We start from the raw sequence: 52,231 nt of genomic DNA, 5'->3' as shown, positions 1-52,231 counted from the left end.
CGCGCTCGTGTGATCGATGAGATCCTGGGCAAGGTCTCCGCTCGGCACGGCACGGATGCCTGCCTTCTCGGCCGCGTAGACCTCCATCAGCAGATCGGCACGGTTCTTCCACCAGCGATAGATCGTCGGTTTGCCGGCGCCGGCGCGGCGAGAAACCGCGTCGATCGAGAAGCCGGCATAGCCTTCCTCCCCCAGCACGGCGCGGGCGGCGGCGAGGATCGCCGCCTGCGAGGCCGGGTTGCGCCGCGCGCCGATCGAGGCGCGGCGAACCGGAGTTGCGGCTTTTGCGGCCTTCATCGTCGCTCCTTTTCGCTTCGGTCCTGCAGCAGCGCTTTTCGCCCGCCCCGGCAAGCACTCCCCCTGCAAGCACGATCTTGCAGCAGACGGCTTGATATCGAAACGGTCCGTATCTATCAATAATAACGAAACGGAACGTTCCGTTATGGAGATGGACATGACCACCCTTACCCGCAACCCCATTCTCGCCCGCCTGCGCTTCCTGGGGACGCTGATGCTAGGCGCCTATCTGCTGATCAACGCGATCCTGGCCTTGCTGGCGCCGCTGACGTCAGGCTGGTCGACCTGGTCGGTGACAGCGCTCGCCGTGCCGCCGATGGTGCTCGGCATGGTCTATCTCGTCATCCCGATCGCCCGACGCTGAAACGCCGTCCGCGCCGACCCGAATCTGTCGCCGGAGCGACAGATTCGGCTGCAATACAGCACCGAGGCAACACGCCTCGGCTGTCTGCACGGCACTACCCTCGGGAAAATTGAGGGAGAACGCCATGAATGCAACCGTGCCCGAAGAGCGGGTCTGTGCGCCAAACGACGCGCTGGATCGGCGGCCGAAACGCCGCGACAACGGCTTCGCAGCAGGAGCCCGCTAACCCAAGCGACAAAATCCGTGTGCAGCCGCCTTGGCCGCAGCAGCGGTAATTCGTCGCCACCGCCTGTTTTCACCAACAAGAACAGCGCCTTGCCTTGCACCATCCTTGTGCGGGCGCGCTCGGAAAAGCTGCAAGAGCCTACTTGCGGCCCGCCCCGATGATCGCACAAGCTGTCGCGTACAAGCCGATACGGGAATTCGAAACGCCCGGTTGGCCGAACCCAAGGGGAGGTCCCATGAAAGGTTTCGCAAAATTCGTCGCAGCCGCGGCGCTCACGATCGCCGGCGCTACGGGCGCACTCGCCCAGGCGAAGGAATGGAAGGAAATCCGAATCGGCACAGAGGGCGCCTATCCGCCCTACAACAACCTCAACGCCAAGAAGGAGCTGGAAGGCTTCGAGATCGACTACGGCAACCTTCTCTGTGAGAAGATGAAGGTGAAGTGCAGCTGGGTGGTGCAGGATTGGGACGGCATCATCCCGGCACTGCAGGCGAACAAATACGACATCATCCTCGCCGGTATGAACGCCACCGAGGAGCGCAAGAAGCAGGTCGACTTCACCACGCCCTACAGCAAGACGCCGATCTGGATGATCGGGCCCAAGAGCACTGCCTCGGCCGACATCTCGCCGGCGACCCTGAAGGGCAAGTCGATCGGCGCGCAGGGCTCGACCATCCACGCCAACTATGTCGAGAAGTTCTACAAGGACTCGACCGCGCGCCTCTATCCGACCCAGGAGGAGGCCAATCTCGACCTGCTCAACGGCCGCCTCGACTATATCGTCGCCGATGCGCTCGCCCTCGCGGACTTCCTCAAGGGCCAGGGCAAGGACTGCTGCAAGAAGATCGCCGAAGTGACCCGCGACGACGCGATCCACGGCGCAGGTGTCGCCGGCGCCGTGCGCAAGGCCGACACCGCCCTGAAGGACCTCGTCAACAAGGCGATCGCCGAGACCGTCGCCGACGGCTCGCTGAAGAAGCTCGAGGACAAGTGGTTCAAATACGAGTGAGCCAGACCCGCTGACGCCTACCCGCCGGCCACATAAGGGCCGGCGGGATCTGGCGCAAATCCACCCTTCGTCGAAGCGCGGACTTGCTCCAGTTCTTTGCATTGTCGCGTTTCCGGACGGCGAACCGGTACCCACTTCGCCTGGAAACGCTCCAGTCCCTCGCGCGCCGGCCCTCCCATGTTCGACAAACTCGCACTGCTCGGCTTCGGTCCCGGCGGCTGGGGCTGGGCCCTGCTGCAAGGCGCGGCCAATACCATCTCGGTCGCGCTCGCGACCCTGCCCTTCGGCCTGGCGGTCGGCCTGATCATCGCGCTGTGGAAGCGTTCGGACAGCATGCTGCTGCGCTCGCTGGCGACGATCTACACCACCGTCTTCCGCGGCGTGCCCGAGCTGCTGACGCTCTACATCATCTATTTCGGCATCCAGGTGCTGGTGCAGAAGGTCTGGAGCGGCTTCTCGATCCCGCCCTTCGTCGCCGGCATGGTCGCGCTCGGCATGGTGCTCGCCGCCTTCTCCAGCGAGGTCTGGGTCGGCGCGCTGAACTCGATCCAGAAGGGCCAGCGCGAGGCCGCCTCGGCGCTCGGCCTGTCGAAGGCGCAGGCCTTCCGGCTCGTCGTCTTCCCGCAGCTGATCCGCGTCGCGCTGCCAGGCCTCGGCAACAATTGGATGGTGCTGCTCAAGGAAACCTCGCTGATCTCGGTGATCACGCTGCAGGACATCATGTTCATCGCGACGCGCGCCAATGTCGTGACCAAGGAGCCGTTCCTGTTCTTCGGCACGGCGATGATGCTCTATTTCTTCTTCTCGCTGGTCTCGGCCTGGGGCATCGGCAAGCTCGAACAGCGCACCAATCGCGGCTTCGCCGCCTTCGGCGGAGCGACGCGATGAACTGGTGCGAATATCCCGGCTACCTGATCGGCAGCGAGGTCCTGCAGAACTATGGCTGCCGCATGGCGAGCGGCCTGTGGATCACTTTCGAGCTGGTCGTGCTCTCGGTCGCGTTCGGCTTCGTGCTGGCACTCGGCCTCGCCATCGCCCGGCTTTACGGGCCGCGCTGGGCCAAGCTCGCGATCCAGGGCTACACCACCTTCTTCCGCGGCACGCCGCTGCTCTGCCAGCTCTTCCTGGTCTATTACGGTTTCGGCCAGTTCCGGTTGTTCTGGCAGGACATCGGCCTGTGGTGGTTCTTCCGCGAGCCATTCTACTGCGCGCTCTTCACCTTCACGATCAACACCGCCGCCTACCAGGCCGAGATCCTGCGCGGCGCCATCCAGTCGATCCCGCGCGGCCAGTTCGAGGGGGCGCTGGCGCTCGGGCTGCATCGCTGGGCGACGCTGCGCCGCGTGATCCTGCCGCAGGCGATGATCCTGGCGCTGCGTCCGCTCGGCAACGAGCTGATCGTGATGATCAAGGCGAGCGCCATCGCCTCGCTGGTGACGCTGTTCGACCTGATGGGCGCGACACGCCTCGCCTTCGCCCGCTCCTTCGACCTGTCGATCTATCTCTATGCGGCGCTGATCTATCTCGTGCTGACCGAGATCATCCGCCGGGTCTGGGACCGGATCGAGATCAGGCTGACGCGGCACATGGCGCTGCGCTGAGCGGCTGACCGCTCAGCCCGGCAAGGTCAAGACCAGCGGGCCATTGGCGGTCGCGACGACGGTATGCTCGTACTGGACCGTCGGCGCCCGCGGCTCGGAATAGAGGGTCCAGTTGTCGCCTTCGGCATGCTCTGCCCAGTCGGCGCCGAGCGACAGGAAGGGCTCGACGGTGAAGACCAGCCCCTTGTGCATGGTGCGCCGCTCGGAGCGCTCGGGCCAGGTCGCGATCTCCTTCGGCTCCTCGTGCAGCGAGCGCCCGATGCCGTGGCTAGCGAGGTTGCGCACCAGGGTGTAGCCGTTCTTCTGGGCGAAGCGGCCGACCGCCTCGCCGATCCCGGCGATCGGCTTGCCGGCGCCGACCTGGCCGAGCCCGGCCCAGAGCGCGCGCTTGCCGTCGCGGCAGAGCTTCTCGATGCGACGATCGACCGGCGGCACCGTGAAGGAGGCTCCGGTGTCGGAGAAATAGCCGGCCTTCTCGGCGGAAACGTCGATGTTGACGAGATCGCCCGCCATGATCCGGCGTTCGCCGGGAATGCCGTGCGCGACCTCCTCATTGATGCTGATGCAGGTGGCGCCGGGGAAGCCATAGACGGTCTCGGGGGCGGAACGCGCGCCGTGCTTTTCGAGCATCTCGCGGCCGATCGCGTCGAGTTCTGCCGTGGTGATGCCGGGTTCAAGCGCCTTGCCCATCGCGGCCAGCGTATCGGCGACGATACGCCCGATCTCGCGCAGGGCCTGGAGCTCTTCGTCATTGGTGATGGTCATGCGAGGTTCCTGACGGATTTCGGCGAGGGCGGCAAGGCAGGGCGCGGCAGACTGCCCATGCGCGATCCCTGCGGAATCGCGATCGCTGCTATCGCACCTGCATCGCTTCCCTCGCCTTCCTCGGCGCGCTAAAGCCGCAGTGACCTTTCAGACGATTGCAGCGGAGCACCTCATGGCCAAAGTCGCTTTCCTCGGTCTCGGCGTGATGGGCTATCCCATGGCCGGCCATCTCAAGGCCAAGGGCCACGAGGTCACCGTCTACAACCGCTCGCCGGAGAAGGCGCAGAAATGGGTGGCGCAGCATGGCGGCGTCTACGCGCCGACCCCGGCTCAGGCGGCCGAAGGCCAGGAGATCGTGTTCTGCTGCGTCGGCAATGACGACGACCTGCGTTCGGTCACGATCGGTGAAGGCGGCGCCTTCGCCGCAATGGGCAAGGGTACCGTCTTCGTCGACCACACCACCGCTTCCGCCAATGTCGCGCGCGAGCTCGACGCCGCGGCGACCGCAGCCGGCTTCGGCTTCGTCGACGCGCCGGTCTCCGGCGGTCAGGCCGGCGCCGAGAACGGCGTGCTGACCGTGATGTGCGGCGGCGAGCAGGCGACCTATGCCAAGGTCGAGCCGGTGATCGCGAGCTTCGCCCGGATGTGCCGGCTGATGGGTCCGGCCGGTTCCGGCCAGCTCACCAAGATGGTCAACCAGATCTGCATCGCCGGCCTGGTCCAGGGCCTGTCCGAGGGCGTCCACTTCGCCAAGCGCGCCGGCCTCGATGTCGAGGCGATGCTGGAGGTGATCTCGAAGGGCGCCGCCGGCTCCTGGCAGATGGAGAATCGCGGCAAGACGATGAATGCCGACAAGTTCGATTTCGGCTTCGCCGTCGACTGGATGCGCAAGGATCTCGGCATCGTGCTCGACGAAGCCCGCCGCAACAGCGCCCGCCTGCCCGTCACCGCGCTGGTCGATCAGTTCTACGCCGATGTGCAGAAGCTCGGCGGCGGTCGCTGGGACACGTCGAGCCTGCTGAAGCGGCTGGAGCCGTAAGGGCTCAGCCGACCAGCCGCGCCACCTCCGCTCGCAGCACCGGCAGCAGCTCGGCCTCGAACCAGGGGTTCTTCCTGAGCCAGCCATTGTTGCGCCAGGAGGGGTGCGGCAGCGGCAGGACGCGCGGCCGGTGCTCCCCGGCGAAGATATTGCGCCAGTCGGCGACGGTCGCCGTCAAGTCGGCGGCCGCCTTCGGCCCAAGATGCCAGGCTTGCGCATAGCGGCCGATCACCAGCACGAGCTCGATGTTCGGCAGGCCCGCGAGCACGCGGGTCCGCCAGGCAGGTGCGCATTCGCGGCGCGGTGGCAGATCGCCGCCCTTGCCGTCGAGCCCGGGGAAGCAATGGCCCATCGGCACGATCGCGACGCGCGACGCATCGTAGAAGCGGGCATGGTCGAGGCCGAGCCAATCGCGCAGGCGGTCGCCGGAGCGGTCGGTGAAGGGCCTGCCGCTGGCATGGACGCGCGTGCCCGGCGCCTGGCTCGCGATCAAGAGGCGAGCGCTCGCCTGCGCCTGGATCACAGGCCGTGGCTCATGCGGCAGGCGCGGCAGATGGATCGGCTCATCCCGGCAGATGCGGCAGGCGCGCAGTTCGGCGAGGACGTCGTCGAGCGTTTCGGGTGCATCTACCCCCTGCCCGCTCATCGTCCGGCCAGCCGCCCCCGGCCCTTTCCCTGCGAGATCAGCCCGTCGCAATACCAGGCAGGCACCCTGTCGGCATGCTTCTCGGGATCGCCCGGCTGGACAGTGAAGGCGCCGATGATGTTACCGCTGACGGCGCTGCGCGGCACGTATAGCGTGCCGCTGCGTTCGACAGTGAAGCAGTAGGTCTGCCGGGTCTCGATCGGGCCGTAATAGTAGCAGATCGCATCCTCAGTCGTGGTCCAGCAGGCATCGCGGTTCGGCGTCGCACGATCGCGATTGTAGCCACTCACGCGCCCGTCCGGGTGATGGTACTCGCTGAAGGTCTCGCCGCTGCTGTAGCGCCCGGTCGCGGTATTGCCCTCTACGAGCTGGCGCATCTGCTCGCCGGTCAGCCGCTCGACGGCGAATGCCTCGCCCAGCCACAACAGAGAGAGCCCAGCAAGCAACACCAGCGCCAGAAGCCTCATCGCGAAGCGAGCCGCGACGACACAGACGGCGGCAATCCCTGCGAGATCAAGCCGTCGCAATGCCAGGCAGGCGCCTTGTCGGCATGCTTTTCGGGATCGCCTGGCTGGATCGTGGCGATGGCATTGATGCGGCCGGTCCGATAGGTCTGCAGCACATAGAGCGAGCCGCTGCGCTCGACGGTGAAGCAATAGGTCCGGCGGGTCGCGAATGGGCCGTAATAGTAGCAGACGGCCTCATCGGTCGTGGTCCAGCAGGCATCGGTGTTCTGCACATGGCGGTTATGCCCGGTCGCGCGGCCGTCCTGGTGATGATACTCGCTGAACGGCAAGCCGTTATTGTAGCGGCCGGCAACCGTGTTGCCCTCGAAGAGCTTGCGGATCTCCTGGCCGGTCAAGCGCTCGACCGCGAAGGCGCTCGTCGCCGAAACGCACAGCGCCAGCAGCGCCACGATCCTGCCAGACCACCTCATCTGGCCGCCACGCGTCGCGACATCAGCGGACCCTGCGGGCCGCGCGAGATCAGCCCGTCGCAATACCAGGGCTTGCCGCCGTCGGTGTGGTTGCGCGGATTGGCGAGCTCGATGGTCGCCACCGCGTTGATCCGGCCATTGTCGATATTGCGCAGGATATAGAGCCGGTCGGTCAGCTCGACCGTGAAGCAATGCGTCGTCCGCTCCTCCGGCGGGCCGTAATAATAGCAGACGGCATCGCCCTTGGTGATCCAGCAGGCGTCGCGGTTCTCCTGCCAGCCATTGTTGCCGAGCGCCCGCCCGTCCGGGTCGTGGAACTCGGTGAAGAAGCCGCCACCAGTGTAGCGGCCGCTGACCGTGTTGCCGGTGAAGGCGCGGTTGATCTGCTCGCCGGTCAGCTTCTCCATCGCCGTCGCGGCGAACGGGAGCATCAGAGCAAGCAGGATCAGCGGCAGGCGCATGATCAGACCTTCCAGCTCGGCCTGGCCGAGAGCTCGCCATGCCAGCGCCGGATATTGGCGAAATCCTCCGGCAGCGGGATGCGCGAAGGCTTCATGAAGTCGATGGCGATGCCGGCGGTGATGTCGGCGACCGTCAGCTCGTCGCCGCAAAGGAAGCGATTGGCGCCGAGCTGCAGGTCGAGCAGCACGAGATGATCGTCGATCTGCTCGCGGCTGGCCTCGGCCCATTCCGGCACCTGGTCCTCGAGCTCGGCCATGGCGGGATGGCCGTGGCGGAACACCGCCGAGACCGCCGAGAACAGGCCGAGCTCGATGCGGCGATTCCACATCTCGATCAAGGCCGCTTCCTTGGGGGCGGCGCCGAACAGCGGCGGCGTCGGATGCAGGCTCTCGATATAGCGGCAGATCGCGATGGTCTCGGCCAGCGCCGTGCCGTCCTCCAGCAGCAGCACCGGCAAGCGCTGCGACGGGTTGATCCGGGTGAATTCCGGCGTCCGGTGCTCCTTCCTGGCGATGTCGACCGGAATGAGCTCGGGCAAGGGCACCCCCTTCTCGGCAAAGAAGATGCGGACCCGCCGCGGATTGGGCGCGCGCCCGCCATCATAGAGCTTCATGCCCTCTAGCCTTTCGCCGTCTCGGGACATGTCGGTTTCACGGTGCCGCCCCGGCCCTGTCAAGAGTTCAGCCCGCAAAGACGGCGGCAAGACGACGCGCCGATTACCGGAACAGGAACAATGCGTCTTCTGCCGCGATTGTTACCGACGAAGGGGCAACCGTCATGCCACAGGATTGGGGCTTCGTCGTCTGGATCGTCATCCTCGCCATCCCGGTCGGGCTGATGCTCGCGACCTTCTGGTCGCGGTCGCGCCGGCCCGGTACCGCCCGAATGGAAGGCGCGAGCGAGGATGATCCACGCGAGCCGCTCTGAGCACTCAACCCGGCGCCAGCAGGATCAAGGCGAGCGGCACCGCGACCGCCGCGACCACGGTCTGCAGCGCGCAGATGCCGGCCATCAGCGGCGCATCGCCGCCGAGCTGGCGCGCCATCACATAGGATGAGGAGGCGGTCGGCAGTGCCTGGAACAGGATGGCGAGCGTCGCTGCCTGGCCACCGAGGCCGAAGCCGTTCAACGCGACATAGGTCGCGAGCGGCATCAGCACGAACTTGACGAAGGAGGCGACCAGCGCCGGCTTCAGCCCGCGACCCAGCGCCCCCCAGTCGAGCGCTGCGCCGACACAGAGAAGGCCGATCGGCAGCGAGGCCTGGCCGAGCGCCTTCAGGCAGCCCTCGACACCCGGCGGCAGGCCGAGTCCGCTGAGCTGGATGGCGATCCCGATCACGCAGGACATCAGCAGCGGATTGAGGGCAAGCCCCCGGAGGATGCCGCGCAGAGTCGGTTGCGCCGAGCCCCAGCGGGCGAAGACCAGGACGCAGAGCACGTTGACTGTCGGCACGATCGCGGCGTTGGCGACGGCCGCGAGCGGCAGGGCGGACGGGCCTAGCATGCTGCCGGCGGCGCTGAGGCCGACATAGTTATTGAAGCGGATGCCCCCCTGGAAGACGGAGGTGAAGGCGGCGTCGCTGTAGCCGAGCCAACGCTTCGCCAGGACGAGCACCGCCGCCACGGTGACGATGGCTGCGATCAAGGTCAGGGCCAAGGCAGCGACGGGCAGGCCCTTGAGATCGGCCATCGCCAAAGCGTGCATGAAGAGGGCCGGCAGCAGCACGTAATAGCTCAGGCGCTCGGCTTGCGGCCAGAACGCGTCCGGCAGGAAGCGCAGGCGACGCATGGCATGGCCGAGCGCGATCAGGAGGGCGATCGGCGCCAAAGCGAGCAGAATCGCACCGATCATGCCGGGAACTCACAAGCGGGCGGCCGAGCGGGCAGCAATGTCATGCGGCGGCGAATCCAACCTCGAGGGAAGCGAAGGCGATCCTTCTTTAGGTCGCCGCTACCGGAGAGGAAAATACCTGAGCCGGCAGCGGGATTGAGAAATCCGCATGGCCGGCCCGCGCGCTCAACGCGGATGGCTCCTGCGCCACTCCTCCGGCCGCTCGAAGCTGAGCGCCCAGATGCCACGGCCGGCGGCCTTCGCTTCGGCCTCCTCAGTCTGGTAGGCGCCATAGGAGACAGCGTTGCCCTGGCGCACCAGAGCCGCGTTGATTTCGGCGTCGCCTTGCTTGCAGCGCGCCAGTCCTCGGCCATAGCGATCGACCCGCGACACCGAGCAACTGACGTTGCCGAGCGTCAGCATGGCGGCGAGCGCGCGCCGCGCCTGCCGGCCGCAGGCGACCTCGCCACCGGTGCGGTCGCGGCAATTCTGTCGGTATTCCGGCGCGTCGATGCCCTCCAGGCGCAGCTCCTCGCCGAGCAGCCGCAGCGAATCGCCGTCGATCGCCTCGGCCGCTCCGGCGAGGCTGCGGCCGGTGCCGAGCCGGTATTGCAGGACAGCACCGGCGATTGCCAAAAGCAGAATGAAACCAAGGGCTACGACGAAATCGACCGAGCGGCCGACACGCCGCCAGCCGAACGGTCCGTAGTTGCTTGTCCTGAATCCGAAGCGCGCCATCAGGATAAGCTTAACGATTTCCAACCCATGATGGCGAGCCGGGACGCGACGGTTGCGTCGCCGGGCAGGAGCCTTTGCCTTCGGATCATGGCGGAACTGACAGCCGAACAGGTGCAGCGCGGTCGCGGACCCGATCCGACCGTGCTGGCGCGCCGCAAGCTGATCAACCGCGAGGTTCGGTCGGCACGCGAGAAGCTGACCTCGTCGACCGGGCTGCAGCGCGCCTTCGACTATGAGCTGGTGCGCGTCTTCGCGCAGTATCGGCTGAACGGTTCGGCCGGCACCTTGCTGCTCGCCTTCCTGGTGGCGGCTGCGGCCTGCGTCTGGGTGCCGTTCTACACGGCCTCGATCTGGCTCGGCCTGGTCCTCCTGACCACGGCGTTCACCGCGGTGCTGTGCCGGCGTTTCCTGGCCGAACCCTCCGCGGCCGCGCGCGTTGCCTTCTGGCGCAAGCTCCTGCCTGCAGCCGAGCTGCTGCACGGGCTGTCCTGGGCCTTGCTGGCAGGCCTCTTCATCGGCGTCGAGGCGCCTGGCGCCCGCTTCTTCCTGATGACGGCGCTGCTGATCGTCAGCGCGCTCACCGTCACGCTCGCAGCGGCGATCCCGGTCGCGGTCTATTCGGGCCTCGTGCCGATCGTCGGCGCAATCGTCCTGTCCTTCAGTGGTCGCAGCGACATCGACAGCGTCACCATGCTGCTGATGGCGGCCTGCGCGCAGCTCTTCTTCATCTTCCTGACCAACCGGCTCTATTCCACCTCGGTGGAAACGATCGAGTTCCGGGCAGAGAAGGACGCGCTGATCACCGAGCTCGAGACTGCCAAGGCCAATTCGGACGAGGCCCGTCGCAAGGCGGAGGAAGCCAACCTCGCCAAGTCGCGGTTCCTGGCGACGATGAGCCATGAGTTGCGCACGCCGCTCAACGCCATCCTCGGCTTCTCCGAGGTGATGAAGAACGAGGTGTTCGGCGAGCACGCCAACGCCTCCTACAAGGAATATTCCGGCGACATCCATTCCTCGGGCCAGCATCTGCTGACGCTGATCAACGAGATCCTCGACCTGTCACGCATCGAGTCCGGCAAGTACGAGCTCAACGAAGAAGCGATCAGCCTCGCCGCGATCACCGACGACGCCGCACACATGCTCAACCTGCGCGCCAAGGCGAAGGGCCAGGCCATCAACCAGGCGACGGAGCCCGAGTTGCCGCGAATCTGGGCCGACGAGCGCGCCATCCGCCAGGCGGTACTCAACATCCTGGCCAATGCGATCAAGTTCACCCCGCAGGGCGGCGAGATCTCGATCAAGGTCGGCTGGACCGCGACCGGCGGACAATATGTCTCGATCACCGATACCGGCCCCGGCATCCCCGAGGACGAGATCCCGGTGGTGATGCAGACCTTCGGGCGCGGCTCGCTGGCGATCAAGACCGCCGAGCAGGGCTCGGGCCTGGGCCTGCCGATCGTCAAGGGCCTGATCGACCTGCATGGCGGCGGCTTCCGCATCAAGTCGAGCCCGCGCGCCGGCACCGAGGTGACGATCACGCTTCCCGCCGAGCGCGTGATGGACACGCTGCCGGCCCTGCCGCAGCCCGGCGAGCGCTCGGCGGCATAGGATCCGCTTCCGAAGCCCGTCAGGCCGATGGTCGAAGCGTGAGATCGAGCACGCAGAGCCGTTCGGCCTGCTCCTCATCGAGATGGAGCCCCAGCCCTGCGGCAGCCGGCAGATCCGAAGCTCCGCCGGCGAAGCCTGGCACGGCCGGCCGCCCGAGGTCGAAGAAGAGCGGCGTCTCGTCGAACTGGACTTCGAGCATACTGAAACCCGGAAGAGCGGCGCTGAGATGCAAGCTCGCGGCATGGCAGACCGGCCCGGTCGGATTATGCGGCGACACCGCGATGCCCCGCTCGGCGAGCATGCGGCCGGTGCGCAGCATTTCGTCGACGCCGCCGACATATTTCATGTCCGGCATCATCACATCGTAGGCATCTGCAAAGGCGAGGAAAGCCGGCGCGCCGCTGAACTCCTCGAGCCCGGCCAGCAACGTGCCGGACGCATTGAGCTTGCGCCGCAGTTGCGCCAGCAGAGGCAGGTTGGCCTGCGTCTCCGCCACGGGGCATTCCAGCCAATAGAGAGCATGCTCGCGGACCGCATCGACAAGGCGCCAGGCCAGATCGGGCGCGAAACGCCAATGGCAATCGACCATCAGGCGGCGCTCGCCGCCCAGCACCTCGCGGGTGGCAGCGATCCGATCGAGCCCCCTCGCCAGCGCGGCCCGTCCTTCGGCATCGTCGGAGAGAGCGGGCGTGACCTCGTCGAACGGGGCGATCTTGACCGCTTCGAAGCCGGTGGCGAGCGCATCGGCCGCGCTTGCAGCATGGCCGGCGGGCGTGCGGTCACGGGTGCGCCGGTTGATGTTGGCATAGAGCGGAATCCGGACATCGGCCCGCGCCCCCAGCATGGCGGCCAGCGGCTTGCCCTCGCACCGGGCGGCTGCATCGCAGCGGGCGACATCGAACGCGGTTGCGATCGTGGCGAGCGGCAGCGGCACCGGGCGCTCGAAATCCGGCATTGGCGCACCGGTGAGCCAGGCGGGCAGATGCGCCAGCGCCACATCGACGAGCAACCGCTCCTGACCGTTCAGACTGGCCTCGCCAAGACCCCTCGGACCCGAGGCAAAGGCCAGCTCGAGAAAGACCCAGCGCGTCTTGTCGGTGATGCGCAGCACGCGCAGCCGCGCGCACTCGATGCGATCGGCCGCGGTCACCGCGCCCTCCCCTCGTGATCTGCAAGCTGCGCCAGCATGTCCTGGCGCGTCTTGGTGACATGGGCCGCGGTCAGCACACTGCAGGCGTCGGCATCGCGCTCGGACAACGCCCGCAAGATGTGATCATGGTCGCTCGCCACGCCGCCGAGCCGCTCGGGCCGATAGCCATAGCGCGACCAGATCGCCGCCAGCAGCAGCCAGTGCCGGTCGAGCAGGAGAAGCCCCTCGGCATTGCCAGCCGCCTCGTAGATGCGGCGATGGAAGCGTTGGTTGATGGCGACGCCGCCGGCGAAATCACCACGGGCGACGGCGGCCAGCCGCTCCTGCTCCAACGCCGCGACCTCGGTCAGCCCGGCGTCATCGATCGCGAGCGCCGCCTGCCGCGCCAGCGCGACCTCCACGGCGATGCGGATGGTGAAGAGATGGCGGATGTACTCGGCGTCGACCGTGACGACGCGCGCGCCCTTGTTGGCGACGGCTGCGACAAGCCCCTCCCCGACCAGGCTGCGCAGCGCCTCGCGTACGGGCATCGGGCTTGCGCCGTAGCGCGTCGCCAACTCACGGATCCGCAAGCGCGCGCCAAAATCGAGCCCGCCATCGAGGATGTCGGCGCGGATCATGTCCTTGACGGAGTCGGCGAGTGATAGCGGCTTATCCATTGATTTGATCACAAATGCCGTATATCTCTGCCTGTCAAGGCGTTCAAATGATAATTGTGATCACATCGAACGGGAGGCAGGCATGAGGAAGTTCGTCGCGTCATGTATGGGCGCCTTGCTCGGCTTTGGCCTGTTGGCGGCGCAGGCCGCCCCCTGGCCGGAGCGGCAGGTGACGCTGATCGTGCCGAGCGCGCCCGGCGACGGGTCGGACATCGCGGCACGATTGATCGGCGAAAAGCTGCAAGCCGCGCTCGGGCAGCCCTTCATCGTCGAGAACCGGATGGGCGCCGGCGGCGTCGTCGGCTCGGCGGCAGCGGCCAAGGCGGCTCCGGACGGCTACACCCTGATCATGGCCAATGCCGGCTCGCATGGCATCATCCCGGCGACCTACAAGGACGTGCCCTATGACGCGATGCGCGATTTCGCGCCGGTCTCGCTAGTCTATCGCGCGCCGAACATTTTCCTCGCCAGCAAGAAGCTGCCGGTGAAGTCGCTCGCCGAACTCGTCGCCTATGCCAAGGCCAATCCCGGCAAGCTCAGCTTCGCCTCGGGCGGCAACGGCTCCTCGGCTCATATGAACTCGGAATATCTCAAGGTGCTGACCGGCATCGAGGCGACGCATGTGCCCTATCGCGGCTCGGCCCCGGCCCTGAACGACATCGTCTCCGGCCAGATCGAGTTCATGGCAGTGAACCTGCCGCCGGCGATCGGGCTGGTTCAGTCCGGGCAAGTGACGCCGCTCGCCGTCACCACCCGCAAGCGCGCCGCGGCGCTTCCAAACGTGCCAACGGTGGAGGAAAGCGGCTTCGCCGGCTACGAGACGGTAGCCTGGTTCGGCCTGCTCGCACCGGCCGGCGTGCCCGCCGAGATCATCGCCAGGCTGCATACGGAAGTGGTCAAGGCCTGCGCCGACCAGCAGGTCCAGCAAAAGCTCTCAGTGCTCGGCGGCGAGACGGTCTGCAGCACGCCGGCCGAGTTCCGCAGCTTCCTCGGCGCCGATATCGCGCGCTGGAAGGAGGTCGCCACGGCGGCCAAGATTTCGCTCGATCCGAAGTGAGAACCGATCGTCGCAAGACTCCCAGGACGGAGTGCCATGGTCCCGCGCTTCATCAGCGCGGGATCAGAATGTCCTCTTGAAGACCGTATGTCCCGAGCGGCTGGCGACCTTGTCATAGAGCTCCGCCGCCGTCCGGTTCTCCACCTGCATGTGCCAGTAGACCCGCAGAGCGCCCTCGGCACGGGCAAGATCGTAAAGAGACTCGATCAAGCGTCGGCCAACCCCGCATCGGCGGGCCGCTTCGGCCACGAAGAGGTCATTGAGGAAACAGACCAGCTTGTCCGACGCGGTCACCGGGTGGAAAACCGCGTGGATGATCCCGACGAGAGCGCCTTGCTGAACGGCAACCAGAGCCGTCATGGGATCGTCCGAGAGAAATCGCGCGAAGGTCAGATCCGTGACGGCGGCCGGCGGCGGTGGACCACCGAACGGGCCATGTGCGTGGTAGCCGATCCAGAGCTTCTCCCAGCCGGAGCGATCGCCAGCTTCGAGGGGCCGGATCGCGATATCAGTCACGTCGCCTGTCATCCGATCGGCTCGCCTACTCGCAGGGCTTGTGAAAGCGGGTCCAGCGTGTTGCTCAGGCGACCTTTGGCAGGACCGCCGTCGCGCTGCGCTCGGATTCGACCTCTTCCCACCAGTCACCCAGCGCATCGATCAGCGGCACCAGGCGCAGGCCTGCGGCTGTGAGCTCGTAGTCGACGCGGCGCGGATAGCCGTCATGGTCCATGCGCCGGACGATGCCGGCGGCTTCCAGCTTACGCAGCTCCAGCGCCAGCATGCGGTGCGAGACGGTGGGGTTGTCGCGCCTGAGCTCGCTGAAGCGCTTGGTTCCGTCCTTCAGATAGTAGAGCAGCAGGGTCGGCCAGCGGCCGCTCAGCACCCGCATGACGCTTTCGATCGAGCAGTCGGACACGACGTCCTTCATGATCCGTTCCGCGCCTGGTTACAGAAAAGTGCGTAATTTACTTGGGGGCCCGGATGACTAGGTTCCAGCCCGCTGCGCAGCGTTTCCCAACCCACATGGAAAACGCAAGATGGAACCGATCCTCGTTTATGGCTACCCGTCCGGCACCTCGATGGGCCTCGTGGCGGCGCTGGAATGGCTTGGCCAGCCCTTCAGGCTGAGCCGCGTCGACATGCTCGGCGAAATGCGCGAGCCGCCCTACAAGCGGATCAACCAGCGCGTCGAAACCCCGGTGCTGATCACCGATCAGGGCCGCCCGCTGACCGAGACCATGGCGATCGCCGCCTATCTCGAAGCCCGCGACACGGAGCGGAAGATCAGTTTCGAGCCACTTTCGCCGGAAGCCGACCGGATGCATCAGCTCATGGGCTTCCTCAACACCGGCTTCACCGGCGCCTTCACGCCGCTCTGGGTCGCGCTTGAGCTGCCTGAGCCCGATCCCGATTTCGAAGCGGCGCTGCGCCGTTTCGGGCGCGAACGGGTGATCGAGCGCCATGACCGGCTGGAAGAGATGCTGGATGGCAGCCGCTGGCTGGCCGGCGACAAGCATACCCTCGCCGACGGGCTACTCGTCGGCGTGGCGCGCTGGCTCGAATACCATAAGGTCGCCGACATCTCGCGCTGGCCGAAGCTGCAGGCGCTGCGTAAGCGGGTCGAGAGCGATCCTGCTGTGGCCTTCGCAACCGCGCTGGAAAATGGCGAGACCCCGGCCGGCGAAGGCGCCTTCAAGGGCCATGTGCCGCTGGCCGACGTGATCGAGCGCTTCGGCGCCTGAAAGCCCCCACCTCTCTTGTTGTTGCGGGCGCGATGATCGCGAGCCAGCAGAACCCGATATGGCCACGCCGCCGACACAAGAGCGGCGGCGTGGCCATATCAGCGCGTGGGGGATAGCCCCAGGATCTTGTCGGAGCGGATCAGGCATCTGCGGAGAAGATCCGCCATTTTCTCCGGCGTCTCCGCGGAAACACCGCGCGGTCGTATCGCAGGACTCTGGTTCGGAACATCTACCGAAGCACAATTCAGGACGCTCCAGAGATAGGCGGTGTTGCACCCCTTCTCGGCGACCATGCCGCCATCGACCTCGCGCCGAATCTCGTCCACCGATGCGAAAGCGGAGTTCTGCCGGGGGCTGGGCTGATGATCGACCCGCCACCTCTTCACAGCTTCCGCGATGACTGCATTGCGGCAGACATCCAGCTCCGTCGTCGGATTCTGCTTCATCAGCGCACGGAAGGCCGGCTCGCTCTCGGCCGCCACGGGATCAACCCGGCCTCCGCATAGCGCAAGCATGCACAAGGCGCGAAGAGTCCTCATGAAACAGCTTCTGTCACCGCCCGCCCGCCGAAGCAACCGACCGCGTCAATCCTGCCGCTCCGACACGCCCGCCTGCGCGAAGGTCGCCATGCCGGAATGCACGCCGGCTGCCGCCTTGACGAGGCCGGCTGCGAGCGCTGCACCAGTCCCCTCGCCCAAGCGCATGTCGAGCGCCAGCAAGGGCTGCTTGCCGAGCTTGACCAGCGCCTGCGCATGCGCGCCTTCGGCCGAGAGATGGCCGGCGATGCAATGGTCGAGCGCCGAGGAATCGAGCGCGTGCAGGATCGCGGCGGCGGCGGTGACGACATAGCCGTCGAGGATCACCGGGATACGCTGCAGGCGGGCGGCGAGGATCGCGCCGCAGATCGCCGCCATTTCGCGGCCGCCGAAGCGCCGCAGCACTTCGAGCGGATCGCTCAGATGATTGGCGTGCAGCTTCAGCCCCGCCTCGACCGCGGCGATCTTCCGCTTCAGGCCGTCATCGTCGACGCCGGTGCCGCGGCCGCACCACTGAGCGGCCCCGCCGCCATAGAGCGCGGCGAAGATCGCCGCCGCCGAGGTGGTGTTGCCGATGCCCATCTCGCCAAGCGCGAGCAGATCTGCGCCACCGGCGAGCGCTTCCATGCCGAAGGCCATGGTGGCGACGCAGGCGCGCTCGTCGAGCGCATCTTCCCGCGTGAAATCGCCGGTCGGCAGGTCGAGGGCGAGGTCGAAGACCTTGAAGCCGAGATCATAGGCGGCGCAGATCTGGTTGATCGCGGCTCCGCCGGCGGCGAAATTCTCCAGCATCTGACGCGTCACGCTCTGCGGGAAGGCCGAGACGCCCTGGGCGACGACACCGTGATTGCCGGCGAAGACGCAGACCAGCGGCCGGTCGACCCGCGGCGGCGCCTTGCCCTGCCAGGCCGCGAGCCATTCGGCGATCTCCTCCAGCCGGCCGAGGCTGCCGGCCGGCTTGGTCAGTTCCTTGTCGCGGGCGCGCACGATGTTGGCGGCCGCCATGTCGGGCCCCGGCATATTGGCGATGAGGTTGCGGATATCATCGAAAGGCAGGCCGGAGGCGGGCATCGCAGACATCTGAGGAGCCGATCTTGAAAACCTGAGGAATCGGGCAGCGCGAGATCGCCGCCGCGCAGCCGCTGCTGCTATAGGCTGGAGCGGACGAAGACAATCCGAGGGCGGCGTGGCGCAAACCGACAGCGATGATGCGACGCAGGCGACGATACCGATCTGGCCGGGCTGGCTGATCGCGACCGCGACCTGCATCCGCTTCTATTCGCGCCTGCCGGTGCCGGCACTGCCGGGCGAGAACCCGCATTCCCTGCCGGATTTCCGGCTGGTGCCGCGTGCTTTGCCCTTCGCGGCGTTGGTCATCGCGGCGCCTGCGACGCTGATTGCGCTGCTGACCGGCCTTGCGGGCGTCAACGCCCTGCTGACCGGGGCACTCGCCGTCACCGCCCTCGTCGTGACGACCGGCGCCTTCCACGAGGATGGGCTCGCCGACAGTGCCGACGGGCTGTTCGGCGGGCATACGCCGGAGCGGCGCCTGGAAATCATGAAGGACAGCCGTGTCGGCACCTTCGGTGCGCTGGCGCTCGGCCTGTCGCTGCTGCTGCGGGTGAGCGCGCTCGCGGCGATCCTGCAAGCCGCCGGCGCATGGGCGGCCGCGGCGGCCGTGCTCGTCGCCGCGCCCTGGTCGCGCGTCGAGGGCATCCGTATCCTCGCCACGACCCCACCGACCCGGCGCGACGGTGCCTCCGCCTCGGTCGGACAGCCGGACGGATCGGTGCTGCCGGTCGCCTATGGTCTGTCGGGCGGGCTCGCTTTGGTCCTGGTCGCTGCCGGCACCCTCCCCTTGGCCGGCATCGTGCTCGGCCTAGCGTTGTCGGCGCTGACGACCCTTTGGCTGTCGCGCACGGCCATCCGCCTGATCGGCGGGCAGACCGGCGACATCCTCGGTGCGGCGCAGCAGCTCGGCGAGATCGCGATCTATCTCGGCCTCGCCATCGTCATCGGCTGGGCCGGACGATGAGCGCGATCTCCAGCCCTTGCATCAAAATCTGCGTGATCGATCCGGCGAGCAAGCTCTGCCAGGGCTGCGGCCGGACCCTGCAGGAGATCGCGCAGTGGTCACGGCTCTCCGAGGCCGAACGCCTCGCCATCATGGCAACGCTGGAGGAACGCCTCAGCCCTCCGCGAGACGGGCAAGCCCCTCGCCGGTCAGCCTGAAGAAGACCTTCTCCGGGTGCGGCCTCCCGCCGAGGCTCTCATAGAAGCGCAGCAGGCGCTCATCGTCGCGCGCCGCCGTCCAGTCGATCCGGCCGAAGCCGCGTGCCAGGGCGAGGCGCGCCAATTCCGCAAGCAGCGCCTTGCCGGCGCCGAGACCGCGGGCCGCTTCCGCGACGTAGATCTCCTTGAGGAAGCAGCCGGGCCGGAGGCCCGGCCCCGGATAGATCGCGGAGAAGGCGGCGAAGCCAACGATCGCGCCGTCATGCTCGGCGACGAGCAATTCGGCCCCGGCCGGTCGGTTCGCCAATCCGGCGCGAATCTCGGCATCGGGCGGACAGGGCACGCGGTAATGCGCCTGCATCTCAGCCATCACGCCGGCGAGCGCGGGATGATCGGCCTCCTCGCAAAGCCGGACGCGAAGCATGATACGCGCCTTCAGAAAATCAGCGACCAGAAGAAGCGGGCGCAGACCACCAGCAGGAAGATGCCGAAGGCGACTTCCAGCCGGCGCTTCGACAGGCGATGCGCCAGGCGCGCGCCGATCGGCGCCGTCCAGATCGAGGTCGGGATGAAGAGCAGGAAGCCGATGAAGGAGACGTAGCCGAGCGAGAGCGGCGGCAGGATGTCCATCTTCGGCCAGCCGGCATAGATGTAGCCGAGCGCGCCGGGGATCGAGATCAGCACGCCGAGGCCCGAGGAGGTCGCGACCGCCTGGTGGATCGGCCGGCCATAGAAGGTCATGAACAGGCTGGAGAGCTGGCCGCCGCCGATGCCCATCAGCGCCGAGAGCACGCCGATAATCAGGCCGTAGATCCGCATCAGGAAGGGGCCGGGCATGTCGTCGCCCAGCTTCCAGCGATCGGAGGCGAAGAGCAGGCGCATGGCGCTGGCGAAGGCGACCGCGACGAAGACCGCCTTGAACACGTCCGGCGGCGCATAGCGCGCGATGAAGCTGCCACCGAGTACGCCGAGCACGACCGGCACGGCCCAGATCTTGATGATCGAGGTGTCGACCAGGCCTTTGGCGAGATGCGCGCGATAGGAGCGGATCGAGGTCGGGATGATCACCGCCAGCGAAGTGCCGACGACGAGCGGCATCCGCACTTCCTCGGGCACGCCGATCACCCGGAAGACCTCGTAGAGCACCGGCACGATGACGGCGCCGCCGCCGACGCCGAACAGGCCGGCGAGCAGGCCGGTGACGGCGCCCGCCGCGATCAGCGACACCGCGAGGAAGATCAGGTCGTTCAGGGGAATTCCGGCGATCATCATGCACCCGAGCCAGGACAGGTCGGGCTGCTCTTAGGCTTTTGGCCGGAAAGGGCAAGGTTCAGGCGGCAAGGCAGGCATGCGCCGGGGCGACTGCACCATAGGATCGGTGGCGGCGGGCTGCGCGTCAGAACAATCCCGACGCGCCCTGAAACAGCGGCCGGTCACGGCCTGACATAGGTCCAGCCCTTCTCCTGCAGCTCCATCACACGGACGACACCCGACTTCACCACCGCCGCTTCGGGGATCAGGGCGATCTCCTTGTTCTCGGCCTTGCTCATATTGCCCTGGGTATTGCCGCAGGCCTTGAAGGAGATGGTCGGCGTGCTCAAGGCGATCGTCGCGATCCGCGCCTTCACCGGCGAGGTATCGTCGCGCAGCATGTGCAGGCCGGGACCGAAGGTGACGACCTCGATTTCCACCTTCTCGCCGAGATCCTGGTAGTACTGCGCCACGTTCGTCGCGTTGTTGAGCGCGAGGTTCATCATCGCAGGATCGTTCGTGTTCACCTGCAGGATGAGCCGGTGCGCCTTCCTGTCGGGCACGGGCGGCTTCGGTGCCTGTACTGCACTGTGCTTCGTGGCCTGCGCTATCGCGGGCGGCGCGGCGAAGGCGATCCCGGCCAGCAGGATCGCGCCAAGAGCATCTTTGAACCTGATCGTCATCGCATCCCACCCATGGTTCGAGGACTATTCGCTACGTGGCCTGGCAAGGGTGCGCGGCCATTTGCAGGCTGCGGCGACCCTGTCCCGCGCCGCCTTCAGGCCGACGAGGCTGAAATGCGCGTCATGGACGGCGCCGGCGCGCGTGCCGAGACGGATTGCGATGCCGCCCTCATTGGGAAACGACAACAGCAGGCCGACGACATCGCCGCGGAAGGCGACGCCCGTCCCGTAAGTCGGCCGTCCGGCCGCAACCTGCACAGGCTGGCTGTCATCGAGGCGATAGGACAGGCTGTAGTCAGCGCCGCTCTCCGTAGTAGCCTGCCCGCCAAGAACCAGCTCGGTCCGGCCGCCCCGGCAGTGAATGGAAAGCTGCCTCAGCGCGCCGTTGGCATCGCCTTGAGCGAAGGTGGTGGCGGTGACGATCGGCGTATAGTCCACCGGAGACGTGGTCTCGCTGACGATCCAGCCCTCGGCATCGCCGGGCGGGCGACGAGGTACTGTGACGGGCTGCGGCAGCTTGTTCAGGCAGGCAGGCCGCTCCGCCGGGTCGAGCAGCGAGCAGGCCCGAAGCTGCGCCATCGGATCGGGGGCGCCCTGCGCGAAGGCGATCCGGCTCGCAATCTCGAAGACAACCGAGAGCATGACCAGCTTCATTGGCTCGCACGTTGCGTCTGCGCCTTGCGATCGAGCCAGTCCTGGGCTGCCGGGAAGCGGTCGAGGCCGGGGACGGTCGCGGCGAGATTGATCGACTTCCATTTCGGGTCGAAGCCGGGCGCCTGCAGCTTCTCGACACGGCTGAACAGGAGGTCGACGAAGCGGGCGACGCGCTCGTAGCGGTTGCTCTGGGGAGCCCAGTTGAACGCGACCAAAGCGGTCGGCACCGCGATGGTCGAGACCCGCTCGCCTTGCTTGATCAGCCCGGGATATTCGCCGGCCTCGAGCACCGCCGGCAGATAATAGTCCTCGAACTTGCTGTCGTACTGGACCGGCAGGAACTTGAAGCCGGGCTCGAAGCGCCCGCGGACGAAAGCGTCGACCGGCTTCGAGGTGATGAAGACGACGGCGGCCATCTCGCCCTTGCGCATCTGCTCGAGCGCGAGCTGATGCGGGATGAAGGTGTTTTCGGCATTGATGCCGAGACGGCTGAAGATCAGCGGTCCCGAATAGGCGGCCGCAGTGCCGAGCGTGTTGAAATTCACCTTCTTGCCGGCGAGGTCCTGCAGGCTCTGGATCTCGGGCCGCACGAAGACATGCAGCTCCGAGGGGAAGAGATTGAGCACATAGGTGATCTTGCGCCGGATTTGCGGGAGCTGGGCCTTGTACTCCTCCAGCGCATCGGAGTTGATGATCGCCGTGTCGATGCCGCGCAGATAGAGCAGCGAGTTCAGATTCTCGGTGGCGCCACGGGTGACGATCGGCAGCACGTGCAGGTTATTCCCGTCGTCGACGACGCGGGCCATCTCGGCCCCCAGGCGAAGCGGCGCGCCTTCGAGCAGCCCTGCGGCAAGACCGACCGTCCAGGCATTGACCTTGTCCTGTTCCGTCGGGGCCGGCCGGACCATGCGTCGCGGCTGGCCGGAGCTTGCTTGCAGGGTCTGGGCCTCCAGGCCGGGTGACGCGAGCATAGGCACCAGCGCCGCCAACCCGGCCAGAAGGCGCAGGCATCGTCCTGAAGGCATTTTCATCCCGAACTCTCCCCTAGAGCGCGCGCCAGCGAGGCCGAGTTAGCGCGGCAACGCATCGACACGATCCTTCGCCTCCTGGATGCCCCCGACCTGCGCCCGCGCATAAAGCTCGCGCGCCCTGGCGATCTCGCCGCGCGTGCCATAGGTCCCCCAGGCCGACAGGATGCGGGGATCGTAGGTCTCCGCGAGCATGAAGCTCGCCCGGGCACTGCCCATTTCGGCGGCGCGCTCGAGCACGACCCGGGCGGAGCCGATGTCCCCCTGCCCGAGCAACGCGCTCGCCCGGGCAATCAGCCGCATCGCCTCGGGGCTGTTCCGAGCTTCTCCAGACGTCGGCGGCAGCGTCGCGCCGGCGACGATCGCTTGCGGAGGCTTGGGTGTCTCCCTGGATACGGCCGCAGGCTGCACCGGCGCGACACGTAGCGACGCCAGTTCCTCCGCCGCGGTGACGGCACGGTCGTGCTCCTGCTGGAGAGCCTGACGCAGGTCGGAGATCGTGCTCTCGCTCGCCTGCTTGAACTTCTCCGCTTCGCCGCGGGCCGTTTGCAGCTGTGCCAGCTGGGCCTCGGCTTCGCGCTGTGCAGCCGACAGCTCGCCCGCCAGGGCGGCCCGTTGCGCGCGTTCCTGCTCGATGGCCTGACGATACTGCACGGTGCCGGCAGCCTGTTCCTGTCGAAGCGCCGCGACCTGTGCGAGGGCTGCCGCCTTCTGCCGCTCGAGGTCGAGCCCTTGCGCGGTCCGCGCCGCCTCCGCCTGCCGGAGTTGGCCCGCCTCCTCGCTGGCCCTGCGCAATTGTGCCGCCTGCGCCTCGATCTCGCGTCGCGCGGTCGCCAGCTCGGTCACCAGAGCGGCGCGCTGGGCACGCTCCTCTTCGAGGGCTTGGCGATGTTGAGCCGCGGTCGTGGTCAGCGATTGTCGTGCCGCGGCGGCCTGAGCGAGGGCGGCCGTCTTCTGCCGCTCCTGTTCCAGCACCTGCCCGGCTTTCGCCGCCTCCGCCTGTCTGAGCTGACCCGCCTCCTCACCGGCCTTGCGCAACTGCGCCGCTTGCGCTGCGACTTCGCGCTGTGCAGCCGACAGCTCGGCCGCCTGCATGGTGCGCTGCGCGCGTTCCTGGTCGAGGACCTGGCGATACTGGGCGGTCGCCGAGCCGAGCTCCTGACGCGTCGCCGCCAGCTCCTGCGCGAGAGCGGCAGCCTTCTGCCGCTCCTGCTCCAGCGACTGGGAACCCGTTGCCGTCGCGAGTTGCTTGAGCTGCTCGATGTCGTCATTTGCACTCCGCAGCTGCGCCGCCTGCTGCTGCAGTTCGCGCTGCGAGGCCGCTAGCTGATCGGCCAGCGCGGCATGCTGCGCGCGCTCGTCATCGAGCGCATGACGATGCTGCGCTGCCGCTGCGATCAATTCCTGCCGCGCAGCTGCGGCCTCCTGCGCCTGAGCCGCCGCCTTGTCCTGCTCCTGCCGCAGTGACTGCTCGTTCCTGCCGGCATCGGCCTGCAATTGCGCTTTCAGCGCTGCAATAGCGCCACGAGCTTCGGCCAGCTCCCGCGCCATGACAGCGGTGTCCGAGGCCTCGCCCGCCGGCAAAGCGACAGGCGCGGGCTCCCGCAACCGGCCGGTTTCCGGTCGATTTGCATTCCGCGGGACGAGGAGAAGCAGGATGGCGGCCGCCACGCCGCACGCCAGGGGGATGAACCGGCGCCGCAGCGGCGCGTGGTCAGGCCTATCGGATTTTCCCGGCCTGTCCTGCCGGTTATCAGCGGCCTTGCTGCGCCCCGGCACGGCGGGCGACGTAGCTGCCAACGTCCAATGAGCAGTGTCGATGGTCAGGCCTGCGTCGTTCCTTGCGACGACGGCCTTTCCATCTCCCGATGCGCTTTCGATCGCGTCGCGCATGTGGCTGACGCCTCTTGGTCGGCGGCATGGCCCTGGCGAACCGGGCGCACGAGCGACTTCGTTCCGGCCGATGCGAGCCGCGGCGCCTGTGCGAGAACGCCTGCGAGAGCGTCGACCACCCCCTCGCAGCGATCGAGCTGACCTCAGATCGGACAGGTCCAGAAGACGGGCAAAGGGGCAGGAGATTGCCCGAACGGAGTACCCTGCCGAGAGCAGCCAGCTCGCTAGTCGCTGACGCCCTCGCGCGCCACGATCGCCATCAAGGTCGCCATCAGCATGGCGCAGAGCTTGGGCTTGCCGTCGGTCACCGCGAAGACTTCGGCCATGGCGAGCGTCAGGGTGCGGCCGGCCTTGACCACCCTGCCCTTGGCGATCAGCTCGTCGCCGGTCGCGGGCGCCAGCAGGTTGATCTTGAACTCGGCGGTGAGGATGCCGCTGCCGGCCGGCATGGTGGTGAGGCCGGCATAGCCGGCGGCGCTATCGGCGATGGTCGCGACCGCACCGGCATGAACGAAGCCATGCTGCTGGGAGAGATGCGGCGAAGCCGGCATGGCGATCTCGACCTCGCCGGGAGCGACACGCACAAGCCGGGCACCCAGCGTCGTCATCATCGCCTGTTTGGCGAAGCTCGCCTCGATACGGGCGATCAGAGTGGGATCGGTCGTGAGGTCAGCCATCGGCCTTCACTCCGCGGCGATCGCGGGCGGAGCTTCGCGCTCGACATGCGCGATCGCGGCGCGCAGCTCGGCGAGCCCGGCGCCTGCCGCGACGCAATGCTCGGCGAGATGGCGGCGGAACAGGCGCGAGCCGCGCCGGCCGGGGAAGAGGCCGACGAGATGGCGGGTGAAGGCGTGCAGCCGCCCGCCCCGTTCGAGGTGAGCGGCGATATAAGGTTCCAGCGCCTCCAGCATCTCGAACGCGTCCACGACCGGAGCGGCCTCGCCGAAGAGCAACGGATCGACTGCGAGCAGTACTTCGGGATTCTGATAGGCCTCGCGGCCGAGCATGACGCCATCGACATGCTCAAGATGCGGCAGCCATTCATCGGAGTGCTTGATGCCGCCATTGAGCGAGACGATCAGGTCGGGATTGGCCGCCTTGAGACGGTAGGCTCGCTCATAGTCGAGCGGCGGAATCTCGCGGTTCTCCTTGGGCGAGAGCCCCTGCAGCCAGGCCTTGCGGGCATGGACCACGAGGGCATCGACGCTGGCCGCACGCACGGACGCCGTCAGCGCATCGAGCGCCGCCTCCGGATCCTGATCGTCGACGCCGATGCGGCACTTCACCGTGACGGGGATCGAAACGGCCGCCTTCATCGCCGCGACGCAATCGCCGACCAGCGCCGGCTCGCGCATCAGGCAGGCGCCGAAGGCGCCGCCCTGGACACGGTCGGAGGGGCAGCCGCAGTTCAGGTTGATCTCGTCATAGCCGAAATCGGCGCCGATCTTCGCTGCTTCAGCCAGCAGCGCCGGATCGTTGCCGCCGAGTTGGAGCACAACCGGGCGCTCGACCTCGTCGAAGCCGATCAGCCGCTGCCGGTCGCCACGCACCACCGCCTGCGCCGTCACCATCTCGGTATAGAGCCGGGCGCGGCGCGACATCAGGCGATGGACGATCCGGCAATAGCGGTCAGTCCAATCCATCATCGGCGCGACAGAGAAGCGGTGGTCTGCTGCGATCATCTCTATGGTCTGGCGTTGCCGGAAACCCGCCGGCGAGCGCAGCGCCCTAGCAGATTTCCTGCCCACAATATAGGGCGCCGCCCCCCTACTGGAATGTGAGGTTCGCCTTCGCGACGATCTCGGCATAGATGGCGCGGTCGGCGGCGATGCGCGTCGCGAACTCGGCCGGGCTCGAGAAGCTCGGCAGGACGCCGAGCGCCTTGAGCTGGTCCTGCGCCTTGGGATCGGCCAGCGCCTTGCCCGCGGCAGCGTTGAGCTTCGCGACGATCTCCGGGCTCATGCCGGCGGGCCCGGCGAGCCCGATCCAGGAATGCGCCGTGAATTGCGGGAAGCCGCTTTCTTTCATCGTCGGGACGTCGGGCAGTTCGAACCAGCGTCGCTCATTGGTCGTCGCCAGGATGCGGACCTTGCCGGCCTTGGCGAGCTCGACCAGCTCGCCCGCCATCATCAGCGGGACATGGCCGGCGGCGATGTCGTTCAGCGCCGGGCCGCTGCCGCGATAGGGCACATGCATCAGATCGGCGCCGGAGGAGATCTTGAGCAGCTCGCCGGCGAAATGGCCATAGGTGCCGACGCCGGAGGTCGCAAAGCCGATCGTGCCGGGCTTGACCTTCGCCAGCGCGACGAGCTCGGCAACCGTCTTCGCCTCGACAGATGGGTGCGCGCCGAGGAAGGTGAAGCCTTCGACCAGATTGGCGATCGGGGTGAAATCCTTCACCGAGTCATAGGGCAGCTTCTTGTCGACATTCGGCAGGATGGCGTGGGTGCCGGCCGAGACGAGCAGCAGCGTGTAGCCGTCCGGCGCCGCCTTGGCGACGAAATCGGAGCCGATCGCACCGCCGGCGCCGGCGCGGCTCTCGACGACGAAGGGCTGGCCGAGATCGATGCTCATGCTGTTGGCGAGCAGGCGAGCGATGCCCTCGACCCGCCCGCCCGGCGCGAACGGCACGATGATCTTGACCGGCTTTGTCGGATAGGCCTGTGCCACGGCCTCGACGGCGCCTGCACCGAGCGTTCCCGCGGCGGCGAGCAGCAGCGCCATGCGGCGCGTCAGTTTTCCCTTGAGCATCGCTTCCCTCCCCTTTTCTCGCCGAGTGTTCCGGATCGTCCGCCCGGTTACTCCTCGAACTTCATGTTGGTCTGCCTGGCGACGTCGCCGAAGGCTTTCTGCTCGGCCTTGATCAGGCTGGCGAAGGCCTCGGCGCTCTCGGTGCGCACGATGCTCGCCGCCGCCTTGACGCGCTCGACTGTCTTCGGATCGCTCATCGCCTTGTTGGCGGCCTGGTTGAGCTTCTCGACCAGCTCGCGCGGCATGCCGCCCGGCCCGAGCAGGCCGAACCAGAGCGGCGGCGCCGAGAATTCGGCAAGGCCGGCCTCCTTCATGGTCGGGATGTCCGGCAGGCCGGGCCAGCGCTGCGGATTGGTCGTCGCGAGGATGCGGACCTTGCCGGCCTGCGCGACCTCGATGAACTCGCCGCCGATCATCATCTGGACATGGCCAGCGACGAGGTCGTTCACCGATGGGCCGCTGCCGCGATAGGCGATATGGGTGATCTTGGAGCCCGCGGCGATGTTGAAGAACTCGCCGGCGAAGTGATTGTAGGTGCCGACGCCCGAGCTGGCATAGTTGAATTCGCCCGGCTTGGCGCGGGAGAGATCGACGAACTCCTTGAGGTTCGCCGCCTTCACGCCGGGATGCACGCCGATGAAGCTGTAGCTCTCGACCATCAATGCGATCGGCGTGAAATCGCGATCGGCGTCATAAGGCAGCTTGGCGCTGATCTTCGGCAGGATGGCCTGCGTGCCGGTCGAGGCGAGCAGCAGCGCGTAGCCGTCCGGCGGCGCCTTCGCGACGAGGTCGGAGCCGAGGCTGCCGCTGGCGCCGCCGCGGTTCTCGACGACGAAGGGCTGGCCCATCTGCTCCTGCAGGCCCTGCGCCAGCATCCGTGCCAGCGCATCGGCCCGCCCGCCGGCGGCGAAGGGCACGATGATCTTCACCGGTTTGGTCGGATAGGCCTGGGCCGTCGCGACTTGAGGCAAGGCCATGAGGGAGGCGGCGGCGATGAGGCCGAGAGCGTGGCGCCTGCTGGGTTTCATCATCTCGTCCTCCCCTTTCCCAATAAAACTCAGGCTTCCGTCGCTGCCTCGCGGGCCCGGCGGAAATTCGGCATGAGCAGCAAGGCGATCACCAGCGCGCAGGCGATCAGCAATCCCAGGCTGATCGGCCGCGACAGGAAGATCGAGGGATCGCCGCGCGAGAGCAGCATGGCGCGGCGCAGGTTCTCCTCCATCATCGGCCCAAGGATGAAAGCGAGCACCAAGGGCGCCAGCGGGCATTCGAGCTTGGCCAGCACGACGCCGAGCAGGCCGAACAAGGCGACGAGGCCGACCTCGAAGGCGCTGTTGTTCACCGTGTAGATGCCGATGCAGCAGAACAGCAGGATCGCCGGGAACAGCATGCGATAGGGCGCGGCAAGCAGCTTCACCCAGAGCCCGATCAGCGGCAGGTTGATGACGAGCAGCATCAGGTTGCCGAACCACATGGAGACGATCAGGCCCCAGAACAGCTGCGGCTGTGTCGAGGCGAGATTGGGACTCGGCGCGATGCCGTGGATCAGCATGGCACCAGCCATCATCGCCATCACCGAATTGCCGGGGATGCCGAGGGCCAGCATCGGAATGAAGGAGGATTGCGCGCCGGCATTGTTGGCCGCCTCCGGCCCGGCGACGCCCTCGATCGCGCCTTCGCCGAAGCGCTCGGGCGTATCCGAAATCCGCTTCTCGACGGCATAGGAGGCGAAGGAGCCGAGCATGGCGCCGCCGCCGGGCAGGATGCCGAGCAGCGCGCCGATCCCGGTGCCGCGCAAGGTCGCCGGCCAGGCGGCGCGGAAATCGTCCTTCGTCAGCCAGAGCCGCGACAGCCTGGTGCGCTCGCCCTGCCCTTCCGGCCCGCTGGAGAGGTTGAGCATGATCTCGGCGATGCCGAACAGGCCCATCGAGACGACGACGACGCCGATGCCGTCGCGCAATTCCGGCCGGTCGAAGGTGAAGCGGTCGAAGCCGGTGTTGACGTCGGCGCCAATCAGGCCGAGCAGCAGGCCGAGGAAGATCGCCCCGACCGCGCGCAAGGGCGAGCCCTGCGCGAAGACGACGGCGGCGACGAGGCCGAGCGCCATCAGCGAGAAGTACTCGGCCGGGCCGAATTTCTGCGCGAGCTCGGTCAGGGCGGGACTGGCGACCGCGATCAGCAGCGTGACGACGGTACCGGCGAAGAAGGAGGCCAGCGCCGCCGTCGCGAGCGCGGTGCCGGCGCGGCCCTTGCGCGCCATGGCATAGCCGTCGAGGCAGGTGACGACGGAAGAGGACTCGCCCGGCAGGCGCATCAGCACCGCCGTGGTCGAGCCGCCATATTGCGCGCCGTAATAGATACCGGCGAGCATGATCAGCGCTTCGGTCGGCTGCAGGTAATAGGTCAGCGGCAGCAGCATCGCCATGGTCGCGATCGGGCCGATGCCGGGCAGGACGCCGATCAGCGTGCCGATCAGCGCGCCGAGGAAACAGTACCAGAGATTGCTCAGCGAGGCGGCGACGCTAAAGCCCAGCGCCAGCGATTGGGCGATGTCGCTCATTGCGGCCACACCGGCATCGAGATCTTCAGCACATAGCCGAACAGGACAGTGCAGAAGGCCGCGAGCCCAAGCGCGATGAGCGGCAGTTCCTTCCAGCGGATCTCCTGCCCCGCGCAGGCGCCGATGCCGACGGTCAGCAAGCTGGCGACGAAGAGGCCGAGCCGGTCGATGGTCGACGAGAACACGATTACCGCGAGACAGATCAGGAGGATCGGCCGCCAGGCGATCGCCGGAGGCGCCCAGCCGCGGGTGAGCATGCCGCGGAGCATCAGCGCAATGCCGATGAGGACGAGGGCGCCGGAGACGATGCGCGGCAGGAAGCCCGGCCCCATGCGCTGTGTGGTGCCGAACACGTAGTTGCGGCCGACATAGAGGGCGAGTGCCCCAATCGCAGCGAAGAGGAGGCCGAGCAGGATGTCGTTCGCGCCAGATGCAGGCGCCGGCTCGGCCGGGGACGAGGCCGCTCCTGCATCGCTGTCGTTCAGCGGGCTCATCGCCCCTCCCCTCAGATGCGGCGATCCGCCGAGACGCTCATTGGCGCCTTCCTTTCATTTATATGCGAATATCTGTCTTATATGCAAAACATTGTCAATCTGCCGCGCCTGCCTGCGGTGACATGTCCATGGCTTGTAAGCTCAGCCCGGATTTACGCCGGAAGCCGCCGCGAATGCGGCCAGCGCGGCGATGCTGGTCAGCAGCGCCAGCGGGAAGCGCATCAGGCTGCGCTTCGTCCAGGCGCGGGCGGCGCCTTCGTCGACCGTCTCCGCCTTCTCGAAGGCGAGCGCCTTCGGGATCATGTCGAAAGCCGACCAGAGCCGCATCGCCAGATGCGCGGCCAGAGCCACAAGCAAGGCCGGGCGGACCCCGTCATGATCCCAGCCGAGATAGAGCGTGACGAGCAGGACGAGTTCGAAGGCGGAATGAGCGGGAATCCAGAACCGGACGCGGCTGATCCCGCCCTTCCGGGGCTGGACGATCTCCGGCTTGCGGGGCCAGGCACGATCGATAACGCCATGCTCGAAGATTCCGCCGCCCAGCCCGATATTGGCCAGAAGCGCCGTCAACGCCGTAGACAGGACGATCGCATCCATGATTTTATCTCATTTACTAATTATCTTATCAACTAAGATATGAAGCAGATGGCATCTTCAAGTCAAGACGAGGCGATCTCGCGCCTGACGACGATCCTGCGCCGCATGGGCGCCGCCAGCGCGCTGCACAGCCAGGCCGTCGCTAGGCGGGCCGGCCTCGCCTCGGTCGATCTCGAATGCCTGGACATGATCCTGCTGGCCGGCCCCGTGACCGCCGGGCAGATCATGGAGCACACTAAGCTGACCAGCGGCGCGGTGACCGGACTGATCGATCGCCTCGCCAGGAAGGGTTATGTCGAGCGGGCAGCGGACCCGCAGGACCGCCGCAAGGTCATCGTCCGGATCGTGCCGGAAGCGATCAGGCCGCTGCAGGAGCTCTTCGCGCCGATGGCAGAGCGCTCGGCCGCCCTGATGCAGCAATACAGCGCCGAGGAGCTGGAACTGATCGCGGGCTTCGTCGAGAAGGGCACCGCGATCGCGCTGGAGCGCGCCAGCGAACTGGAGGGCGGCTGAACGGCGCGCTGCCAGCCTGCCCCGGTCTCGGCTATGCCCGAACGATCGGGAACAGGGCCCTGAGCCGTCCGTTGCGGAGCCACAAGCCGCCCCACATGAACAGCCCGAGATAGAGGCTGAACAGCACATGGCTGAAGAGCGGGCTCCCGGCGCGGATCTGCGTCGCCATCGCCCCGCCCAGCAGCCCCATCATCAGGACCGCCCCCAGCAAGGCCGTGCGCGGGACGAGGTAGAGCATGAGGCAGGCCAGTTCGATCAGGCCGATCATGAAGGCATAGCCGGCCGGCCAGCCGAGCTGCGCCATCGTCTCCTCGGCGACCGGCAGGCGCAGCAATTTGGGCGAGATCGATGCGCCGAGCATGAAGAGGGCGAAGAAGCCAGTCAGGACGCGGCCGGTCCAAAGCGTGGCATTGGTGTTCATCTGCGTCTCCCTTGATCCGAGCTGTTCCAGGCGTCAGCCAACCACATTGCTGCCCGCCTTTCGGCAGGAACGATCTCGCAGCGGCGTGCTCACCAAAAAGCGTTTCTTACTGATCAGTACAAATCATCGCTTGCAGCCTGACGTCAAGCTGTTATTTATCGATCGGTACAAAAGAGGATCGCATGGCACCGATGGGACGACCGCGCGCCTTCGACCGCCAGAGGGCTCTGACGGCAGCCATGGCAGTGTTCTGGGAGCGCGGCTATGAGGGCACGACGCTGGCCGACCTGACGGAAGCGATGGGGATCAACCGTCCCAGTCTCTACGGGGCCTTCGGCAACAAGGAGGAGCTGTTCGCCGAGGCGCTCGCCCTCTACGAGGGGATGGAGGCCGAGCAGATCACGCGGGCGTTGAACGAGGCGCCGACTGCGCGCGAGGCGATCGAGGCGACGCTTCGCTACAATGCGCGGGTCTATGTTCAGGACGGGCGCCCGCGCGGCTGCATGATCGTGCTGTCGCTCTTGGTAGGAACGCCAGAGAGCGGGCGCATTCGCGACCTGCTCGCCGAACGCCGACGTGTCGGCGAGGACGAGTTGCGCGACAGGATCACGCGCGGCCAGGCCGAGGGCGATGTGCCCGCCGGCGCCGATGCCCGGCAGTTGGCTGCGTTCTACACCACCATCCTGCAGGGCATGTCGATCACGGCGCGCGACGGCGCCAGCCGCGCCGAACTCGACCGCATCGCTACGACCGCCATGGCGTGCTGGCCGAGGTGAGCTGCGAGCCGAACATCCAACCGAGGAGGCCCCGATGGCCCTGACCGACTTCAAGACGATCGACGATTACCTCGCCAGCCTCGGCGACGAGAACAGGACCGGCGTGCAGGCCATATGCGACGCGATCAGAAGAGCCGTCCCGGAGGCCGAAGGCGTCATCAGCTACCAGATCCCCGCCTTTCGCCACAATGGCGGCTGGATCTTCTATGTCTCGGCCCACAAGGACCACTACTCGCTGTCCTGCCCGCCGCCGATCCCGTCCTTCGAGACGTTCAAGGACGAGCTCGCACGCTACGCGAAAACGAAGTCGGCGCTGAAGCTGCCGAAGAAGGAGCCGGTGCCGATCGGGCTCATCGAGAAAATGGCGGCGCTCCACGCCAGCCACAATCTCGCCCAGGCCGGCAAGAAGTGCGGAAAGGCGTAGTTTAGGCGGCGAGCGCCGACCTTGTCAGGCCGCTTCGCGGATGAAGCGGCTGAGGAAGAGGCGGGTGCGCGGATGGCTCGGATTGGCCAGCACTTCTTCCGGCCTCCCCTGCTCGACGACGAGGCCGCCATCCATGAAGACGACGCGATCGGCCGCCTCGCGGGCGAAGCCGATCTCATGGGTGACGACGATCATGGTCAGCCCCTGGCCGGCGAGATCGCGCATCGTCGAAAGCACCTCGCCGACGAGCTCCGGATCGAGCGCCGAGGTCGGCTCGTCGAACAGCATCAGCTTCGGCCGGATCGCCAGCGCCCGGGCGATGGCGACGCGCTGCTGCTGGCCGCCGGAGAGCTGGCGCGGATAGGCATTGGCCTTCTCGGTCAACCCGATGCGGCCGAGCAGCTCCATGGCATAGTCGGTCGCTTCCTTCCGGCTATGGCCATGGACGCCGACCGGCGCCTCGATGATGTTCTCCAGCGCGGTCATATGCGGGAAGAGGTTGAACTGCTGGAAGACCATGCCGATCTGGCGGCGCTGCGCCGCGATGGCCCGCGGCGAGAGCTTGGTCAGCCGCTCGCCGTTGAGGCGGTAGCCGATCTGCTCGCCGGCGACCATGATCGAGCCGCGATCGATCGCTTCCAGATGGTTGATGCAGCGCAGGAAGGTCGACTTGCCCGAGCCCGACGGGCCAAGCACGACGACGACCTCGCCAGGCATGACGTCGAGGTCGATGCCCTTCAGCACCTCGTTGTGGCCGAAGGATTTGTGGACGTTGCGGGCGCTGACCAGCGGCGCAGCATCGGTCGCGATCCGGCTCATGGCGTCGCCTCCGCAATGACGGGCGCTCGTTCCGTCGCGCCGCGCTCGCCGCGGGCATAATAGCGCTCGATGAAGCCCTGGCCGATGTTCAGGATCGTGGTGATGACGAGATACCAGATCACCGCGACCATCAGCATCGGGACGACTTCGAAGGTGCGGTTGTAGACCGCCTGCACCGAGTAAAGCAGATCGGCCATGGCGATGACGCTGACCAGCGAGGTCGCCTTGATCATGCTGATCAGCTGGTTGCCGGTCGGCGGCACGATCGAACGCATCGCCTGCGGGATGATCACCCGCCACAGCGCCCTCGCCCGCGTCATGCCGAAGGCGTCGCTCGCCTCGGTCTGGCCCTTGTCGACCGAGAGCAGGCCGCCGCGGATGATCTCGGCCATATAGGCGGCTTCGTTGAGCGAGAGGCCGGCGATCGCCGCCGTCATCGGCGTGATCAGGTCGTTGGTGTGCCAGCTGACCAGCGTCGGCCCGAACGGGATCGCGATCGAGATCTCGGGGAAGAGCGTCGAGAGGTTGTACCAGAAGATCAGCTGGACCAGCAGCGGCGTGCCGCGGAAGAACCAGATGAAGAGCCCGGCGAGGCCGCTGAACAGCCGGTCGTCGGAGAGCCTGGCGATCGCCAACAGGAGGCCGATGATGACGCCGATCACCATCGCGACGACGGTGAGGCCGAGCGTGACGTAGAGCCCGCGCAGGATCGATTCCGCCGTGAACCATTGCGCCACGACCGGCCAGCCGAAATTCGGATTCCAGGCGACGATCCAGGCGAAATTGGCGGCGACCGCGAGCACGAAGGCCCAGAGCAGCCAGCGCCCCCATTCGACCGGGCGATGGGCGTTGGCGACGTCGCGCAACGTCGCCTGCCGGTCGTTCATCGGCTTAGCCGCGCTGCTCATGGCCCGCTCGCTCAGTTCTTCGAGAGGTTGATGCCGGGCTCGCCGATCATGTTGTTCTCGAGGCCCCATTTCCTGAAGATCGCCTCATAGGTGCCGTTCGCCTTGAGCGCCTTGATCGAGGCCAGCAACACCTCGCCCAGCGGCGAGCCCTTCGGCACCACCGCGCCCTGGAACAGGTCCTGGAAGCCGTTGGCCTTGCCGACCGCAGCGAGTTCGAGATCGCCCTTGGCCTGCTGGACGAAATAGGTCAGCGGCGCCTGTGAGGAGAAGAAGCCGTCGGAGCGTTTGGAACGGACCGAGAGGATCGAGGTCGGCTGGTCGGTGAAGGACATCACCTCCAGCGTGGGCTTGCCCTCGGCCGCACATTTCTCGGCCTGCGCCTTGATCACCTTCTCGGCCGAGCCGGCCGACATCACCGCGATCTTCTTGCCGCAGGTGTCGTCGAGGCTGGCGATCGCCTTCGGATTGCCCTTCTGCACCGCGAAGATCACGAACTCGCGGACATAGTCGACGAAGTCGTTGGCTTCCTGGCGTGACTTGAAATCGCCGATCGGCCCCATGGCGAACTGGTAGCGACCAGCGGCGATGCCGCTCAGCGCCGCGGCGAGCCCGCTCACCGTCGCATGCTCGATCTTGACGCCAAGGAGTTGGCCAATCGCGTCGGAGAGCTCGGCGCTGGCGCCGGTCATGGTCTTGGCGTCGGTGACGATCTCATAGGGCGGGAAGGAGCCGTTGTTGACCGAGATCATCTTGCCGGCCGTGCGGATCGCTTCCGGCAATTTGGCGCGCAGGGCCTCGTCGACCTTCTGCTCGGGGATCTTAATAGTCGCGTCCTGAGCGAAGGCCGGAGCCTGCAGGAGCGCAACAGCCAGCGCGGCGGCTCCGGCGAGTTTCACGATCATGGTCATGGCGACGTTCCCTTTTTTATCGTTTTCAGTGGATCGGCGGCCCGCTCTTAGGCGGCGAGCTCGGGACCGGCGAAGCGGCGGTTGACGAGGACCGGCAGCGCGGCGCGCGCCGCGGCGATACGGGCCGGGTCGATCTCGGCATAGATCAGCGCAGGAGCCTCGCCGGCGCGGGCGATGGCGACGCCGAGCGGGTCGACCACCATGCTGGCGCCGATATTGCGCGGGCCGCATTCGCCGGTGGCGACGACATAGCAGGTGTTCTCGAGCGCGCGGGCGGTGACCAGCACATCCCAATGCGCCTCCTTGCCGAGGCCGCGGACCCAGGCGGCCGGCAGCAGCAGGACATCGGCGCCGTTGAGCGCCAGGCGCCGGGCGAGCTCTGGGAAGCGCACGTCATAGCAGGTCATCAGCCCGCATTTCAGGCCGGCGATCTCGAGCAGCGGCGGCACTTCGCTGCCGGGCTCGACATTGGTCGATTCCAGCGCCGAGAAGGCGTCGTAGAGATGGAGCTTGCGATAGGCGGCGACGATGGCGCCGTCGCGGACCGCGACATGGACGTTGAAGACGCGGCCCTTGCCGTTCGGGACATGGATGCAGAACAGGGTCGTCAGCACCGAGCCCTTGCTCGCCTCTAGCACGCCCTGCATGAACGGGCCGTCGAGCGGCTGTGCCGTCTTCAGCACGATGTCGGGATCGGTGATGTCGCGGGCCAGGATGCCCTCCGGCAGCAACAGGAGATCGGCGCCGGCGGCCTTCGCCTCGCCCATCAGGCGGACGGAGGTGGAAAGGTTCTCCTGCCATTCGCGGCTGACGGCGAATTGTCCGAGCGCGGCTTTCATCAGTGGACTCCTTCAAGCGCGGAGGCGGCCGGGAACAGGGTCTCCGGCGTCAGATCGGTCTCGGCGAGGTTCTGGATGCGCAGCTGCTCGATGAACGCGGCGATCATCGCCCGGTTCGCGGCAAGCCCGCTCTCGTTCCAGTTCTCGGGCAGATCATGCCCGCTGCGCACCAGCTCGTCGATCAGCCAGGGCGTGGTGTCGGCATAGCGGCGGCGCTTCTCCAGCCAGATGCGCTGGCTTTCATCGAGCAGATCGCTCAGCGCCTGCGCCAGCCAGGGCTCGCGGGCGGCGAGTTCCGGCTTGAGGCCGATGATGTGCATGCCGGGCACGTAGCCGACCTTGGCGAAGTAATCACGCTCGGCGGCGCGGACATCCGGCAGTAGCGCCCGGAAGCGCGAGCCCTTCGAGAAGAAGCCCTGCGGCATGAACGGCATCAGCACGGCGTCGATCTCGCCGGTGGCGAGCAGGTCGAGCAGCGGCGGCTGGCCGGGCAGCGCCTCGATCCAGCCCGGACGGGCATAGCGCCCGACGCGGTCGGTGATCGGGTGATCGGCGGCGAGGCGGCTGACGGCCCAGAAGGCATCGTCGATCTCGAGCCCGCCCTCGGCCATCGCCGCGCGCGTCCAGGTGTTGCCGGAATCCTGCCAGCCGGCGATGCCGATGCGCTTGCCGTGCAATTCGTCGAAGCGGGTCAGCTTGCTGTCGGCGGCGGTGACGACGCAGCGATGGCGGAAGCCGCGCATGATGAAGTTCGGAATGCCGACGACGCCGGTCTCGCCGCGGGCGCGGCCGGTGGTGTAGCGGCTGAACGAGATCTCGCTGGCGTCGAAGCGTGGATCGCTGGCGAAGTCGTCGGGCAGCGCGGCGAGGCGCTCGATCTTCAGCTCGAAACGGTCGGGAACGAGGTCGCCGAGGAGCAGCGGCGTGATGAAGTCCCAGTCGCGCAGGGCCAGCCGGATCACAGGTTTCAAGCCATCGCCTCACTGCACAGAAAACCTTGGACGACCGAAACGATAAATGTTCAATCTATCTGATCAATCGCTATTACGTTCCTGAACATTCATTTTTTGAGTCGATGAACGACGAGCCCGACGCCTCCTGGCTGGCAAGCCGCCTGACGCAGCGCACCGCCCGCGGTCTGGCGCTCGATCTCAGCCAGATGATCCGCTCCGGCCTGCTGCCAGTCGGGACCAAGCTGCCGACGGTGCGCGACCTCGCCTACCGGCTCGGCGTCAGCCCCGGCACTGTCTCGGAAGCCTGGAGTGAACTGAAGCGGCAGAAGATCGTCTCGGGGCGCGGCCGCGGCGGCGCCTGGGTCAGCGGCGACAATGCGACGCCGCGGCCAACGCGGATGGCGAGCGTCGCCGATTTCGGACCGGATGCGCTCGATCTCTCGCTGGCGATCCCCGACGCCGCCCTGCTGCCGCCCTTGCGCGAGGCGCTGGCGCAGGCGGCGAGCGCGGAAAACCTCAACAGCTATGAGCGCACGCCGATCCTGCCGGCGTTGCGCGACGCGGTGACACCGGACTGGCCCTATGAGCCCGCGGCCTTCCTCGCCACCAATGGCGGCTACAACGCGGTCTATTCGGTTTTGCACGCGACCGTGCTGCCCGGCTCCTGCATCGCGATCGAGGATCCGACCGCGATGCGGCTGCTCGACATCATCGAGGACCTTGGCGCTGAGATCCTGCCGGTCGGCCGCGACGCAGAGGGGCCCCTGCCGGCAGCGCTTGCCACCGCGCTGGAACGGCGGCCCTCCGCCTTCATCTTCCAGCCGCGCACCCATTCGGTCACCGGCCAGCATGTCAGCCCGGCGCGGCTGGCCGAGCTCGGCCGGGTGCTCGCCGGCAGCGACACGCTGGTGATCGAGGATGACGGGGTCGGCGACGTCTCGACCCATCCACCGATCAGCCTCGGCGCGACGATGCCGGAGCGGGTCGTGCACATCCGCTCCTTCTCGAAATCGCTCGGGCCCGACCTTCGGATCGCGGTGCTGTCGGCCCCCGCCATGGTGATCCGGCAGATCCAGTCCTATCGCAGCTTCTCCTCGGGCTGGACCAGCCGATTGCTGCAGGCCGCGACCGCCTGGCTGCTGACCGATGCAGAGACGGGCCAGCGGGTCGCTGAGGCCCGAACCGTCTATGCCGAGCGCCGGCGGGCGCTGGTCACCTGCCTTGCCGAGCGCGGGCTCGCCATGCCGGAGAGTGACGGCTTATGCATTTTCGTGCCCGTGGAGAACGAACAGTTCGCGCTGGTGACGCTGGCGGCGCATGGCATCGCGGTGCTCCCCGGCAGCAAATGTGCGGTCAGACCGACCGAGCACGTCCGGGTCGCGACCGCGATCCTGGCCGAAGGTTATGAGCGGGTTGCCGAGGCGCTGATCAAGGCGGCACAGCTGGGCGATCAGCGCTGACGCAGTGCCCTGGTATGGGCCGGGACCTCCTCGTCCTCGAACAGCTCGGGATGCTCTGCGGCGATGCGCGGGAGAGCATTGAGGATCTCGCGCAAATGGATGCGCATCGCCGTCGCAGCCATGTCGGGGTCGCCGGCTTCGAGTGCATCGACGATGGCGTTGTGCTGGGTGATCAGCAGCTGGACCGGCGAGGTGCCGGGCAGCGAGAGATAGCGCACCCGGTCGGTCTGAGCGCGGGCGCTCTCCACCACCTTGCCCGCATAGTCGCAATCGACGATTTCGGCGATCGCCTGGTGGAAGGCCTCGTCGAGCACGGTGAACCGCGTGTAATCGCTGCGTCCCGCCGCCGCGCTCTGCTCGGCGATGAGACGGCGCAGCAACGCGACGCCACCGGGATCGATCAGCCTGCTCGCCGCCCGCGCCAGCGAGCATTCCACCGCCTCGCGTACGAAGCGGGCATTGGCGACCTCGCGCAGCGAGATCTTCATGACATAGGTGCCGCGGCTCGGCAGGATCTGCACCAGCCCGGCCTCGGAGAGCTTGATGAAGGCTTCGCGCACCGGCTGGCGGCTGACGCCGAAGCGGCCGGCGATCTCCTTCTCCGACAGCGCCTCGCCGGGTCGAAGCTCGCTGGCGATGATCGCCTGGCGCAGCGCCGCGACCAGTTGCGGCGCGATAGGATCGCGAAGGCGGAGCTGGACGTCCATGAGCGAAACTCCCTCGGCCAGCCGTGCCGATATTATACCGGTATGGTGGCCTAACGGCAAACGCCCGGCTCACTGCTCGCGCTTGCGCAGCAGATAAGTATCCATGATCCAGCCGTTCTCGGCCCGGGCAGTCTCGCGGATACGGACGATCTCGTCCGAGACCTCGACGAGCGGGCCGGAGGCGAGGACCTCCTGTGGCGCGCCCAGATAGGCGCCCCACCAGATGTCTAGGCCGACGGGGTCGATCTTGGCGAAAGCCTGCTCGCCGTCGAGCATGACCACCGTGCTGCCGTCCTCATCGTGGAAGCCGCCCTCGGCGAGCTTGCGGCCGGTGGTGATGGTGACGGGCTCGCCGATCCGGTTCAGCACCAGCCGATGCGCCGCCGCCAGCGCCTGGACGGAGGTGATGCCGGGGATGACATCGTAGTCGAATGCGAGCCCGCGGGCGCGCACGGCCTCGATGATGCGCAGCGTGCTGTCGTAAAGCGACGGATCCCCCCAGACCAGCAGCGCGCCGGTCTGATCCTCGCCGAGCTCGTCGCGGAACAGGCGCTCATAGCTTTCGGCGAGCGCTGCATGCCAGTCGTCGACGCTGCCGCGATAGTTATCGCCCGCAGCGGCGCGCTTGGGCACCTTGAGCGGTACGGTGCGCCAGTTGCCATGCTCGATATAGCGCCGGCAGATCTCTTCGCGCAGCTCGCGCAACGCCGATTTCTCGGCGCCCTTGTCCGGCACGAAGACGACATCGACGCTGTTCAGCGCCCGCACCGCCTGGATCGTGACGTGCTCGGGATTGCCGGCGCCGATGCCGATGATCCTGATCCTGCGCATGGGCACCTCTTTTGTGTTCGAGGCGCCGCATAGCACGCAGGAGCAGGCGACGGCTAACCCAGCAGATTGCGGATCGTGCGCATGAAGACGCGCGCGCCGGGCGCGATCAGGTCATCGGGGAAGTCGTAATCGGGATTGTGCAGCGGCGGCGTGTCCTCGCCGGAGCCGAGCAGGAACATCGCCGATTTCGAGGAACGACCGAACAGGCCGAAATCCTCGGAGCCGCGCTGCGGCGGCGTCTCGCCGCGCGCGATACCCTCCTCGTCGCAGGCCTGGCGCAGATGCGCCACCGCCTCGGGATGGTTTTCGCAGTGATGGAAGACGTCGTGATAGTCCATCGCCACGGAGAGCCCACCGGCGGAAGCGGCTTCGCGCACCAGCGCCTCGGCCTGCGCGCAGAGCGAGCCCATCAGGGAGTCGCTGAGCGTGCGCAAGGTTGCCCAGAGTTCGGCGCGGCCGGGAGTGATGCCGAAGGCCGGCTCGCCCATGCTGGCATGGGTGACCGTGACGAGGCGGTAATTGCCCTCGAGGGCGCCGCCGGGGCCGAGCGCGGTCAGCTCCGGCATCAACCGGGCGAGCGCCTTCATCGGCGAGACCGCATGCTCCGGCGTCGCGGCATGCGAGGTGTGGCCGGTCAGCACGATCTTGAGGCCGCGCGAGGCGCAATTGGCCGGGCCCTCCGAAATCCGGACCGTGCCCAATGGCAGGCCAGGCTTGTTGTGCAGCGAGAAAGAGAAGTCCGGCGCGATCTCCGGAAATTTCGGGTCGGCGATGACGGCGGCCGCCCCCGCTCCGGTCTCCTCTGCCGGCTGGAACAGCAGGATGGCCCGCCCTCGCTGCGGCCGCTGCCGGCCGAGCCCGCGCGACAGCGCCGCGACCGTGGTCATATGGCCGTCATGGCCGCAGAGATGGCCCTTGCCGGCCACCTGCGACGAATGCGGCACGCCGGAAAGGTCCTCGATCGGCAGGGCATCGAGCTCGCAGCGGATCAAGACAGTCGGGCCGGCCTCAGTGCCCTGATAGATCGCGGCGACACCATGGCCGCCGAGTTCGGTGACGATGCGGTCGGGCGCGCTCGGCGCAAGGAAGTCCACGATCGCCTTCGCCGTCTCGCGCTCCTCTCCGGAAATCTCCGGTGCGCGATGCAGGGCATGGCGCAGCTCGATCAGCTCGACCATGTCGGAATTGGTGAGAAACATGCCTGGCGCTTCCTCGGATGATTTGCTCCGAGCATCACCAGAGCGCCCGCTGGTTCAACCCCTGTCGTCACCCTAACCCGGCAGGCGGCCATGCATCCTGTTCACGCCGCCAGCAAGCCGAGCGCCCGCTCAATGCGCGAGCAGCCGCCGCGGCCGCGCGCCTTGCGATAGGCGCGGCTGAGGCGCCCGCTGGCATAGGCGTCGACGACGATGGCGTGGACGTAGCTCTTGCGGACCACAGCTGGCGTATTGACCAGCCGCTCGGCAATGGCGCGCATGATGTCGGCGAGCTGGCGCTTGCGGCCGCGCTCGCTGGCGGCGATGTCGGTCGAGAGCAGCAGCTCGGCGGCGGCGGCATTGGCGGCGAGCATGCGCAGATCCTTGCTCGACACCGGCAAGCCTGCCGCCTCCTTCAGATAGGCGTTGATGTCGGCGGCGTTGATCGCGGCGACCGAGCCGTCCTCGGCGCGATACTGGAACAGGCGCTTGCCGGGCAGGGTCTTCAAGCGCGTCAGGGCGCGGGCGAGCGGCGCGTCGTCGCGGCCGCAGACAATGTCCTTGCCACCCTTGCCGCGGAAGGCGAGCGCGACGTGCTTGCCGGATATAGCGACATGGCGCTTGAGCAGGGTCGAGGCACCGTGGCTGCCATTGGTGCGGGCATAGACCTCGTTGCCGACGCGGATATGGCAACGGTCGATGATCGCGGCGGCGCAGGCGAGCGCCTTGGGACGCGAGAGAGTGCGATCCTTGAGATCGGCTGCGATGCGCTCGCGCAGTTTCGGCAGCGCATCGATCAGGCGGCCGAGGCGCTTGAGCTTGCGGCGCTCGCGAACCTTCTCCCAGTCGGGGTGATAGCGATGCTGGATGCGCCCGGCGTCGTCGCGGCCGACGGCCTGGAGATGGGCGCGCGGGTCGGCTGCGATCAGCACATCCTCATAGGCCGGCGGAATCGCGAGCGAGCGGATGCGGGCGAGCGTCTCCTCGTCGGTGATCTTGCCGCCATCGGCGTCGCGATAGCCGAAATTGCGGCCGGCGCGGACGCGGCGAATGGTAAGATCGTCGAGGGTCACACGGCGCAGGCGACCCTTACCCGCTGCGGCGCTTCCTTTGCCCTTGGTGACCATTCAGCCCTCCGCAGCTCGACCGGCTGCGGAGGAATGCGGGAAGCGGCGGGAGGTTCCCTACCGCTTCGCCCGCGCGACGATCTGCGTCGGGTTGACGAAGCGCAGCGCGATCACCAGCCAGACCAGCGTCGTCACCATGTAGATCACCGCCATGGCGTCGATCGACTGCACGGCACGCACGCCGGCGGCGAAGACCGCATAGTAGAGCGCGACCACAAGGGTCTGGCTGGTCGGGCCGGCGGTGAGGAAGGTCAGCTCGAACATCGCGATCGTGCGCACCAGCACCAGCAGCAGCGCGGCGAGGATGCCGGGCATCAGCAGCGGCAGCAGGACATGGATGAAGAGCTTGAAGGTGTTGGCGCCGAAGACGCGCGCCGCCGCCTCGATCTTGGTGTCGATCTGCTCGATGAACGGGATCATCACCAGGATGACGAAGGGCACGGTCGGCACGAGATTGGCGAGCACCACGCCCGACATCGAGCCGGCGAGCCCGGTGCGATAGAGCACCGTCGCCAGCGGGATGCCGAAGGTGATCGGCGGCACCAGCAGCGGCAGCAGGAAGAGCAGCATCACCAGCTTCTTGCCGGGGAAATCGCGCCGCGCCAGCGCATAGGCGGCGGGTACGCCGATCAGCCCCGACAGGAAGACGACGAGGAAGACGATCTGGAAGGTGACCGTCAGGACGTCGCCAAGCTGGAACTCGCTCCAGGCGGCGCCGTACCAGCGCGTCGTCCAGCCGTCCGGCAGCCAGGAGCGCAGCCAGCGCGTCGAGAACGAGCTCGTCACCACCGCGGCGATCATGCCGAACAGGTTGACGATGAAGAAGCCGATCAGCGTCCAGTTGGCCGCAGCCCAGAGCTTGGTGGAAAGGCGGGTGTCCTTGACCATGACGCTCAGCCCTTCCCGCCGCCGGCCGGGCCGCGATAGAGCATGCCGCGCATGCCAAGCACCGCGACGACGATGGCAAGCTGAACCATGCCCATGATCATCGCGACGGCCGAGGCCATCGAGTAGTCGTATTCCTCGAAGGCGGCCTGATAGGCGGCGATCGAGATGACGCGCGTCGGCCCCGCCGGCGCCCCCAGCAGCACCGCCGAGGGAAAGACCGAGAAAGCCTGCACGAAGGAGAGGCAGAAGGTGATCGCAAGGCCGGGCAGCAGCAGCGGGAAGAGGATGTGCTTGAAGCGCTGCCAGGGACCGGCGCCGAGCGTCGCGCCCGCCTGCTCCAGCGCCGGGTCGACACCGGTCAGATAAGACAGCGTCAGCAGGAAGGTGAAGGGGAAGCCGGTGATGACCAGCGAGAGCATCACGCCCCAGTAATTGTGCAGCAGCTTCACCGGCGAGGAGATGATGCCGAGCGTCATCAGCGTGCGGTTGAACCAGCCCTGCGGGCCGAGATAGTTCAGCAGCCCTTCCGCGACCAGCACGGTGCCGAGCGTGATCGGGATCACCAGGATGGTGGTGAGCAGGCGCTGGTTCTTCATCAGCCGGACGCGGAAGGCGATCGGTATCGCCAGCAGCAGCGTCACGATCGTCACCGGCAGAGCGAGCCAGAGCGTGGTCGCGATCGTGTCGTAGAGGAACGCATCGGAGAAGAAGCGCCGATAATTGGCCAGCGCCCCGCCGGCCTTCGGCGTGAAGGAGAGGAAGAGCCCGTACAGGAACGGGTAGATGAACAGCGCCAGCAGGAAGAACACCGCCGGCAGGACGAGCAGGGTCAGCCCGTCGAGGCCGCGCGCGGCGAGGCGTTGCTTGAGCGGGATTTCGGCGGTTGCGCCGGTGACGGTGCTCATGCGCCCCCTCCGAAGACGAGGACGCGATCCGGCGCCGCGGCGAGGCGAATCTCGGTACCGGGCGCAATACGCTTGTCGGCCAGGAAGGTCAGCGGCGTATCGTCCGCCATGCGGGCGAAGCCGACGAATTCGCGGCCGTGGAATTCGGTCGAGACGACCTTGGCGGCGAGCCCCGGCACGCCATCCGCCACCGGATGCAGGTCCTCGGGACGGATCGAGAGATGCGCACCCTGCCCCGCCGCGACCGGCGATCTCACCCGCCCGGCGACGCCGACCTCGCCGACGGTGACCGTCGCCTGTTCGCCGGCGACGGAGGCGACGCGGCCGGCGACCTTGTTGCGGAAGCCCATGAACTCGGCGACGTCGAGATGATCCGGCCGCGAGAATAGGTCCTCCGGCCCGCCGACCTGGCGGATCTCGCCATCGCGCATCACCACGATCCTGTCGGCGAGCGAGAGCGCCTCCTCCTGATCATGGGTGACGTAGATCGTGGTAGCGCCGAGCGTGTTGTGGATGCGCCTGATCTCGGCGCGCATCTCGAGGCGGAGCTTGGCATCGAGATTGGAGAGCGGCTCGTCCATCAGCACCAGCGGCGGCTGTACCGCGATGGCGCGAGCGATGGCAACGCGCTGCTGCTGGCCGCCGGAAAGCTGACCGGGCAGCTTCTCCTCCTGGCCCTGCAGGCGGACCAGCGCGACGGCCTCGGCGATGCGGCGATCGCTCTCGGCCTTGGCCATGCCGCGCATCTTCAGGCCGAAGCCGATATTCTTCTTCACGCTCATATGCGGGAAGAGCGCGTAGCTCTGGAAGACCATGCCGAAACCGCGCTCTTCCGGCCGTAGCGGATCGATGCGCTTCTCGTCGAGCCAGATGCCGCCGCCGGTCGCCGGCAGGAGGCCGGCGATAAGGTTCAACGTCGTCGACTTGCCGCAGCCGGAGGGGCCGAGCAGCGCGATGAACTCACCCTGCTTGATCGTCAGCGAGACGTCCTTGACGGCGTTGTGCGTGCCAAAGTCGCGGCAGAGCCGGTCGAGCCTGAGTTCACGGAAGTTCGCGGCATGTATCGACATGAAGGACCATCGGGTTCGAACGGATGGACGACCTTACCGCCGCAGGCGACAGCAAGGCGGCAGGCCGGTCAAGGACCGGCCTGCTTCGAGATTTAAAGCCAGACTTACTTGCGCTTGGCGCCGCCGACCTGCTCGTCCCAGATGCGGAAGGCGACGACCATCTTCTCGGGGTCGAGCGGGGTTTCCATCGGGTTGTCGGCGATCAGCTTGTCGTATTCGGGCCGGCCGAACTCGGCGATGGCCTTCTGGCTTGAGGCTGGTGCCATCGAGAGCGGCACGTCCTTCACCGCCGGGCCCGGATAGAAATAGCCCTCGTCATAGGTATAGGCCTGCTGCGCCGGGGTCAGCATGTGGCGGATCAGGTCGAGCAGCACGTTAAGCTTCTCGTCGGAGACGCCCTTGGGGATCATCATGTACTGGGCGTCCGTGACCCAGTGGAAGCCCTTGATCGCCTGGATCTTCGCTTCCTTCGGCACGACGCCGAGGACACGCGGGTTGATGTCCCAGCCGGTGGTAGAGACGATGATGTCGCGCGAGCCGTCGCCGAGCTCCTTCATCGTCGCGCCGGTGCCGCCGGGATAGTATTCGATGTTCTCGCCCAAGGCCTTCAGATAGGCCCAGGTCTTGTCCCAGCCCTTCGCCGGATCCTTGGGATCGCTGTCGCCGAGGATGTAGGGCAGCCCCATGATGAAGGTGCGGCCGGGGCCGGAATTGGCCGGGCGGGCATAGAGGAAGCGATTCTTGTTCTGCTTGGTCCAGTCGAGCAGCTCCTGCGCCGTGGTCGGCGGGGTCTTGACCTTGTCCGGCATGTATTCGAGCAGCGGGCCGGACGGGTAATAGACCATCGCCATGGCCTGACCGCGCCCGAGATTGTGCATGGCGAGCGCGGGCTTCAGGTAGATATCGTCAGGCTTGGGCAGATCGGCGGCGAAGCGCGGCAGCAATTCGACCCAGAGCTTCTGGTCGATGCCGGCCGAGAGCACGTCGAGGCCACCGATGACGAAATCGATGTCGAGGCGGCCGGCATCCTGCTGCGCCTTCAACTTGGCCGGCAGTTCGGGAGCGGGTGCCTTGGTGAAGACCATCCGCGAGACGGCCTTGGGATTTGCCTTGGGGTAGTTCTCCAGCGGCGTCTGCACCAGAGCGAGCGCCCCACCGACGTCGATGACGCTGATCGTCAGCGGGGACGCCGGCAGCTTGAGCGTTTGAGCGAAAGCTCCGGGCGCAGCCGCGATGCCGGCCATGCCAGCGACGCCGCCGAGGAATGTACGGCGATGGATCGTATCCTGGACCATGATCTCCCCTCCCGGCGGTCTCGCCGCCTGCTGTTTCCCCAGCCCGCGAAAAACGGGCTCTTGCGGCACTTTTAGCACCGGCTTCTATTGAATTCGCGGCTTTCGGAGTTGACGCCTCCGTTCGAGCCGGTATCCTAGTATACTAGTGAACAAGAGCTTGGCAATGGGCGTCGCGGCGGCGAGACAGAGCACCGACCAGATCTACCGGGCGTTGCGCGGCGACATCCTGAACGCGGTCCTGCGTCCGGGCGAGTCGATCTCGGAAGCGCGCATGGCGCTGCAGTTCGGCGTCAGCCGCACGCCGGTGCGTGAGTCATTCAAGCGACTGGTCGAGGACGGCTTCCTCGTCGTCGTGCCGCAGGTCGGGACCTTCGTCGCCCCGATCGACCTCGCCGCGGTCTATGACAGCCAGTTCGTGCGCGAGACGCTGGAATGCCGCACGGTCGCGCTGGCGGCGAAGAACATCGACGAGGCCGGACAGACCGCCCTCACCACTCTCATCGCGCAGCAGGAGCAGGCACTCGCCGATGGCGACCGGGTCGGCTTCTTCCGCGGCGACGAGGAATTCCATGCCGAGTTGGCGCGGCTCTCCGGCCACCCTTCGGTCTGGGGGCTGATCGAGAGCGTCAAGGCCCAGCTCGACCGCGTGCGCTGCCTGTCACTCGACACCGGCGGCTGGTCCGAGATGATCCTGAGCGAGCACCGCCAGATCGCCGAGGCCGTCAGCGCCGGCGACGAGGCCCGGGCCGAGCGCACCATGCGGGCGCATCTGCGCACCGTCTTCGACGCCATCGAGACGATCGCGCGCGACCATGTCGACGCCTTCGCCGCCAGCGGCGGGCTCAGCAAACCCACCTGACGAAGCCGCGACAGACGGCGCCCTCAATAAGGACAACAACGATGGAACAGACCTGGCGCTGGTTCGGCCCGGACGATGTGGTGACACTCGCCGAGGCCCGTCAGGCGGGCGCGCGCGGCATCGTCAACGCGCTCCACCAGATTCCGTATGGCGTGGTCTGGAGCGTCGAGGAGATCGAGAAGCGCAAGGCGATCATCGAGGCCGACAAGAGCCTCGGCCTGCGCTGGGCGGTGGTCGAGAGCCTGCCGATCCACGAGGACGTCAAGATCGGCGAAGGCGATCTCGAGACCATCTTCGCCAATTACCGCCAGTCGCTGCGCAACCTCGCCGCCTGCGGCATCGAGGTGGTCTGCTACAACTTCATGCCGGTTCTGGACTGGACCCGCACCGACCTCGCCCAGCCTCTCCCCGGCGGCGGCACGGCGCTGCGCTTCAACCTGCATGAATACGTCGTCGTCGATCATTTCATGCTGCAGCGGCCGGGCGCCGCCGACGGCCATTCCGCCGAGGTGATGGACAAGGCCAAAATCTGGTTCGAGCGCTCGTCGGAGGCCGACCGCGCCAAGCTGATGGCCAACATCATGGCGGGCCTGCCGGGCGCCTATGACCGCTATGACGTGCCGGGGCTGAAGCGCATCCTGGCGCGCTATGCCGATATGAGCCATGACGGCCTGCGCGCCAACCTGAAGCGCTTCCTCGAAGCGGTGATCCCGACCGCCGAAGAAGTGGGCATCCGCATGTGCATCCATCCCGACGACCCGCCTCGGTCGCTCTTCGGGCTGCCGCGCATTTGCTCGAACGAGGACGACATCGCCTTCATCCTCGGCGCAGTCGACAGCCCCTCGAACGGACTCACCCTCTGCTCCGGCTCGCTCGGCGCCAATCCGAAGAACGACGTGCCTGCCATCGCGCGGCGCTTCGCCGACCGGATCTGGTTCGCGCACTTACGCAATGTCGCCAAGGACCCGGACGGCTCCTTCATGGAAGCCGAGCACCTCGGCGGCGACACCGACATGGTCGCCCTCGTCGACGCCCTGATGGCCGAGCAGACCCGGCGCAAGGCGGCCGGCTGGACGCACTGGCGCATCCCGATGCGCCCCGACCATGGCCACGAATTGCTCGACGACGCCAAGAAGGGCTCGTTCCCCGGCTATCCGGCGGTCGGCCGCCTGCGTGGACTGGCGGAGCTGCGGGGGGTCATGACGGCGCTGGCTAGCGTGAAGGGTTATGCGAGCTGAGGAGACAGCCTCGCGATTGAGAGACTCCGTCGAACCGATCGATATCTCGTAGCCCGCTCGCGAGGCGCGTCCTGCATAAATGCGCGTTGACAATTATTTATTCTCGAATAAATTCCTGAATAAATAAATTTGGTGACGCCATGCATAATCGCCAGAACGAACGAAACCTGCTCAAACGCAAGCTCGAAAGCGGCCTCAGTATTCACATGCCGGCGCCACGCCGGATCGGCAAAACCTGGACGATCAACCGGCTGGCACTAGACCTGAGGGCGGCTGGCTGGGTCGTCGTCGAGGCCGATGTCGAGGGCATGCGTACGCCGCAGAAGTTTGCGCAAGACCTGTGCGCCCGGATCGAGGGCGCTCTCCAGGCCAAGGACCGCTTCGGGGCGCATCTGACCCAACGCCTGAACAATCTTCTAGGCGGCAACTGGGGCCACAAGCCCCTCGACGCTTTAGGCAAGGTCGACCCGATCGAGTTCGTCGAGACGCTGATCGCCGCACTCGACGAAACGACTGACCGGGCCGCGATCCTGATCGACGAAATCGCCTATTTCTTCCTGGCACTCGCCGAAGAAGTCCCCAAGGAGGCGAACACCTTTGCCTATCGGCTCAGGGCGCTCCAGCAGCGTTATCGCAATGTCCGCTGGGTTCTGACCGGATCGATCGGCCTCGAGACAATCGCCCGGCGATATGGGCTGGAGGGAGCCTTCGTCAATTTCGAGACCTTTGTCCTGGAACCGTTCACGCCGGACGAGGCGCGCTCATATATGCGGGACCCGGCCGTGCGGCAGCAGTTCAACCACGTCTTCGATGCGAGCGATGCCGATTTCGATCACGTCTTCGCGGAGCTCGGCTGGCTCTCGCCCTATTATCTCAAGCTGATCGCCAACGAGGTCCGCCCCTCGATCGCAGGCACGGACAGCACGCCGCCAACCGCGACCCGGCAGGACTTCGAGGCGGCGCTGAACAAGCTCCTCCAGCCGAGCCGCAACTCCGACTTCGCGGTGTGGCGCGAGCATCTGCAAAAGAACCTGTCCAAGCCCGACCAGGCCTTGGCGAAGCATCTGCTCGGCGTTCTATCCAAGGCCGCCGATGGCGAGACGGCGGAAACACTGCTGGCTCGCGCCACGCAATTCAAAGCGAAAACGACACCGCGGCAAGTAAAAGACCTTCTCAACATGCTCTGCATGGACAATCTCATCGGCGGCACCGCTGGGAGATATGCCTTCCGATCCGGCCTGATCCGTCGCTACTGGCAGGAATACGAGGCGGATTGACGATGTCGAAAGCGCTTTTTATCTATAATCAAAGCAGTTTAAGTGACGACGATTTCATCGATAACTTCGTCGCCCGCGGGAATTCCCTGGAAGCCCTGCTCCGCCAGCTGCGTACGACCCAAGCCGACGGCGCCAGCGCTCACTCCATCCTCGTCGGCCCGCGCGGCATGGGTAAGACCTCGCTATTGCGACGTCTCGCCATAGCGATCAACCGCGACCCTGCGCTCGCCGACGACTACGTTCCCCTGACCTTTCGGGAGGAGCAGTACAATGTGCTGTCGATCGGCGATTTCTGGCGCAATTGCGGGGAAGCACTGGCCGAATGGGCCGAGCTGACAGGCCTGAATGAACTGGCGGAGCGTCTCGACATAGCGCTCGTCTCGAAGGACTGGCAGGGGGACGACGAGCCCGGCGTGCAGCTCCGTTCCGAAATGGCCAGGCTGGGCCGTCGAGCAGTGCTCCTGATCGACAATCTGGACCTCGTCCTGGACAATCTGAGCGACACGGATCAGTGGATCCTGCGCCGCTATCTCCAGGAGCGGCGCGGCCCGATCGTCATCGGCGCGGCCACTCAGCCGCTCAAGCAGGGCGCCGAGCGCGAGGCCGCCTTCTACGAATTCTTCCAGCCGCATCATCTCGATCCGCTCAATGCGCTCGAGACCGAGAATTGCATGCGCGCACTGGCAACCCGGCGCGGTGAACCCGGCAAGCATGTCCTGGAGATTCTCGGCAATCAGCCCGAGCGACTGAAGACGCTTCATACGCTGACAGGCGGCAATCCGCGCGTCCTTGCCCTGATTTACAGGCTCCTGGAAAGCGCCGATTCATCTGCGGTCATGGCCGATCTCGAAATCCTGCTCGACCAGGTCACGCCCTTCTACAAGGCCCGGATCGAGGAATACCAAAGCCCGCAGCAGCGCGCGATCATCGACGCGATCGCCCTCCATTGGGACCCCGTCACTACCGGCGCGCTCGCGCAGACGACGAGCATCGCGACCACTTCGCTCTCTTCTCCCCTCAACAAGCTGCGCAAGGACGGCCTGATCGAGGAGGTCAAGACTTCGGGCGCCTATGCCGGGCATCAACTGACCGAGCGCTTTCTCAATATCTGGTACCTGATGCGCCACGGCACCCGGCGCACCAAGCAGAAAATGCGCTGGCTGGTCGGCTTCCTGACCAGTTTCTATTCCTCGCATGAGCTCGCCGAAATTGCGCGCCGGGCCAAGGCAAACGGCATCGCGAAAAACTGGCATCCGAACTACGAGTTGGCATTCAATGAAGCTCTGACATACCCGCTTCGAGGCAAGGAAAAGAGCGATCACCGTGCTGTATCCGGCGCAACCAGCCTGGATGCACGCGAGATCGTTAGCGTGGGAGAGGATCAGGCTTCGTCTCCGGACCACAGGTCCCAACAGATTCGACTTTTGATGAAAGACGTCATCGACCGTTGGGAGGTGGGAGATTTCGATAGCAGCAGAGCAGTTCTCGAGGAGATCCTGGCTCAAATCAGCGAATCAGACGAACTGACGTCTCGCGGGCAGCTCGCTTGGGCGCTGCTCGGCAAAGGCTTTCTTCTCAGCCGCACGGGCGAGAGAGCTGCCGCCATCGCTGTTTATGACGAGCTGATCGCCCGCTTCAGCGAAGCGCCGGAGCCGGCCTTACGCGAGCAGGTCGCCAGAGCAATGCTTAACAAGGGCGTAGCGCTCGACCTGAGCAGCGACAACGCGGCCGCCATCGCCATCTATGACGGGCTGATCGCCCGCTTCGGCGAGGCCCCGGAGCTGGCCTTGCGCGAGCAGGTCGCCATGGCAATGCTCGACAAGGGCCTAACACTCGGCCAGATCGGCGACAGCGCAGCGGAAATCGCCGTCTATGACGAGCTGATCGCCCGCTTCGGTGAGGCCCCAGAGCCGGCCTTGCGCGAGCAGGTCGCCATGGCAATGCTCGACAAGGGCCTAACACTCGGCCAGATCGGCGACAGCGCAGCGGAAATCGCCGTCTATGACG

Annotated in this window: 61 protein-coding genes; 19 read left to right on the top strand and 42 right to left on the bottom strand. The window is 66.7% G+C overall.

The genetic code is table 11. The annotated features are described in order from the left end of the window. On the bottom strand, positions 1–297 hold a 297-nt coding region (locus ACQKLX_RS23765; protein ID WP_427364025.1), incomplete at its 3' end, for a TetR/AcrR family transcriptional regulator. A 157-nt stretch (positions 298–454) separates the two neighbouring features. On the opposite strand from ACQKLX_RS23765, the gene ACQKLX_RS23760 reads away from it, so the two are divergent. The 4 genes from ACQKLX_RS23760 (at position 455) to ACQKLX_RS23745 (ending at position 3,497) form a co-directional block, all read left to right on the top strand. Then, positions 455–661 (top strand): hypothetical protein, encoded by a 207-nt coding sequence (locus ACQKLX_RS23760; RefSeq protein ID WP_152017374.1) that lies wholly within the window; start codon positions 455–457, stop codon positions 659–661. A gap of 461 nt (positions 662–1,122) precedes the next feature. Next, on the top strand, positions 1,123–1,896 hold the full coding sequence (locus ACQKLX_RS23755) for a transporter substrate-binding domain-containing protein (RefSeq protein ID WP_427364024.1): 774 nt from the start codon (positions 1,123–1,125) through the stop codon (positions 1,894–1,896). 177 nt (positions 1,897–2,073) lie between these two features. Continuing rightward, on the top strand, positions 2,074–2,784 hold the full coding sequence (locus tag ACQKLX_RS23750; protein ID WP_427364023.1) for an ABC transporter permease: 711 nt from the start codon (positions 2,074–2,076) through the stop codon (positions 2,782–2,784). After that, positions 2,781–3,497 carry an ABC transporter permease gene (locus ACQKLX_RS23745; protein WP_427364022.1) on the top strand — a complete coding sequence of 239 codons (717 nt, stop codon included), beginning with the start codon at positions 2,781–2,783 and terminating at the stop codon, positions 3,495–3,497. The genes ACQKLX_RS23750 and ACQKLX_RS23745 overlap by 4 nt, the downstream gene beginning before the upstream one ends. Before the next feature lie 12 nt (positions 3,498–3,509). Here the strand turns inward: ACQKLX_RS23745 and map are convergent, their stop codons facing one another. Further along, entirely contained in the window at positions 3,510–4,262 is a 753-nt protein-coding gene (map, locus tag ACQKLX_RS23740) for a type I methionyl aminopeptidase (RefSeq protein WP_427364021.1), read from the bottom strand. Positions 4,263–4,434: 172 nt separating this feature from the next. Between map and ACQKLX_RS23735 the strand changes: the two genes are divergently transcribed. Next, positions 4,435–5,301 (top strand): NAD(P)-dependent oxidoreductase, encoded by an 867-nt coding sequence (locus tag ACQKLX_RS23735; protein WP_427364020.1) that lies wholly within the window; start codon positions 4,435–4,437, stop codon positions 5,299–5,301. A 4-nt stretch (positions 5,302–5,305) separates the two neighbouring features. Here ACQKLX_RS23735 and ACQKLX_RS23730 read toward each other — a convergent pair whose 3' ends face one another. From ACQKLX_RS23730 to ACQKLX_RS23710, 5 genes are read right to left on the bottom strand one after another with little or no spacing between them, the layout of a single operon-like run. Then, positions 5,306–5,947 carry a uracil-DNA glycosylase family protein gene (locus tag ACQKLX_RS23730; protein WP_427364019.1) on the bottom strand — a complete coding sequence of 214 codons (642 nt, stop codon included), beginning with the start codon at positions 5,945–5,947 and terminating at the stop codon, positions 5,306–5,308. Then, positions 5,944–6,414: a hypothetical protein gene (locus ACQKLX_RS23725; protein WP_427364018.1), complete on the bottom strand. Its 471-nt coding sequence runs from the start codon at positions 6,412–6,414 to the stop codon at positions 5,944–5,946. The genes ACQKLX_RS23730 and ACQKLX_RS23725 overlap by 4 nt, the downstream gene beginning before the upstream one ends. Beyond that, entirely contained in the window at positions 6,411–6,884 is a 474-nt protein-coding gene (locus ACQKLX_RS23720; RefSeq protein ID WP_427364017.1) for a hypothetical protein, read from the bottom strand. The genes ACQKLX_RS23725 and ACQKLX_RS23720 overlap by 4 nt, the downstream gene beginning before the upstream one ends. Then, entirely contained in the window at positions 6,881–7,345 is a 465-nt protein-coding gene (locus ACQKLX_RS23715) for a hypothetical protein (protein ID WP_427364016.1), read from the bottom strand. Before ACQKLX_RS23715 ends, ACQKLX_RS23720 begins: the two co-directional genes overlap by 4 nt. Positions 7,346–7,347: 2 nt before the next feature. Beyond that, positions 7,348–7,959, bottom strand: coding sequence for a glutathione S-transferase family protein (locus ACQKLX_RS23710; RefSeq protein ID WP_427364015.1), 612 nt, complete (start codon positions 7,957–7,959; stop codon positions 7,348–7,350). Between the two features lie 164 nt (positions 7,960–8,123). Here ACQKLX_RS23710 and ACQKLX_RS23705 point away from each other — a divergent pair, with 164 nt between their 5' ends. Then, positions 8,124–8,273, top strand: coding sequence for a hypothetical protein (locus ACQKLX_RS23705; RefSeq protein WP_427364014.1), 150 nt, complete (start codon positions 8,124–8,126; stop codon positions 8,271–8,273). 4 nt (positions 8,274–8,277) lie between these two features. Here ACQKLX_RS23705 and ACQKLX_RS23700 read toward each other — a convergent pair whose 3' ends face one another. Beyond that, complete coding sequence (locus ACQKLX_RS23700; RefSeq protein ID WP_427364013.1) at positions 8,278–9,198, bottom strand: AEC family transporter; 921 nt, start codon at positions 9,196–9,198, stop codon at positions 8,278–8,280. A gap of 165 nt (positions 9,199–9,363) precedes the next feature. Continuing rightward, complete coding sequence (locus ACQKLX_RS23695; RefSeq protein ID WP_427364012.1) at positions 9,364–9,915, bottom strand: thermonuclease family protein; 552 nt, start codon at positions 9,913–9,915, stop codon at positions 9,364–9,366. Between the two features lie 87 nt (positions 9,916–10,002). Between ACQKLX_RS23695 and ACQKLX_RS23690 the strand changes: the two genes are divergently transcribed. Further along, complete coding sequence (locus ACQKLX_RS23690; RefSeq protein ID WP_427364011.1) at positions 10,003–11,523, top strand: sensor histidine kinase; 1,521 nt, start codon at positions 10,003–10,005, stop codon at positions 11,521–11,523. 19 nt (positions 11,524–11,542) lie between these two features. On the opposite strand, the gene ACQKLX_RS23685 is transcribed toward ACQKLX_RS23690, so the two are convergent. Beyond that, positions 11,543–12,673 (bottom strand): enolase C-terminal domain-like protein, encoded by a 1,131-nt coding sequence (locus ACQKLX_RS23685; RefSeq protein ID WP_427364010.1) that lies wholly within the window; start codon positions 12,671–12,673, stop codon positions 11,543–11,545. Continuing rightward, complete coding sequence (locus ACQKLX_RS23680; protein WP_427364009.1) at positions 12,670–13,332, bottom strand: GntR family transcriptional regulator; 663 nt, start codon at positions 13,330–13,332, stop codon at positions 12,670–12,672. The genes ACQKLX_RS23685 and ACQKLX_RS23680 overlap by 4 nt, the downstream gene beginning before the upstream one ends. An 82-nt stretch (positions 13,333–13,414) precedes the next feature. Between ACQKLX_RS23680 and ACQKLX_RS23675 the strand changes: the two genes are divergently transcribed. Next, positions 13,415–14,389: a Bug family tripartite tricarboxylate transporter substrate binding protein gene (locus ACQKLX_RS23675; protein WP_427364008.1), complete on the top strand. Its 975-nt coding sequence runs from the start codon at positions 13,415–13,417 to the stop codon at positions 14,387–14,389. A gap of 63 nt (positions 14,390–14,452) precedes the next feature. On the opposite strand, the gene ACQKLX_RS23670 is transcribed toward ACQKLX_RS23675, so the two are convergent. Together ACQKLX_RS23670 and ACQKLX_RS23665 are read right to left on the bottom strand one after the other, a co-directional pair. Then, on the bottom strand, positions 14,453–14,917 hold the full coding sequence (locus ACQKLX_RS23670) for a GNAT family N-acetyltransferase (protein ID WP_427364007.1): 465 nt from the start codon (positions 14,915–14,917) through the stop codon (positions 14,453–14,455). A 52-nt stretch (positions 14,918–14,969) separates the two neighbouring features. Next, positions 14,970–15,317: a winged helix-turn-helix transcriptional regulator gene (locus tag ACQKLX_RS23665; protein ID WP_427364006.1), complete on the bottom strand. Its 348-nt coding sequence runs from the start codon at positions 15,315–15,317 to the stop codon at positions 14,970–14,972. 109 nt (positions 15,318–15,426) lie between these two features. On the opposite strand from ACQKLX_RS23665, the gene ACQKLX_RS23660 reads away from it, so the two are divergent. Continuing rightward, entirely contained in the window at positions 15,427–16,131 is a 705-nt protein-coding gene (locus tag ACQKLX_RS23660) for a glutathione S-transferase family protein (RefSeq protein ID WP_427364005.1), read from the top strand. Between the two features lie 98 nt (positions 16,132–16,229). On the opposite strand, the gene ACQKLX_RS23655 is transcribed toward ACQKLX_RS23660, so the two are convergent. Continuing rightward, complete coding sequence (locus ACQKLX_RS23655; protein WP_427364004.1) at positions 16,230–16,670, bottom strand: hypothetical protein; 441 nt, start codon at positions 16,668–16,670, stop codon at positions 16,230–16,232. Positions 16,671–16,715: 45 nt separating this feature from the next. Then, positions 16,716–17,738: a nicotinate-nucleotide--dimethylbenzimidazole phosphoribosyltransferase gene (gene cobT / locus ACQKLX_RS23650; RefSeq protein ID WP_427364033.1), complete on the bottom strand. Its 1,023-nt coding sequence runs from the start codon at positions 17,736–17,738 to the stop codon at positions 16,716–16,718. 115 nt (positions 17,739–17,853) lie between these two features. Here cobT and ACQKLX_RS23645 point away from each other — a divergent pair, with 115 nt between their 5' ends. Together ACQKLX_RS23645 and ACQKLX_RS23640 are read left to right on the top strand one after the other, a co-directional pair. Beyond that, on the top strand, positions 17,854–18,702 hold the full coding sequence (locus ACQKLX_RS23645; RefSeq protein ID WP_427364003.1) for an adenosylcobinamide-GDP ribazoletransferase: 849 nt from the start codon (positions 17,854–17,856) through the stop codon (positions 18,700–18,702). Beyond that, positions 18,699–18,899, top strand: coding sequence for a DUF1289 domain-containing protein (locus ACQKLX_RS23640; protein WP_427364002.1), 201 nt, complete (start codon positions 18,699–18,701; stop codon positions 18,897–18,899). Before ACQKLX_RS23645 ends, ACQKLX_RS23640 begins: the two co-directional genes overlap by 4 nt. On the opposite strand, the gene ACQKLX_RS23635 is transcribed toward ACQKLX_RS23640, so the two are convergent. The 13 genes from ACQKLX_RS23635 to ACQKLX_RS23575 form a co-directional block, all read right to left on the bottom strand. Further along, positions 18,856–19,323, bottom strand: a complete 468-nt coding sequence (locus ACQKLX_RS23635) for a GNAT family N-acetyltransferase (RefSeq protein WP_427364001.1) — start codon at positions 19,321–19,323, stop codon at positions 18,856–18,858. The genes ACQKLX_RS23640 and ACQKLX_RS23635 overlap by 44 nt on opposite strands. A gap of 11 nt (positions 19,324–19,334) precedes the next feature. Next, positions 19,335–20,168, bottom strand: a complete 834-nt coding sequence (locus ACQKLX_RS23630) for a sulfite exporter TauE/SafE family protein (protein ID WP_427364032.1) — start codon at positions 20,166–20,168, stop codon at positions 19,335–19,337. 164 nt (positions 20,169–20,332) lie between these two features. After that, complete coding sequence (locus tag ACQKLX_RS23625; RefSeq protein ID WP_427364000.1) at positions 20,333–20,833, bottom strand: DsrE family protein; 501 nt, start codon at positions 20,831–20,833, stop codon at positions 20,333–20,335. Positions 20,834–20,857: 24 nt separating this feature from the next. Beyond that, a complete protein-coding gene (locus ACQKLX_RS23620) occupies positions 20,858–21,487 on the bottom strand; it encodes an acyl-CoA synthetase family protein (protein WP_427363999.1) in 630 nt (209 codons plus the stop codon). Continuing rightward, the gene (locus ACQKLX_RS23615) at positions 21,484–22,518 is read right to left on the bottom strand and encodes a TAXI family TRAP transporter solute-binding subunit (protein ID WP_427363998.1); all 1,035 of its coding nucleotides are present in this window, start codon (positions 22,516–22,518) and stop codon (positions 21,484–21,486) included. The genes ACQKLX_RS23620 and ACQKLX_RS23615 overlap by 4 nt, the downstream gene beginning before the upstream one ends. A gap of 39 nt (positions 22,519–22,557) precedes the next feature. After that, positions 22,558–24,408, bottom strand: coding sequence for a coiled-coil domain-containing protein (locus ACQKLX_RS23610; protein ID WP_427363997.1), 1,851 nt, complete (start codon positions 24,406–24,408; stop codon positions 22,558–22,560). Between the two features lie 224 nt (positions 24,409–24,632). Next, positions 24,633–25,085, bottom strand: coding sequence for a PaaI family thioesterase (locus ACQKLX_RS23605; protein WP_427363996.1), 453 nt, complete (start codon positions 25,083–25,085; stop codon positions 24,633–24,635). A 6-nt stretch (positions 25,086–25,091) separates the two neighbouring features. Beyond that, a complete protein-coding gene (gene dusA / locus ACQKLX_RS23600) occupies positions 25,092–26,090 on the bottom strand; it encodes a tRNA dihydrouridine(20/20a) synthase DusA (RefSeq protein ID WP_427363995.1) in 999 nt (332 codons plus the stop codon). An 85-nt stretch (positions 26,091–26,175) separates the two neighbouring features. Then, complete coding sequence (locus ACQKLX_RS23595) at positions 26,176–27,159, bottom strand: Bug family tripartite tricarboxylate transporter substrate binding protein (RefSeq protein ID WP_427363994.1); 984 nt, start codon at positions 27,157–27,159, stop codon at positions 26,176–26,178. Positions 27,160–27,206: 47 nt separating this feature from the next. Beyond that, complete coding sequence (locus tag ACQKLX_RS23590; protein WP_427363992.1) at positions 27,207–28,190, bottom strand: Bug family tripartite tricarboxylate transporter substrate binding protein; 984 nt, start codon at positions 28,188–28,190, stop codon at positions 27,207–27,209. Between the two features lie 26 nt (positions 28,191–28,216). Further along, positions 28,217–29,719: a tripartite tricarboxylate transporter permease gene (locus tag ACQKLX_RS23585; RefSeq protein ID WP_427363991.1), complete on the bottom strand. Its 1,503-nt coding sequence runs from the start codon at positions 29,717–29,719 to the stop codon at positions 28,217–28,219. Beyond that, complete coding sequence (locus ACQKLX_RS23580) at positions 29,716–30,213, bottom strand: tripartite tricarboxylate transporter TctB family protein (RefSeq protein WP_427363990.1); 498 nt, start codon at positions 30,211–30,213, stop codon at positions 29,716–29,718. Before ACQKLX_RS23580 ends, ACQKLX_RS23585 begins: the two co-directional genes overlap by 4 nt. 141 nt (positions 30,214–30,354) lie before the next feature. Then, positions 30,355–30,810: a hypothetical protein gene (locus ACQKLX_RS23575; RefSeq protein ID WP_427363989.1), complete on the bottom strand. Its 456-nt coding sequence runs from the start codon at positions 30,808–30,810 to the stop codon at positions 30,355–30,357. 48 nt (positions 30,811–30,858) lie between these two features. On the opposite strand from ACQKLX_RS23575, the gene ACQKLX_RS23570 reads away from it, so the two are divergent. Further along, positions 30,859–31,323: a MarR family winged helix-turn-helix transcriptional regulator gene (locus ACQKLX_RS23570; protein ID WP_427363988.1), complete on the top strand. Its 465-nt coding sequence runs from the start codon at positions 30,859–30,861 to the stop codon at positions 31,321–31,323. A 31-nt stretch (positions 31,324–31,354) separates the two neighbouring features. Here the strand turns inward: ACQKLX_RS23570 and ACQKLX_RS23565 are convergent, their stop codons facing one another. Continuing rightward, complete coding sequence (locus ACQKLX_RS23565; RefSeq protein WP_427363987.1) at positions 31,355–31,744, bottom strand: DoxX family protein; 390 nt, start codon at positions 31,742–31,744, stop codon at positions 31,355–31,357. A gap of 182 nt (positions 31,745–31,926) precedes the next feature. Here ACQKLX_RS23565 and ACQKLX_RS23560 point away from each other — a divergent pair, with 182 nt between their 5' ends. Then, positions 31,927–32,520, top strand: coding sequence for a TetR/AcrR family transcriptional regulator (locus ACQKLX_RS23560; protein ID WP_427363986.1), 594 nt, complete (start codon positions 31,927–31,929; stop codon positions 32,518–32,520). A 34-nt stretch (positions 32,521–32,554) separates the two neighbouring features. Further along, the gene (locus ACQKLX_RS23555) at positions 32,555–32,944 is read left to right on the top strand and encodes an iron chaperone (protein WP_427363985.1); all 390 of its coding nucleotides are present in this window, start codon (positions 32,555–32,557) and stop codon (positions 32,942–32,944) included. Positions 32,945–32,968: 24 nt separating this feature from the next. Here the strand turns inward: ACQKLX_RS23555 and ACQKLX_RS23550 are convergent, their stop codons facing one another. Genes ACQKLX_RS23550 through ACQKLX_RS23530 form a run of 5 tightly spaced genes read right to left on the bottom strand, consistent with a single transcriptional unit; the run spans position 32,969 to position 37,380 of the window. Beyond that, complete coding sequence (locus ACQKLX_RS23550; protein ID WP_427363984.1) at positions 32,969–33,763, bottom strand: amino acid ABC transporter ATP-binding protein; 795 nt, start codon at positions 33,761–33,763, stop codon at positions 32,969–32,971. Continuing rightward, positions 33,760–34,671 carry an amino acid ABC transporter permease gene (locus ACQKLX_RS23545; RefSeq protein WP_427363983.1) on the bottom strand — a complete coding sequence of 304 codons (912 nt, stop codon included), beginning with the start codon at positions 34,669–34,671 and terminating at the stop codon, positions 33,760–33,762. Before ACQKLX_RS23545 ends, ACQKLX_RS23550 begins: the two co-directional genes overlap by 4 nt. An 11-nt stretch (positions 34,672–34,682) precedes the next feature. Further along, a complete protein-coding gene (locus ACQKLX_RS23540) occupies positions 34,683–35,573 on the bottom strand; it encodes an ABC transporter substrate-binding protein (protein ID WP_427364031.1) in 891 nt (296 codons plus the stop codon). A gap of 53 nt (positions 35,574–35,626) precedes the next feature. Further along, entirely contained in the window at positions 35,627–36,418 is a 792-nt protein-coding gene (locus ACQKLX_RS23535) for a deaminated glutathione amidase (protein WP_427363982.1), read from the bottom strand. Further along, on the bottom strand, positions 36,418–37,380 hold the full coding sequence (locus ACQKLX_RS23530; protein ID WP_427364030.1) for a substrate-binding domain-containing protein: 963 nt from the start codon (positions 37,378–37,380) through the stop codon (positions 36,418–36,420). The genes ACQKLX_RS23535 and ACQKLX_RS23530 overlap by 1 nt, the downstream gene beginning before the upstream one ends. Before the next feature lie 113 nt (positions 37,381–37,493). Between ACQKLX_RS23530 and ACQKLX_RS23525 the strand changes: the two genes are divergently transcribed. Then, positions 37,494–38,831: an aminotransferase-like domain-containing protein gene (locus tag ACQKLX_RS23525; protein WP_427363981.1), complete on the top strand. Its 1,338-nt coding sequence runs from the start codon at positions 37,494–37,496 to the stop codon at positions 38,829–38,831. Here the strand turns inward: ACQKLX_RS23525 and ACQKLX_RS23520 are convergent. The 8 genes from ACQKLX_RS23520 to ACQKLX_RS23485 all read right to left on the bottom strand — a co-directional run bounded on the left by ACQKLX_RS23520 (position 38,822) and on the right by ACQKLX_RS23485 (position 46,850). Then, the gene (locus ACQKLX_RS23520) at positions 38,822–39,538 is read right to left on the bottom strand and encodes a GntR family transcriptional regulator (protein WP_427363980.1); all 717 of its coding nucleotides are present in this window, start codon (positions 39,536–39,538) and stop codon (positions 38,822–38,824) included. The genes ACQKLX_RS23525 and ACQKLX_RS23520 overlap by 10 nt on opposite strands. Before the next feature lie 69 nt (positions 39,539–39,607). Beyond that, on the bottom strand, positions 39,608–40,369 hold the full coding sequence (gene cobF / locus ACQKLX_RS23515; protein ID WP_427363979.1) for a precorrin-6A synthase (deacetylating): 762 nt from the start codon (positions 40,367–40,369) through the stop codon (positions 39,608–39,610). Positions 40,370–40,422: 53 nt separating this feature from the next. Further along, positions 40,423–41,568 (bottom strand): amidohydrolase, encoded by a 1,146-nt coding sequence (locus ACQKLX_RS23510; protein WP_427363978.1) that lies wholly within the window; start codon positions 41,566–41,568, stop codon positions 40,423–40,425. Between the two features lie 101 nt (positions 41,569–41,669). After that, entirely contained in the window at positions 41,670–42,692 is a 1,023-nt protein-coding gene (locus ACQKLX_RS23505; RefSeq protein ID WP_427363977.1) for a DNA topoisomerase IB, read from the bottom strand. A gap of 57 nt (positions 42,693–42,749) precedes the next feature. Continuing rightward, positions 42,750–43,580 (bottom strand): ABC transporter permease, encoded by an 831-nt coding sequence (locus tag ACQKLX_RS23500; RefSeq protein ID WP_427363976.1) that lies wholly within the window; start codon positions 43,578–43,580, stop codon positions 42,750–42,752. Between the two features lie 5 nt (positions 43,581–43,585). Then, positions 43,586–44,485, bottom strand: coding sequence for an ABC transporter permease (locus tag ACQKLX_RS23495; protein ID WP_427363975.1), 900 nt, complete (start codon positions 44,483–44,485; stop codon positions 43,586–43,588). Beyond that, the gene (locus ACQKLX_RS23490) at positions 44,482–45,555 is read right to left on the bottom strand and encodes an ABC transporter ATP-binding protein (protein WP_427363974.1); all 1,074 of its coding nucleotides are present in this window, start codon (positions 45,553–45,555) and stop codon (positions 44,482–44,484) included. The genes ACQKLX_RS23495 and ACQKLX_RS23490 overlap by 4 nt, the downstream gene beginning before the upstream one ends. Positions 45,556–45,659: 104 nt before the next feature. After that, positions 45,660–46,850, bottom strand: a complete 1,191-nt coding sequence (locus tag ACQKLX_RS23485) for an extracellular solute-binding protein (RefSeq protein WP_427363973.1) — start codon at positions 46,848–46,850, stop codon at positions 45,660–45,662. A gap of 163 nt (positions 46,851–47,013) precedes the next feature. On the opposite strand from ACQKLX_RS23485, the gene ACQKLX_RS23480 reads away from it, so the two are divergent. The 4 genes from ACQKLX_RS23480 to ACQKLX_RS23465 form a co-directional block, all read left to right on the top strand. Further along, the gene (locus ACQKLX_RS23480) at positions 47,014–47,709 is read left to right on the top strand and encodes a GntR family transcriptional regulator (RefSeq protein ID WP_427363972.1); all 696 of its coding nucleotides are present in this window, start codon (positions 47,014–47,016) and stop codon (positions 47,707–47,709) included. 41 nt (positions 47,710–47,750) lie between these two features. Continuing rightward, positions 47,751–48,947: a mannonate dehydratase gene (gene uxuA, locus ACQKLX_RS23475; RefSeq protein ID WP_427363971.1), complete on the top strand. Its 1,197-nt coding sequence runs from the start codon at positions 47,751–47,753 to the stop codon at positions 48,945–48,947. Between the two features lie 140 nt (positions 48,948–49,087). After that, positions 49,088–50,224, top strand: a complete 1,137-nt coding sequence (locus ACQKLX_RS23470) for an AAA family ATPase (RefSeq protein ID WP_427363970.1) — start codon at positions 49,088–49,090, stop codon at positions 50,222–50,224. A 2-nt stretch (positions 50,225–50,226) separates the two neighbouring features. Then, positions 50,227–52,231, top strand: a 2,005-nt coding sequence (locus ACQKLX_RS23465; protein WP_427363969.1) for an AAA family ATPase, incomplete at its 3' end; no start/stop codon positions are given.

It is taken from the genome of Allobosea sp. NPDC003192, from assembly GCF_050275675.1.
GTDB lineage: Bacteria > Pseudomonadota > Alphaproteobacteria > Rhizobiales > Beijerinckiaceae > Allobosea.
The sequence above is the reverse complement of the archived record's forward strand: the minus strand, read 5'-3'. Positions and strand labels throughout refer to the sequence as shown.

Coding starts and splice junctions, on each gene's coding strand:
- ACQKLX_RS23680 (WP_427364009.1), bottom strand. CDS start 13,332: ATGGATAAGCCGCTATCACTCGCCGACTCCGTCAAGGACATGATCCGC.
- ACQKLX_RS23490 (WP_427363974.1), bottom strand. CDS start 45,555: ATGTCGATACATGCCGCGAACTTCCGTGAACTCAGGCTCGACCGGCTC.
- ACQKLX_RS23605 (WP_427363996.1), bottom strand. CDS start 25,085: ATGGCTGACCTCACGACCGATCCCACTCTGATCGCCCGTATCGAGGCG.
- ACQKLX_RS23595 (WP_427363994.1), bottom strand. CDS start 27,159: ATGCTCAAGGGAAAACTGACGCGCCGCATGGCGCTGCTGCTCGCCGCC.
- ACQKLX_RS23610 (WP_427363997.1), bottom strand. CDS start 24,408: ATGCGCGACGCGATCGAAAGCGCATCGGGAGATGGAAAGGCCGTCGTC.
- ACQKLX_RS23480 (WP_427363972.1), top strand. CDS start 47,014: ATGGGCGTCGCGGCGGCGAGACAGAGCACCGACCAGATCTACCGGGCG.
- ACQKLX_RS23720 (WP_427364017.1), bottom strand. CDS start 6,884: ATGAGGTGGTCTGGCAGGATCGTGGCGCTGCTGGCGCTGTGCGTTTCG.
- ACQKLX_RS23675 (WP_427364008.1), top strand. CDS start 13,415: ATGAGGAAGTTCGTCGCGTCATGTATGGGCGCCTTGCTCGGCTTTGGC.
- ACQKLX_RS23715 (WP_427364016.1), bottom strand. CDS start 7,345: ATGCGCCTGCCGCTGATCCTGCTTGCTCTGATGCTCCCGTTCGCCGCG.
- ACQKLX_RS23505 (WP_427363977.1), bottom strand. CDS start 42,692: ATGGTCACCAAGGGCAAAGGAAGCGCCGCAGCGGGTAAGGGTCGCCTG.
- ACQKLX_RS23585 (WP_427363991.1), bottom strand. CDS start 29,719: ATGAGCGACATCGCCCAATCGCTGGCGCTGGGCTTTAGCGTCGCCGCC.
- ACQKLX_RS23625 (WP_427364000.1), bottom strand. CDS start 20,833: ATGACGATCAGGTTCAAAGATGCTCTTGGCGCGATCCTGCTGGCCGGG.
- ACQKLX_RS23700 (WP_427364013.1), bottom strand. CDS start 9,198: ATGATCGGTGCGATTCTGCTCGCTTTGGCGCCGATCGCCCTCCTGATC.
- ACQKLX_RS23745 (WP_427364022.1), top strand. CDS start 2,781: ATGAACTGGTGCGAATATCCCGGCTACCTGATCGGCAGCGAGGTCCTG.
- ACQKLX_RS23535 (WP_427363982.1), bottom strand. CDS start 36,418: ATGAAAGCCGCGCTCGGACAATTCGCCGTCAGCCGCGAATGGCAGGAG.
- ACQKLX_RS23710 (WP_427364015.1), bottom strand. CDS start 7,959: ATGAAGCTCTATGATGGCGGGCGCGCGCCCAATCCGCGGCGGGTCCGC.
- ACQKLX_RS23580 (WP_427363990.1), bottom strand. CDS start 30,213: ATGAGCCCGCTGAACGACAGCGATGCAGGAGCGGCCTCGTCCCCGGCC.
- ACQKLX_RS23665 (WP_427364006.1), bottom strand. CDS start 15,317: ATGAAGGACGTCGTGTCCGACTGCTCGATCGAAAGCGTCATGCGGGTG.
- ACQKLX_RS23705 (WP_427364014.1), top strand. CDS start 8,124: ATGCCACAGGATTGGGGCTTCGTCGTCTGGATCGTCATCCTCGCCATC.
- ACQKLX_RS23550 (WP_427363984.1), bottom strand. CDS start 33,763: ATGAGCCGGATCGCGACCGATGCTGCGCCGCTGGTCAGCGCCCGCAAC.
- ACQKLX_RS23485 (WP_427363973.1), bottom strand. CDS start 46,850: ATGGTCCAGGATACGATCCATCGCCGTACATTCCTCGGCGGCGTCGCT.
- ACQKLX_RS23500 (WP_427363976.1), bottom strand. CDS start 43,580: ATGGTCAAGGACACCCGCCTTTCCACCAAGCTCTGGGCTGCGGCCAAC.
- ACQKLX_RS23570 (WP_427363988.1), top strand. CDS start 30,859: ATGGCATCTTCAAGTCAAGACGAGGCGATCTCGCGCCTGACGACGATC.
- ACQKLX_RS23735 (WP_427364020.1), top strand. CDS start 4,435: ATGGCCAAAGTCGCTTTCCTCGGTCTCGGCGTGATGGGCTATCCCATG.
- ACQKLX_RS23615 (WP_427363998.1), bottom strand. CDS start 22,518: ATGAAAATGCCTTCAGGACGATGCCTGCGCCTTCTGGCCGGGTTGGCG.
- cobF (WP_427363979.1), bottom strand. CDS start 40,369: ATGCGCAGGATCAGGATCATCGGCATCGGCGCCGGCAATCCCGAGCAC.
- cobT (WP_427364033.1), bottom strand. CDS start 17,738: ATGCCCGCCTCCGGCCTGCCTTTCGATGATATCCGCAACCTCATCGCC.
- map (WP_427364021.1), bottom strand. CDS start 4,262: ATGACCATCACCAATGACGAAGAGCTCCAGGCCCTGCGCGAGATCGGG.
- ACQKLX_RS23630 (WP_427364032.1), bottom strand. CDS start 20,168: ATGATCGCCGGAATTCCCCTGAACGACCTGATCTTCCTCGCGGTGTCG.
- uxuA (WP_427363971.1), top strand. CDS start 47,751: ATGGAACAGACCTGGCGCTGGTTCGGCCCGGACGATGTGGTGACACTC.
- ACQKLX_RS23565 (WP_427363987.1), bottom strand. CDS start 31,744: ATGAACACCAATGCCACGCTTTGGACCGGCCGCGTCCTGACTGGCTTC.
- ACQKLX_RS23620 (WP_427363999.1), bottom strand. CDS start 21,487: ATGAAGCTGGTCATGCTCTCGGTTGTCTTCGAGATTGCGAGCCGGATC.
- ACQKLX_RS23520 (WP_427363980.1), bottom strand. CDS start 39,538: ATGGACGTCCAGCTCCGCCTTCGCGATCCTATCGCGCCGCAACTGGTC.
- ACQKLX_RS23755 (WP_427364024.1), top strand. CDS start 1,123: ATGAAAGGTTTCGCAAAATTCGTCGCAGCCGCGGCGCTCACGATCGCC.
- ACQKLX_RS23560 (WP_427363986.1), top strand. CDS start 31,927: ATGGCACCGATGGGACGACCGCGCGCCTTCGACCGCCAGAGGGCTCTG.
- ACQKLX_RS23575 (WP_427363989.1), bottom strand. CDS start 30,810: ATGGATGCGATCGTCCTGTCTACGGCGTTGACGGCGCTTCTGGCCAAT.
- ACQKLX_RS23590 (WP_427363992.1), bottom strand. CDS start 28,190: ATGATGAAACCCAGCAGGCGCCACGCTCTCGGCCTCATCGCCGCCGCC.
- ACQKLX_RS23690 (WP_427364011.1), top strand. CDS start 10,003: ATGGCGGAACTGACAGCCGAACAGGTGCAGCGCGGTCGCGGACCCGAT.
- ACQKLX_RS23470 (WP_427363970.1), top strand. CDS start 49,088: ATGCATAATCGCCAGAACGAACGAAACCTGCTCAAACGCAAGCTCGAA.
- ACQKLX_RS23525 (WP_427363981.1), top strand. CDS start 37,494: ATGAACGACGAGCCCGACGCCTCCTGGCTGGCAAGCCGCCTGACGCAG.
- ACQKLX_RS23730 (WP_427364019.1), bottom strand. CDS start 5,947: ATGAGCGGGCAGGGGGTAGATGCACCCGAAACGCTCGACGACGTCCTC.
- ACQKLX_RS23670 (WP_427364007.1), bottom strand. CDS start 14,917: ATGACAGGCGACGTGACTGATATCGCGATCCGGCCCCTCGAAGCTGGC.
- ACQKLX_RS23635 (WP_427364001.1), bottom strand. CDS start 19,323: ATGCTTCGCGTCCGGCTTTGCGAGGAGGCCGATCATCCCGCGCTCGCC.
- ACQKLX_RS23555 (WP_427363985.1), top strand. CDS start 32,555: ATGGCCCTGACCGACTTCAAGACGATCGACGATTACCTCGCCAGCCTC.
- ACQKLX_RS23760 (WP_152017374.1), top strand. CDS start 455: ATGACCACCCTTACCCGCAACCCCATTCTCGCCCGCCTGCGCTTCCTG.
- ACQKLX_RS23695 (WP_427364012.1), bottom strand. CDS start 9,915: ATGGCGCGCTTCGGATTCAGGACAAGCAACTACGGACCGTTCGGCTGG.
- dusA (WP_427363995.1), bottom strand. CDS start 26,090: ATGATCGCAGCAGACCACCGCTTCTCTGTCGCGCCGATGATGGATTGG.
- ACQKLX_RS23510 (WP_427363978.1), bottom strand. CDS start 41,568: ATGTTTCTCACCAATTCCGACATGGTCGAGCTGATCGAGCTGCGCCAT.
- ACQKLX_RS23655 (WP_427364004.1), bottom strand. CDS start 16,670: ATGAGGACTCTTCGCGCCTTGTGCATGCTTGCGCTATGCGGAGGCCGG.
- ACQKLX_RS23495 (WP_427363975.1), bottom strand. CDS start 44,485: ATGAGCACCGTCACCGGCGCAACCGCCGAAATCCCGCTCAAGCAACGC.
- ACQKLX_RS23545 (WP_427363983.1), bottom strand. CDS start 34,671: ATGAGCAGCGCGGCTAAGCCGATGAACGACCGGCAGGCGACGTTGCGC.
- ACQKLX_RS23540 (WP_427364031.1), bottom strand. CDS start 35,573: ATGATCGTGAAACTCGCCGGAGCCGCCGCGCTGGCTGTTGCGCTCCTG.
- ACQKLX_RS23640 (WP_427364002.1), top strand. CDS start 18,699: ATGAGCGCGATCTCCAGCCCTTGCATCAAAATCTGCGTGATCGATCCG.
- ACQKLX_RS23725 (WP_427364018.1), bottom strand. CDS start 6,414: ATGAGGCTTCTGGCGCTGGTGTTGCTTGCTGGGCTCTCTCTGTTGTGG.
- ACQKLX_RS23750 (WP_427364023.1), top strand. CDS start 2,074: ATGTTCGACAAACTCGCACTGCTCGGCTTCGGTCCCGGCGGCTGGGGC.
- ACQKLX_RS23660 (WP_427364005.1), top strand. CDS start 15,427: ATGGAACCGATCCTCGTTTATGGCTACCCGTCCGGCACCTCGATGGGC.